Origin of the sequence: Methanosarcina sp. 2.H.T.1A.6, from assembly GCF_000979455.1 — an archaeon.
Taxonomy (GTDB): Archaea; Halobacteriota; Methanosarcinia; order Methanosarcinales; family Methanosarcinaceae; genus Methanosarcina.
Window position 1 is genome coordinate 1 of the sequence record NZ_JJOY01000044.1, and the last position, 57,671, is coordinate 57,671.

At 42.1% G+C, this 57,671-nt stretch carries 51 protein-coding genes, 1 tRNA gene and 3 pseudogenes; 29 read left to right on the top strand and 26 right to left on the bottom strand.

Annotated elements, in window-relative coordinates; all coding sequences use genetic code 11:
- Positions 1–139 precede the first annotated feature (139 nt).
- Positions 140–964, bottom strand: a pseudogene (locus tag EO98_RS12660) (IS1634 family transposase); the annotation flags it as partial.
- A gap of 152 nt (positions 965–1,116) precedes the next feature.
- Here EO98_RS12660 and EO98_RS12665 point away from each other — a divergent pair.
- Positions 1,117–1,462 (top strand): annotated as a pseudogene (locus tag EO98_RS12665) (transposase); the annotation flags it as partial.
- A 133-nt stretch (positions 1,463–1,595) separates the two neighbouring features.
- On the opposite strand, the pseudogene EO98_RS12670 reads toward EO98_RS12665, so the two are convergent.
- A pseudogene (locus EO98_RS12670) lies at positions 1,596–1,925 on the bottom strand (transposase); the annotation flags it as partial.
- Between the two features lie 549 nt (positions 1,926–2,474).
- Here EO98_RS12670 and EO98_RS12675 point away from each other — a divergent pair.
- The 3 genes from EO98_RS12675 to EO98_RS12685 all read left to right on the top strand — a co-directional run bounded on the left by EO98_RS12675 (position 2,475) and on the right by EO98_RS12685 (position 5,120).
- The gene (locus EO98_RS12675) at positions 2,475–3,113 is read left to right on the top strand and encodes a TetR/AcrR family transcriptional regulator (RefSeq protein WP_048139012.1); all 639 of its coding nucleotides are present in this window, start codon (positions 2,475–2,477) and stop codon (positions 3,111–3,113) included.
- A 604-nt stretch (positions 3,114–3,717) separates the two neighbouring features.
- Positions 3,718–3,894, top strand: coding sequence for a 4Fe-4S binding protein (locus EO98_RS12680; RefSeq protein ID WP_048139011.1), 177 nt, complete (start codon positions 3,718–3,720; stop codon positions 3,892–3,894).
- Positions 3,891–5,120 carry a digeranylgeranylglycerophospholipid reductase gene (locus EO98_RS12685; protein WP_048139010.1) on the top strand — a complete coding sequence of 410 codons (1,230 nt, stop codon included), beginning with the start codon at positions 3,891–3,893 and terminating at the stop codon, positions 5,118–5,120. Before EO98_RS12680 ends, EO98_RS12685 begins: the two co-directional genes overlap by 4 nt.
- A gap of 123 nt (positions 5,121–5,243) precedes the next feature.
- Here EO98_RS12685 and EO98_RS12690 read toward each other — a convergent pair whose 3' ends face one another.
- The 4 genes from EO98_RS12690 to trkA (EO98_RS12705) form a co-directional block, all read right to left on the bottom strand.
- Positions 5,244–6,674 carry a TrkH family potassium uptake protein gene (locus tag EO98_RS12690; protein ID WP_048139008.1) on the bottom strand — a complete coding sequence of 477 codons (1,431 nt, stop codon included), beginning with the start codon at positions 6,672–6,674 and terminating at the stop codon, positions 5,244–5,246.
- 442 nt (positions 6,675–7,116) lie between these two features.
- Complete coding sequence (gene trkA, locus EO98_RS12695; RefSeq protein ID WP_048139006.1) at positions 7,117–8,463, bottom strand: Trk system potassium transporter TrkA; 1,347 nt, start codon at positions 8,461–8,463, stop codon at positions 7,117–7,119.
- Positions 8,464–8,912: 449 nt separating this feature from the next.
- Positions 8,913–9,194, bottom strand: a complete 282-nt coding sequence (locus tag EO98_RS19210; RefSeq protein ID WP_235283516.1) for a potassium transporter TrkG — start codon at positions 9,192–9,194, stop codon at positions 8,913–8,915.
- Positions 9,195–9,423: 229 nt separating this feature from the next.
- Positions 9,424–10,770, bottom strand: coding sequence for a Trk system potassium transporter TrkA (trkA, locus tag EO98_RS12705; RefSeq protein ID WP_048139003.1), 1,347 nt, complete (start codon positions 10,768–10,770; stop codon positions 9,424–9,426).
- Between the two features lie 51 nt (positions 10,771–10,821).
- Here trkA (EO98_RS12705) and EO98_RS12710 point away from each other — a divergent pair, with 51 nt between their 5' ends.
- A complete protein-coding gene (locus EO98_RS12710) occupies positions 10,822–11,058 on the top strand; it encodes a hypothetical protein (RefSeq protein WP_048139001.1) in 237 nt (78 codons plus the stop codon).
- 286 nt (positions 11,059–11,344) lie between these two features.
- Here the strand turns inward: EO98_RS12710 and dnaJ are convergent, their stop codons facing one another.
- The 4 genes from dnaJ to EO98_RS12730 form a co-directional block, all read right to left on the bottom strand.
- Positions 11,345–12,514: a molecular chaperone DnaJ gene (gene dnaJ, locus EO98_RS12715; RefSeq protein ID WP_048138999.1), complete on the bottom strand. Its 1,170-nt coding sequence runs from the start codon at positions 12,512–12,514 to the stop codon at positions 11,345–11,347.
- A gap of 111 nt (positions 12,515–12,625) precedes the next feature.
- Positions 12,626–14,476: a molecular chaperone DnaK gene (gene dnaK, locus EO98_RS12720; protein ID WP_048138994.1), complete on the bottom strand. Its 1,851-nt coding sequence runs from the start codon at positions 14,474–14,476 to the stop codon at positions 12,626–12,628.
- A 278-nt stretch (positions 14,477–14,754) separates the two neighbouring features.
- Positions 14,755–15,363, bottom strand: coding sequence for a nucleotide exchange factor GrpE (gene grpE, locus EO98_RS12725; protein ID WP_048138992.1), 609 nt, complete (start codon positions 15,361–15,363; stop codon positions 14,755–14,757).
- A 126-nt stretch (positions 15,364–15,489) separates the two neighbouring features.
- Positions 15,490–15,936, bottom strand: a complete 447-nt coding sequence (locus EO98_RS12730; protein ID WP_048138989.1) for a hypothetical protein — start codon at positions 15,934–15,936, stop codon at positions 15,490–15,492.
- A gap of 525 nt (positions 15,937–16,461) precedes the next feature.
- On the opposite strand from EO98_RS12730, the gene EO98_RS12740 reads away from it, so the two are divergent.
- From EO98_RS12740 to EO98_RS12780, 9 genes are all read left to right on the top strand, one after another.
- A complete protein-coding gene (locus EO98_RS12740) occupies positions 16,462–17,424 on the top strand; it encodes an ATP-grasp domain-containing protein (protein ID WP_048138984.1) in 963 nt (320 codons plus the stop codon).
- A 55-nt stretch (positions 17,425–17,479) separates the two neighbouring features.
- A complete protein-coding gene (locus EO98_RS12745) occupies positions 17,480–18,469 on the top strand; it encodes a hydantoinase/oxoprolinase family protein (RefSeq protein WP_048139054.1) in 990 nt (329 codons plus the stop codon).
- Positions 18,470–18,564: 95 nt separating this feature from the next.
- Positions 18,565–19,233 (top strand): amino acid kinase, encoded by a 669-nt coding sequence (locus EO98_RS12750; protein ID WP_048139052.1) that lies wholly within the window; start codon positions 18,565–18,567, stop codon positions 19,231–19,233.
- A 197-nt stretch (positions 19,234–19,430) separates the two neighbouring features.
- Positions 19,431–19,601 (top strand): zinc finger domain-containing protein, encoded by a 171-nt coding sequence (locus tag EO98_RS12755; protein ID WP_048133068.1) that lies wholly within the window; start codon positions 19,431–19,433, stop codon positions 19,599–19,601.
- 97 nt (positions 19,602–19,698) lie between these two features.
- Complete coding sequence (locus EO98_RS12760) at positions 19,699–19,968, top strand: elongation factor 1-beta (RefSeq protein WP_048138983.1); 270 nt, start codon at positions 19,699–19,701, stop codon at positions 19,966–19,968.
- Between the two features lie 66 nt (positions 19,969–20,034).
- Positions 20,035–20,106, top strand: a tRNA-Ala gene (locus EO98_RS12765).
- Positions 20,107–21,254: 1,148 nt separating this feature from the next.
- The gene (locus tag EO98_RS12770) at positions 21,255–24,836 is read left to right on the top strand and encodes a PAS domain-containing protein (protein WP_048138981.1); all 3,582 of its coding nucleotides are present in this window, start codon (positions 21,255–21,257) and stop codon (positions 24,834–24,836) included.
- Positions 24,833–25,246 (top strand): response regulator, encoded by a 414-nt coding sequence (locus EO98_RS12775; RefSeq protein WP_048133072.1) that lies wholly within the window; start codon positions 24,833–24,835, stop codon positions 25,244–25,246. The genes EO98_RS12770 and EO98_RS12775 overlap by 4 nt, the downstream gene beginning before the upstream one ends.
- Before the next feature lie 343 nt (positions 25,247–25,589).
- On the top strand, positions 25,590–25,988 hold the full coding sequence (locus EO98_RS12780; RefSeq protein ID WP_048138979.1) for a response regulator: 399 nt from the start codon (positions 25,590–25,592) through the stop codon (positions 25,986–25,988).
- A gap of 607 nt (positions 25,989–26,595) precedes the next feature.
- Here EO98_RS12780 and EO98_RS18525 read toward each other — a convergent pair.
- Together EO98_RS18525 and thiI are read right to left on the bottom strand one after the other, a co-directional pair.
- Positions 26,596–26,745: a hypothetical protein gene (locus EO98_RS18525; RefSeq protein ID WP_156161132.1), complete on the bottom strand. Its 150-nt coding sequence runs from the start codon at positions 26,743–26,745 to the stop codon at positions 26,596–26,598.
- Between the two features lie 549 nt (positions 26,746–27,294).
- Positions 27,295–28,509, bottom strand: coding sequence for a tRNA uracil 4-sulfurtransferase ThiI (gene thiI, locus EO98_RS12790; RefSeq protein ID WP_156161135.1), 1,215 nt, complete (start codon positions 28,507–28,509; stop codon positions 27,295–27,297).
- A gap of 503 nt (positions 28,510–29,012) precedes the next feature.
- On the opposite strand from thiI, the gene EO98_RS12795 reads away from it, so the two are divergent.
- Positions 29,013–29,192, top strand: coding sequence for a hypothetical protein (locus EO98_RS12795; protein WP_048138975.1), 180 nt, complete (start codon positions 29,013–29,015; stop codon positions 29,190–29,192).
- 487 nt (positions 29,193–29,679) lie between these two features.
- On the opposite strand, the gene EO98_RS12800 is transcribed toward EO98_RS12795, so the two are convergent.
- Positions 29,680–30,126: a hypothetical protein gene (locus tag EO98_RS12800; RefSeq protein WP_048138971.1), complete on the bottom strand. Its 447-nt coding sequence runs from the start codon at positions 30,124–30,126 to the stop codon at positions 29,680–29,682.
- A gap of 519 nt (positions 30,127–30,645) precedes the next feature.
- Between EO98_RS12800 and EO98_RS17550 the strand changes: the two genes are divergently transcribed.
- Together EO98_RS17550 and EO98_RS12810 are read left to right on the top strand one after the other, a co-directional pair.
- Positions 30,646–32,670, top strand: a complete 2,025-nt coding sequence (locus tag EO98_RS17550) for a histidine kinase dimerization/phosphoacceptor domain -containing protein (protein WP_156161133.1) — start codon at positions 30,646–30,648, stop codon at positions 32,668–32,670.
- An 85-nt stretch (positions 32,671–32,755) separates the two neighbouring features.
- Positions 32,756–33,196, top strand: a complete 441-nt coding sequence (locus EO98_RS12810; RefSeq protein WP_048138969.1) for a universal stress protein — start codon at positions 32,756–32,758, stop codon at positions 33,194–33,196.
- 272 nt (positions 33,197–33,468) lie between these two features.
- Here EO98_RS12810 and EO98_RS12815 read toward each other — a convergent pair whose 3' ends face one another.
- Positions 33,469–33,747 (bottom strand): hypothetical protein, encoded by a 279-nt coding sequence (locus EO98_RS12815; RefSeq protein WP_048138967.1) that lies wholly within the window; start codon positions 33,745–33,747, stop codon positions 33,469–33,471.
- Between the two features lie 2 nt (positions 33,748–33,749).
- Positions 33,750–34,508, bottom strand: a complete 759-nt coding sequence (locus tag EO98_RS12820) for a PspA/IM30 family protein (protein WP_048138962.1) — start codon at positions 34,506–34,508, stop codon at positions 33,750–33,752.
- A 511-nt stretch (positions 34,509–35,019) separates the two neighbouring features.
- Here EO98_RS12820 and EO98_RS12825 point away from each other — a divergent pair.
- A complete protein-coding gene (locus tag EO98_RS12825) occupies positions 35,020–35,760 on the top strand; it encodes a V4R domain-containing protein (protein WP_048138959.1) in 741 nt (246 codons plus the stop codon).
- A gap of 166 nt (positions 35,761–35,926) precedes the next feature.
- On the opposite strand, the gene EO98_RS12830 is transcribed toward EO98_RS12825, so the two are convergent.
- The 7 genes from EO98_RS12830 to EO98_RS12860 all read right to left on the bottom strand — a co-directional run bounded on the left by EO98_RS12830 (position 35,927) and on the right by EO98_RS12860 (position 43,353).
- Positions 35,927–36,622 carry a DUF2110 family protein gene (locus EO98_RS12830; RefSeq protein WP_048143793.1) on the bottom strand — a complete coding sequence of 232 codons (696 nt, stop codon included), beginning with the start codon at positions 36,620–36,622 and terminating at the stop codon, positions 35,927–35,929.
- Between the two features lie 44 nt (positions 36,623–36,666).
- The gene (locus tag EO98_RS12835; protein ID WP_048138955.1) at positions 36,667–37,338 is read right to left on the bottom strand and encodes a MarR family winged helix-turn-helix transcriptional regulator; all 672 of its coding nucleotides are present in this window, start codon (positions 37,336–37,338) and stop codon (positions 36,667–36,669) included.
- A 123-nt stretch (positions 37,339–37,461) separates the two neighbouring features.
- Positions 37,462–38,628: a tRNA (guanine(10)-N(2))-dimethyltransferase gene (locus tag EO98_RS12840; RefSeq protein WP_048138953.1), complete on the bottom strand. Its 1,167-nt coding sequence runs from the start codon at positions 38,626–38,628 to the stop codon at positions 37,462–37,464.
- A gap of 24 nt (positions 38,629–38,652) precedes the next feature.
- The gene (locus EO98_RS12845; RefSeq protein WP_235283515.1) at positions 38,653–39,282 is read right to left on the bottom strand and encodes a cell surface lipoprotein; all 630 of its coding nucleotides are present in this window, start codon (positions 39,280–39,282) and stop codon (positions 38,653–38,655) included.
- Between the two features lie 396 nt (positions 39,283–39,678).
- Positions 39,679–40,227: a hypothetical protein gene (locus tag EO98_RS12850; protein WP_048138949.1), complete on the bottom strand. Its 549-nt coding sequence runs from the start codon at positions 40,225–40,227 to the stop codon at positions 39,679–39,681.
- A gap of 791 nt (positions 40,228–41,018) precedes the next feature.
- A complete protein-coding gene (locus EO98_RS12855; RefSeq protein WP_048138946.1) occupies positions 41,019–42,260 on the bottom strand; it encodes an MgtC/SapB family protein in 1,242 nt (413 codons plus the stop codon).
- 436 nt (positions 42,261–42,696) lie between these two features.
- Positions 42,697–43,353: a metallophosphoesterase family protein gene (locus EO98_RS12860; protein ID WP_048138939.1), complete on the bottom strand. Its 657-nt coding sequence runs from the start codon at positions 43,351–43,353 to the stop codon at positions 42,697–42,699.
- A 303-nt stretch (positions 43,354–43,656) separates the two neighbouring features.
- On the opposite strand from EO98_RS12860, the gene trmY reads away from it, so the two are divergent.
- The 8 genes from trmY (at position 43,657) to nudC (ending at position 51,368) form a co-directional block, all read left to right on the top strand.
- A complete protein-coding gene (trmY, locus tag EO98_RS12865; protein WP_048138936.1) occupies positions 43,657–44,292 on the top strand; it encodes a tRNA (pseudouridine(54)-N(1))-methyltransferase TrmY in 636 nt (211 codons plus the stop codon).
- Positions 44,293–44,578: 286 nt separating this feature from the next.
- A complete protein-coding gene (locus EO98_RS12870) occupies positions 44,579–45,874 on the top strand; it encodes a tRNA pseudouridine(54/55) synthase Pus10 (protein ID WP_048138935.1) in 1,296 nt (431 codons plus the stop codon).
- Between the two features lie 245 nt (positions 45,875–46,119).
- Positions 46,120–46,413 (top strand): 50S ribosomal protein L21e, encoded by a 294-nt coding sequence (locus EO98_RS12875; RefSeq protein ID WP_048138932.1) that lies wholly within the window; start codon positions 46,120–46,122, stop codon positions 46,411–46,413.
- A 462-nt stretch (positions 46,414–46,875) separates the two neighbouring features.
- Entirely contained in the window at positions 46,876–47,229 is a 354-nt protein-coding gene (locus EO98_RS12880) for an RNA polymerase Rpb4 family protein (protein ID WP_048134964.1), read from the top strand.
- A gap of 334 nt (positions 47,230–47,563) precedes the next feature.
- The gene (locus EO98_RS12885) at positions 47,564–48,301 is read left to right on the top strand and encodes a DUF655 domain-containing protein (RefSeq protein ID WP_048134966.1); all 738 of its coding nucleotides are present in this window, start codon (positions 47,564–47,566) and stop codon (positions 48,299–48,301) included.
- 343 nt (positions 48,302–48,644) lie between these two features.
- Positions 48,645–49,454 (top strand): 16S rRNA (adenine(1518)-N(6)/adenine(1519)-N(6))-dimethyltransferase RsmA, encoded by an 810-nt coding sequence (gene rsmA, locus EO98_RS12890; protein WP_200895250.1) that lies wholly within the window; start codon positions 48,645–48,647, stop codon positions 49,452–49,454.
- 3 nt (positions 49,455–49,457) lie between these two features.
- Entirely contained in the window at positions 49,458–50,066 is a 609-nt protein-coding gene (locus EO98_RS12895) for a HemK2/MTQ2 family protein methyltransferase (protein ID WP_048138927.1), read from the top strand.
- A gap of 444 nt (positions 50,067–50,510) precedes the next feature.
- Positions 50,511–51,368: an NAD(+) diphosphatase gene (gene nudC, locus EO98_RS12900; RefSeq protein ID WP_048138925.1), complete on the top strand. Its 858-nt coding sequence runs from the start codon at positions 50,511–50,513 to the stop codon at positions 51,366–51,368.
- Positions 51,369–51,543: 175 nt separating this feature from the next.
- Here nudC and EO98_RS12905 read toward each other — a convergent pair whose 3' ends face one another.
- Both EO98_RS12905 and EO98_RS12910 read right to left on the bottom strand, forming a co-directional pair.
- On the bottom strand, positions 51,544–51,855 hold the full coding sequence (locus EO98_RS12905; protein ID WP_048138924.1) for a hypothetical protein: 312 nt from the start codon (positions 51,853–51,855) through the stop codon (positions 51,544–51,546).
- Between the two features lie 673 nt (positions 51,856–52,528).
- Positions 52,529–53,137 carry a pentapeptide repeat-containing protein gene (locus EO98_RS12910; RefSeq protein ID WP_048138921.1) on the bottom strand — a complete coding sequence of 203 codons (609 nt, stop codon included), beginning with the start codon at positions 53,135–53,137 and terminating at the stop codon, positions 52,529–52,531.
- A gap of 309 nt (positions 53,138–53,446) precedes the next feature.
- On the opposite strand from EO98_RS12910, the gene EO98_RS12915 reads away from it, so the two are divergent.
- Positions 53,447–53,665: a hypothetical protein gene (locus EO98_RS12915; RefSeq protein ID WP_048138919.1), complete on the top strand. Its 219-nt coding sequence runs from the start codon at positions 53,447–53,449 to the stop codon at positions 53,663–53,665.
- Positions 53,646–53,978 (top strand): hypothetical protein, encoded by a 333-nt coding sequence (locus tag EO98_RS12920; RefSeq protein ID WP_048138917.1) that lies wholly within the window; start codon positions 53,646–53,648, stop codon positions 53,976–53,978. The genes EO98_RS12915 and EO98_RS12920 overlap by 20 nt, the downstream gene beginning before the upstream one ends.
- Here the strand turns inward: EO98_RS12920 and EO98_RS12925 are convergent.
- The gene (locus tag EO98_RS12925; protein ID WP_048138915.1) at positions 53,975–55,078 is read right to left on the bottom strand and encodes a hypothetical protein; all 1,104 of its coding nucleotides are present in this window, start codon (positions 55,076–55,078) and stop codon (positions 53,975–53,977) included. The two genes, EO98_RS12920 and EO98_RS12925, sit on opposite strands and share 4 nt — an antisense overlap.
- Positions 55,079–55,197: 119 nt before the next feature.
- Here EO98_RS12925 and EO98_RS12930 point away from each other — a divergent pair, with 119 nt between their 5' ends.
- The gene (locus EO98_RS12930; protein ID WP_048138913.1) at positions 55,198–55,485 is read left to right on the top strand and encodes a hypothetical protein; all 288 of its coding nucleotides are present in this window, start codon (positions 55,198–55,200) and stop codon (positions 55,483–55,485) included.
- Between the two features lie 94 nt (positions 55,486–55,579).
- On the opposite strand, the gene EO98_RS12935 is transcribed toward EO98_RS12930, so the two are convergent.
- Entirely contained in the window at positions 55,580–57,484 is a 1,905-nt protein-coding gene (locus tag EO98_RS12935; RefSeq protein WP_048138911.1) for a pentapeptide repeat-containing protein, read from the bottom strand.
- Between the last annotated feature and the right edge of the window lie 187 nt (positions 57,485–57,671).

Here is a 57,671-nt window from a genome sequence, read left to right on the forward strand (position 1 = left end):
GTAAACAGAGAAAGGTTTAGAGAAGAATGGTTTTAATGAGAATGAGACATGAAAAACACTATTGGTAGATGGAAATAAGTTCTTAACCGATGACCAATGCATATAAATCTAATATCCTGCATTCGGCAGGTTAACGTAATTAGAGATATATATTTTCATATTTTTCTCCCATGAGACTCAATATCTTCCAGTGAATATCCTCCATATTCAATATTTCTGACTCTATTTCTCCTTCATTCTGAGTATTAAGTTCTGTAATTCCCTGAAAAGTGAAAAATATCCATCTCGTTGTAGTTCTTTTTGTTGGTTTCCCCTTTTGATCTGGAACCGTTTCATTTTCTTCTTCTAATTTTGTCCTTAATTTCCATTCTGCAATTGAATAAATCATTAAGTAGAGAACCATTATCATAGTCAGTGCTTCAATTCTTGTTTTATTCTTGAGGTAAACTTACGATATGCTAAAGGTATCACTTTTCAAGAACCTGAATCCTTTTTCCACGTTATCTTGCCCTTTGTAATACTTCAGCATATCTTCAGGAGAAAGACTGATATCATTACTTGCAAGAATGAAAAATCCCATTTTCTCAATTTCTTTCAAAACAAAAGCATCATTAACCTTTATGCTGCCATCAATCCTGTAATAAGTCTTTAATTCCTCATATTTTGAAGGTTTACCTCTTTTACCCGATTCACGTTTCTTAATGGCTTTCAAATCAACTTTTTCAAACACAATCGAAGGGAATTCTTTAATCCATTTCTCTGCAGCTTTTAATGCATCCTCTTCGCAGAAGAAGTCCTCTCCGTTCAGCTTTTTAAAAGCCTTGTCTGCTTTTTCAACCTCTTTGTCAAGCTTTGTCCTGAGAGTTTGCTCTTTCTTCTCTTTCATCTTGTGAGAAAGCAGCAAAACCCACTTTTGTTTGATTCCGCCATATTCCACAAAGGTTTGATAAAATGAGTATCTTTCGGACACAATTCCATAATCCAGTGATTTCTCTTATTGTTTTAGTTTGAGCAGAAGTTAACAACTCAAAAATGAAATTGATAAATCATATTATTAACGGTTACCGGGGAAGTTTTCCATCCCCGCAGCAAGCTAGCGGGGTATTCGACTGAAATAAATGTGAATTCAGCAGAAGTTGTACTAAAAGAATGGATGGAATTAGACATTTAAAAATAGTTGAATTTTCAAAAGACAGAAAGCAATTAGCCGATAAAATGAAGACCGAAGAAGCTAAAAAAATATATGGGCAAAGAAAGATGGTCGTAGAACCTGCAATTGGAAATTATAAAGAGAATTTAGGGTTTAGAGAATTTTTAACTAGAGGATTGAAATCAGTCAGAAATGAATTTAATTTAGTGTGTACTGCAGTTAACTTAAGGAAAATATGGATTTACTCAAATAAAAATAAGATCAGTGGAAGGAAAAATAGTAATAAATGGAACTTTTCACTTTAAGAGTTGAGTAATAAGGAATAGAAATCAAATCTCATAAAAAGTTCCAATCTGCCAAAAGTTCCAATTTACTAGCAGACGATTTTATTTCATTACTATCAGTAATTGTCGGACAGCCTGTTTAGGGTGGGGTGGCCGCACGCAATTTGATTCAATGCAAGTTGTGCAATGACTTCAGAATCTATTTTATCTGTTTTTTTATGTGTAAATGCCTTCATATCTCTGGCATTTCCAACTATGACAGGCAAATGATCTATCAATGCCTCATAAATCGGAACCCAGAAATCACTTGCTGATTCACATGCAACAACATCACATTTTTCTGATGTTACCCAATTTTTAAGGTTTAAAATTCCAACGTCGTCTCTGGAGAAACGTTGTTGCTGTTTTTCACCTGATCTGCTGAGGATAGTAGCAATAACAAAACGTTTGTGAATGTCTAAACCACAAGATTTGTTTAATTCCCCTTCCAATTTACATTACTCCATCATTTCCAGGACAGTAGAATTGCCTCAAAGGCAATTTGGCATCCGTGATCTAAGTCACATCTGAGCCTTCGATGGCAATTCAATGGTTAGTTTTTTGACGGTTTCTCAGAACCAAAGTAAAAACAACCTTCCTGTCCAAGGTAATGATGGAGTTAATATTCAAAAAAGGTAAGGAAAAAGGACTTTCATTATTTGGGCATGTTATTCGAAGAATATCATGTGCGTTTTTTGACTTATATCTTTTTTCTTTGTAAAACCGCTCTCCTATTCGTTTAATTTACCCCTAAGTTAGTCTGCTTGAGCGAAGCGAAACAGACTTCATGCTCCCGAAGCGAAACTCGGGAAGCGAAACTCGGGAAGCGAAACTCGGGTGGTGCATCCAAAAATTTTAAATAGATAGTATTCACAGTATGCTATGAATAAAAAACCATATAATTCAGTGACATGTTTAGTTTTTGATTCTTGAACAGATAAATTCAAATTTGCCTGAATTTAGCAAAATCCAGGAAGGCTGTTCACAAAATAGGTGAGCCTGTGAGATCTTTTACAGATGAAGAAAGAGAAATCATAAAACGAAAAATAATTGACCGAGGGAAAGACTGTTTTGCCAGATACGGAATTAAGAAAACAGGCATTGAGGACCTTACCGAGGGTTTGGGAATTGCAAAGAGTTCTTTTTATTCATTTTTTAACAGCAAAGAAGATCTCTTTCTGCAGATATTTAAAGAAGAGCAGGAAGCTTTAAAGGATAGTATACTTGAAAATTCCTTCCTGAAGTATAGGACGGAACCCGATAAAGCTATCAGGGCTTATCTCAGGCATGTGTTGCAGATAGTAGATAACCACCCGATCTGGAGAAAAATTTTCATTGAAAACGAGCACCTTGAACTGACAATTTCCCGGTTTTCCGAGGAAGAAATACAAAATATTCATAGAGATAACGTGGCAATAATTCTGCCTTTTTTTGAAGAGTGGGCGGAAAATGGGCTTCTTATCGATAAACCTGCCAGAATTCTTGCAGAAACTACTCAAGCGGTCCTTTTCCTTATACACTTCAAAAAAGAAATTATAGATAATGATTTCTCAGAAATTATGGACCTCTTAATAGACCTGCTGGCAAACAACATCGTAAAAAAAGGAGATCGAGCTCCAGGCAGGAGTTTGAGGGATTAAAAGCCTCCGATTAAAAAATAGACAAATAAATAAATAAATAAATAAATAAATAAATAAATAAATAAAACTCTTCGTGCAAGGTCAAAAATAAAATTTAGGGAGATAACTATAAATAATTTTATACTAAAGCGATCGCATCAAATGGTGCTTTCTGAACAGAGTTCATATATGAAAAAGTGTGCCATGGGCAACATAAGAAAAAAACACAAAAAAAGTAACTGAAAGAGAAGTATATACTGAGCGCGTCGGCACGGTAGCCAATAACTTTAAAGTAGATAAATACAATAATGAGGAAACTGATTCAAAAAATAAATTATATTTAAAGGATAAACCTGAATTCGAACGTTACCTGTCTCAAAAAGAAACTCAAGTAATAAAGAATAGACATTAAGAGCCGAAAAAAGATTAATTAACAGAATATAATTTTCGGAAGCATTGTAATCAAAAAAGAGATATTCAGGAATTCAGGAATTATATTAAAGTCATTAGTTTAAATGATGTAGAATTTATATTGGCGAGCCTTTGATTCACGCCATATATTTGCAAGAGACGACATCTACTGGTTAAATATCATGATTTACCTTTAAAAGTTACAGGTGAGCTGGTGAGCATCAACATAAACAGATATAAATGTGGATACTGTGGGGCCTGTGTAGGAGTTTGCCCTAAGGGAGCACTCGAACTTGTAGAAACCTGGATTGAAGTAGATGAAAGTATCTGTATCGTATGCGGGATATGTGATCGTATCTGTCCTGTGGGAGCAATCGAGGTAAAGAAATGAAGGCCACATATGATGTTCTGGTGATCGGAGCCGGTCCTGCAGGTTCCATTGCTGCAAAAACAGCAGCTGAAAAAGGGCTTGATGTACTGTTAATTGAAAAACGTCAGGAAATAGGTGATCCTGTACGCTGTGCCGAGGGTGTGAACAAAGAGTATCTTAAAAAACATGTGGAGATCGACAAGCAGTGGATATGCGCTGACCTTAAAGGCTCCTGCATTCACTCCCCTGACGGTACCAGGATAGAGATGGCTGAGGAAATCTCCGGAGGAGAAGTCGGCTACGTACTTGAGAGAAAGGTCTTTGACCGCGCCCTTGCGGACCTGGCTACAAAAGCCGGGGCTGAAGTCAGGGTAAAGACAAGAGCTACAGGGCTTATCATTGAAGACAACTTCGTAAAAGGAGCCAGACTCATGCATCTCGGGAAAGAGTATGAGGTGCGTGCCAAAATAGTAATAGGAGCTGACGGAGTCGAATCGAAGGTAGGCAGGTGGGCAGGGATCGACACAGCCCTGAAACCTGTAGATATCGAGACCTGTGCCCAGTACCTGATAGCAGGTGCAGACATAGACCAGGAATACTGCGAATTTTATGTAGGAAACGACATTGCACCCGGCGGCTATGTCTGGATCTTCCCTAAAGGGGAAGGCAAAGCCAACGTGGGAGTCGGACTTCTCGGGAGCAAGACAGGAAAATTCAAGCCCAGACCTGTCGATTACCTCAATAATTTTGTGGAGAAAAAGTTCCCCAATGCCAGTATCGTAGAAATGGTCTTCGGAGGAGTCCCGGTATCCGGCAGCATCGAGAAGACTTCAACTAACGGGTTGATGATTATAGGAGACGCCGCACGCCAGTCAGACCCGATCACAGGTGGAGGGATCCTCAACGCCATGGACGCAGGTAAGATGGCTGGAGAAGCTGCTTACACAGCCATATCCGCAGGAGATGTCTCACTGGGAAAGCTTGAAGAGGTCTATGAGAAAAGGTGGAGAGCCACGATAGGGCACGATATCGATATGAGCCTCATCGTAAAGAACTGCTTTATCAACCTTAACGACGAGGACCTTGACTCTCTTGCCCATTCGTTAAAAGACGTAAAATTCGAGAGAATGAGCCTCCTTGACCTGCTGCAGGCTCTCTTCAAAGCCAATAAAAAACTGCTCTGGGACCTTCGCGTGCTTTTCAAGGATGCAGCAAAAGAAGTGATAAAGAATAAAAATAATGCCTGAAAATCAGGCATTTTTTATTCTGCATTTTTTATTCTATTTTAGACTTTTTTCAGTGGATTTTTTCTACAAACATCGTTTTTTTAAAACTTTGCTTTTTCTAGGTTTATTAGATTTTTTTAAAAATCACTTGTTCCAGAACTCCGGCGTAAAGAGCACGATTACGGTGTATACTTCAAGCCTTCCAATCCACATGTTTGCTATCAGGATTAATTTCCCGAGAGGGGGGATCGGATCAAAAGTGCCCATCGGCCCTACCACATTCAGGCCCGGACCGATGTTCCCGAGAGTGGCTATGGAAGCAGTAACTGAAGTTATGATATCCATACCCAGGACCGAGAGGATAAGGGCGCTTGAGATAAAAATCAGGAGATAGATCACTACAAAGGAGAAAATAGAGTTTATAACCTCATCTGGTACGTTTTTATTGTTGAATTTTAAACTTCTTATGGCTCTCGGATGAAGGGACTTGAAAAGTTCCACTCTCCCATGCCTGAGGAGCATGAGGATACGCACAACCTTTATACCACCGCCTGTAGAGCCAGCACAACCGCCAATGAACATAACAAGGAGAAGAACCATCTTTCCCGATTCGGACCAGAGGTTAAAGTCCGTTGTGGCAAACCCGGTAGTTGTCATGATGGAAACTACCTGAAAGATCGAAAGCCTGAAAGAGTCAAAAAGACCTGTACCAAGGTCGCGATATAGAAGAAGAGTCAAAAGCCCGGTTGCTGCAAGGGTGAGGGCTGTATAGAAGCGGAATTCATCGTCTTTAAGAAGGAAGTCCTTGTCAACATAAATTGCCCTGTAATGAAGAGCAAAGTTTGCACCTGCGACGAACATGAAGAAAGTTATTATGAATTCGACCAGAGGGCTTCCAAAAGCTTCAACGCTCATCCCATAAGGCGAGAAACCTCCGCAAGCCATTGTGGTAAACGTATGAGTAACTGCATCGTATAGTGAAAGACCTGCAAGCAGGAGAGCAACAACCTGCACGAATGAAATTACAAAGTAGACCATCCACAGGATCTTTGCAGTTTCCCTTATTCTTGGTTTTAGCTTATCTTCCGTTGGACCCGGGGCTTCAGCCCGGAAAAGCTGGCGACCGGCAACTCCGAGTTTTGGCAGGATAGCAATGAAGAGCACAATAATGCCCATACCGCCCAGCCACTGCATCATACACCGCCAGAAGAGAATGCCTTTAGGATGGCTTTCTATATCAGTAAGGATTGTCGAACCTGTGGTGGTAAAGGCCGACATGGATTCAAAAAGGGAATTAAGGGGAGAAATCCCGTCCAGCATGAAAGGAATTGCCCCGAAAACTGCAGCAGCAAGCCAGCCCAGAGCAACAATTGCAAAGCCTTCTTTGCGCATCCAGTCTTCATCGGTTTTGTAGGAAAGCAGGATTAAGCCGGTAAGGACGGTTATCACTATAGAAACAAGAAAAGGCGTCAGGCTTTCCCCGTAATAGTATGCTACTCCGAGAGGAACAACCATTAGCATCCCGAGAAGCCGAAGTAAACCGCCAAGCACATAAAAAACAATCTTAAAATTCATGCATATCCTCTGTTTTTGCAGCTTATGACTCTTTTAATGTATTCATATTTATTGAACGAAGCGTAAAAACCCCAGGTTTAGCCTGTGGAATATAAGCAATAACTTCTACAATACTCGTTTCGTTATCTTTTTACTTGATATACATCGAAACCAATATAATACTAAGCAATGGTTACGAGAACCGGGTAGCCAATGCAATCTCTGTTCACCTTCAGGCTCACCAGGTCATGGGAAATACACCATTTCTAGCTTGAAACTATATAAAGCCGAAACAAGCGACGGAGCGGGACATAGTAGGGCAGGAACTGCCTGAATTAACGCCTTTGGAGACTTCGGAAGGTAGTCTATGAATTAGGAAACCCGTTAAATCTTTGATTTAGTGGGAAGTTCACTGCTTACGAGAATGAAGGGAGAAAGCTCCTATGCTTTAGCCAGGAGTAGTTCACCTAAACAACTTCTCAACATGCGGGACAGCGGAAGAAAGAGCAAAAACGATGACTCTATCCCCTTCCCGGACGATAAACTCCCCTTTGGGGATAACGACATCATCATTGTGGACCACCATGGTGATGATCGCACCTTTTGGAAACTTGACCTTGTTGAGCGGTTTTCCGACGATTTTTGACTGCCCTGATGCCGTATATTCGATAATTTCGGCTTTTTCTCCCTCAAGAGTTGCAAGAGCTTCTATGCCTTTTCCCATAGTAAGTTTGAGGACTTCGTTTACGGTTGCTGCTCTTGGGCTTACTGCAATGTCGATTCCCACCATCTCGAAAAGAGGCACATAGTCTGAGCGGTCAGCTCTTGCAATCACTTTTTTGGCACCCATTTGCTTTGCAAGAAGGGCACATAGAAGGTTCTTTTCGTCGCTGTCCGTAACTGCAATAACAACATCCATGTCCTCGATACTTTCTTCCCTGAGGAGGCTGACATCAGTGCCGTCCCCATTGAGTATAAGAGCATTTTCCAGCACCTCGGCCACTTCTATGCAGCGGCTTTTCCGGTACTCAATAACCTTGAGATCCGCGTTTTCATCCTTATCGATAATCTTGGCAAGGTAGAAACCCACAATTCCGCAGCCAATCAGGAGAATTCTGTTTCTGTGGGGCACTTCGTTCCCGAAAACGCTCTCGAGATCTTCCATGGCTCTGGGCTTGCCAATGATCACCATGTGATCATTTTTTTTGATTATATCGTCCCCACGAGGGATGATTATTTCGTTTTCCCGGAAAATCGCACTGACAATGCAGCAGTCTTCAAGCTTGAGGTCCTGCATATACTTCCCTACATACCTGTTGTCAGGACGGATAGCAAATTCCATCATCTGAACTTTACCTCCGGCAAACATTTCCGCATCTATTGCAGAAGGGTTTGAAAGCACCTCGGCAACCTCTGAGGCGAGTGCGAGTTCAGGACAGATCATAACGTCCACACCCACCTGAGCTCTGGAAGTAACAGGTACATCTATGTAGTCAGGGTTGCTAACTCTGGCAATAGTCTTTGTTTCTCTCCAGCCGATATGGGATTTTAGGATCAGCTTTGCGGTCATACAGGCGACGATATTAACTTCATCGACCCCGGTAACAGCAACGAGAATATCCGCATCAGGAAGAATACTTGCAAGAACATCTGCGTTTGCGCCGTTCCCTTCCACGACCTGAACATCCAGCTCATCCGCCCGTCTCAGGGCGTCCTCATCGTTCTCGATAACAACCACATCGTGTGTGAGGGAAAGAAACTTTGCGATATGATATCCAACTTCACCTGCGCCGATTACCACTGCTTTCATAAGATTCCCTCGAAGAAAAGACTGTTTCCAAATAGATTATCCTGCTTGCTTAAGTAGTCTTTGGAAAAAAGAAAACGTAAATGGGCGGATTTCTGAGAAATAGTTAGTATAATGAACGTCCTCTCCCTAACCCCCTCGCCTGAAGGCTCAAAGATTTGAGGAAGGGAACTTCCCGCTTTAGAGTAAAAACTTATGATACATGGGAAAAAACAGAAGCCAGAAAAAATATAGAGGCAACTGTTTTTGAGCCTGTGAAAACCTCAGCTCAGGAGTGCCAGAAATCACTTGTAAAGAGTACCAGTATGGTGTATAGTTCAAGCCTGTAGACCCACATATTGTTTATCAGGATAATAAAGGGACATTCCTGCAAGCAGTAGAGCCACAACCACCATAGCAGAGATAAGGACGTAAAGTGCCCACAGGATCTTTGCCGTATTTTTTTCTCGGTTTCAGCTTATCTTCGGTAGGGCCCGGAAAAGCTGGCGCCCGGCAACCCCTGGTTTTGGCAGGATAGCAATGAAGAGCACGATAATTCCCATGCCTCCAGGCCACTGAGTAAAAGACCGCCAGAAAAGAAGACTCATTGAATAACTCTCTATATCGACAAGAATTGTTGAACCCGTTGAAGTAAAACCTGACATTGTTTCAAACACGGCATCAAGAAAAGAGACTCCCTCGAAAAGAAAGGGAATCCCTCCAAAAATAGCTGCTGTAAACCAGCTCAGGGCCACAATGGCAAGAGCTTCTTTCTGCTACCAATCAGCGTTTTCTCTAATGCGCGTCAGAAGCAAGCCCACAAGAAAGGTTACGAGAATAGAGCTAAGAAATGGCTCCAGGGGTTCCCTAATAAAGAGCCACAAAAAAGGGAACAAACGTCGTTAAAGCCAGAAGTACCAGAATTTTTCCCAGTGCGTTAAAAACAGCTTTATAATTCATGGAAAAACTCCGATCTCGTAAAACTTACCGAAATATTTTTTCCACTTCAGAAACAGCAGAAGCCATGGAAAAAATAACTACACGGTCTCCGTTGTTGATAACGAAATCCCCTCTTGGAATGATGGTCTCTTTTCCGCGTACTACCATGTTGATAAGAGCTCCTTTAGGGAACTTTACTTTGCTTAAAGGCTTGCCGACAATTCTGCACTTCTCGGAAGCCGTATATTCTATGATTTCGGCTTTTTCGCCTTCGATAGTTGTGAGCGTCTGTATGCCTTTGCCCATGGTAAGTTTGAGGACCTCATTTACGGTTGCTTCCCTGGGACTTACGGCCATGTCTATGCCGACCATTTCAAAAAGAGGCAGGTAGTCCGAGCGATCAGCCCTTGCAATTACCTTCTTTGCCCCGAGCTGCTTTGCGAGCAGGGCACAGAGAAGGTTCTTCTCATCACTGTCCGTAACCGCAACAACAACATCCATATCCTCAATATTCTCTTCCCTGAGAAGGCTGACGTCAGTCCCGTCTCCGTTGAGCACAAGGGCGTTTTCAAGCATCTCAGCCACTTCTATGCAGCGGCTCTTCCTGTGCTCAATAATCCTCAGATCAATATTTTCTTCTTTGTCGATCAGTTTTGCCAGATAGATGCCCACAATTCCGCAGCCAATAAGGAGAATTCGGGTTCTGTGAGGCACCTGGCTCCCGAAAACATTTTCAAGGTCATCCATGGCTTCTGGCTTGCCCACAACTACCATGTGGTCGTTTGCCTTGATTAAATCGTCTCCATGAGGAATTATTATTTCACTATCCCGGAAAACCGCACTGACGATGCAGCAGTCAGCAAGCTGAAGGTCCTGCATATGCTTTCCCACAAGTTTGCTTTCCGGATTTATTGCAAACTCAGTCATCTTTACTTTTCCCTCGGCAAACATTTCCGCGTCTATGGCAGAGGGGCTTGAGAGCACATCAGCAATTTCCGATGCGAGTGAAAGTTCAGGGCAGATCATAAGGTCAACGCCAACCTGAGACCTTGACGTAACTGGTGAATCTATGTAATCAGGATTGCTAACCCTTGCTATGGTCTTTACATCCTTCCAGCCGGATTTGCTCTTTGTAATCAACTTGGTGGTCATGCAGGCAACGATGTTGACCTCATCAACGCCTGTAACAGCCACGAGAAGGTCAGCATTCTGCAGGACTTTTGAAAGAATGTCAGCGTTTGCGCCGTTTCCTTCAATTACGAGCACGTCAAGTTCATCTACTCTTCTTGACGCGTCCTCATCTTTCTCTATAATTACCACATCATTTTTAGGAGAGAGGGCTTTTGCAATATGATAGCCTACTTCCCCTGCACCAATAATTACAGCCTTCATAGAACACCTTCAAAAAAAACTGTTTTTAATGAATCTACCACTGAAGAAATTATGGAACCCGAAGCAATGAGCATAGGGCGGATTAAAATAAAAGTAATTAAGGCGAAAGTAGTCAAAGTAAAAATAACCGAAGTGAAGGTAGTCGAAGTGACGGTAGTCGAAGTGACGGTAGTCGAAGTGACGGTAATCGAAGTGACGGTAGTCAAAGTAAAAGTGATCAAAGCTAAAATAATCATAAAAAAGATACCAGGCATAATATTGAAGTGTAAAATGCTGCCCGATACATGATCAGTTGTAGAAAAATTAATCAGCGTGTTTATCATCTCTGGAAATTAAAAGTTTTGCAAACCAGAATTTCTCAAACCAATGCTTTTGCGAATGAAATATGATTCCTAGCCATAGAATTAAACGGGTATATATAAATGTTTTTAAGCTGCCGATATAGAAAAGAATCTAAACAAAAACGAATTATATAAAGAAAATTATTGATCGAAACAGAGATTTTAAAAGAAAAAGAAAAAGAGATAATTAAAAATACCTGAAAAAATTGAAAATTGAGCCAGAAGCTTAATTCTCAACCCTCTAAGACATCTTTTACCTTGTCAAAAAATCCCTTATTCTTGCTGGACTTCTCGCCTTTTTGCTTCTCAGCTTTACTCTTTTCCCCTCCTTCGGGCTTCTTTCCATTGCTCAGATATTCGAACTGGCGAAGAAGCTCTTTTTGTTCCTGAGTAAGTTTTGTGGGAGTCTTGATTATTACTCTTACGAGCTGATCTCCTTTACCGTGCCCTTGCAGGTGCTGTATGCCCTTGTCCTTGAGCCTGAAGACCGAATGGGTCTGAGTTCCGGCCGGGATGTTCATTTTGACCTTGCCGTAGAGGGTATCAACCATGACGTCCGCTCCGAGTGCAGCCTGGGTGAATGGTATTGACAGTTCGGAGATTACATCGTAATCGACCCGCTTGAAATACCTGTGTTCCATCACATGGAGGATAACATAAAGGTCTCCGGAAGGCGCCCCTGGTTCTCCTGCATCCCCTTCTCCGCTGAGCCTGAGGGTCATGCCGGAGTCTGCTCCTGCAGGTACGTTAACTGTTATTGTTCTCCTGCTCCGGACTCTGCCTGCACCGCTGCAGACGGAACATGGCGACTCAATAATCTGGCCTCTGCCGTGACAGGTACTGCAGGTGGTTGTGCTCACGAACTGCATCCCTAAAGTTGAACGGGTAGTACGAACCTGCCCTGTGCCGCCGCAGGTAGGGCAGCGCTTTGCGCTTGTGCCCTCTTTTGCACCTGTTCCTGAGCAGGTAGAACACCTTTCTGTCCTTGGAATATCAATGTCTTTACGGACCCCAAAAGCAGCTTCCTCGAAGGTTATATAGAGGTCGTACTGAAGATCTGAACCTCTCCTTGGCCCCATAGGACCTCCTCTTCTGCCGCCTCCGAAAAACATTTCAAAAATGTCTCCGAACCCGCTAAAGTCAGCGCCCCGGAAAATATCCTCTGCACTATATTGGCCATCAATTCCAGCATGCCCAAAGCGGTCATACTGAGCCCGTTTTTCAGTGTCTGAAAGAATGGCGTAAGCCTCGGATATTTCCTTGAATTTTTCCTCAGCCCCTGCTTCCTTGTTCCTGTCAGGATGATATTGCAGTGCAAGCTTTCGATACGTCTTCTTTATATCTTCGACTGGGGCGTCTTTAGATACTCCGAGAATTTCATAATAATCACGTGTTGTAGCCATCAGGATTCCCTGTTGTTTTAAAAAAGGATAAAAGTCCGGAACCTGCAGGCAGGTTTCCGGTCATGCCTGAGAATAATCAGGCGCTTTTTGTTAGTGATAATTCTTCTTTAATTACTTACGCTTTTCGTCGTCAACGACCTCATAGTCGGCATCAACGACTGTCTCATCAGGGCCCCTTGCGTCCGTGCTTCCTGCTTCGCCTGCAGCCTGCTGGGCCTCCTGAGCTTTCTGATACATGGCTGTCGAAATCGGATATACGGCTTCCTGAAGAGCCTCTGTCTTTGCCTTGATATCTTCAATATCCGTGCCTTCAAGGGATTTTTTCAGGTCTTCGATTGCAGCATTGACCTTTGACTTCTGGTCTTCGGTAGCTGCATCTCCGGCTTCCTTGATAGTTTTTTCTGCGGCATTGATAAAGGCTTCGGCATTATTTCTTGTCTCGACTTCTTCCTTGCGCTTCTTGTCCTCTTCGGCATGCAGTTCCGCATCCTTGACCATGCGCTCGATTTCGTCATCAGAAAGTCCGCCGGGCTTCTGGATGGAAATGGACTGCTCCTTGCCTGTGCCCAGGTCCTTTGCACTCACGTGCAGAATCCCGTTTGCATCAATGTCAAAGGTAACCTCAATCTGAGGAATACCTCTTGGAGCAGGAGGTATGCCGTCAAGGGTGAACCTTCCAAGGGTCTTGTTTTCGGAAGCTATCCCGCGCTCTCCCTGCAGGACATGGATCTCGACTGAGGGCTGGTTGTTAGCAGCAGTTGAGAAGATCTGGCTCTTTTTAGTAGGAATGGTGGTGTTCCTCTGGATGAGCGGAGTTGCTATGCCTCCAAGGGTCTCGATACCCAGAGTAAGGGGATTAACGTCGAGCAGAAGGACATCTTTTACCTCCCCGCCCAGGACTCCTGCCTGAATTGCTGCACCGATTGCAACTGCCTCATCAGGGTTGATGTTCTTATAGGGCTTCTTGCCTGTGAAATTCTCTACAAGTTCAACCACTGCAGGCATCCTTGTTGCGCCCCCGACAAGGATCACTTTTTCAAGGTCATTTGGTGTAAGCTTTGCATCGCTGAGTGCGCGGCGCATGGATACAAGAGTCTTTTCCAGGAGATCTTCAGTCATCTTCTGGAACTGGGCTCTGGTCAGGTCAATATCCATGTGCTTTGGTTCCCCATCAGAACCGACTGTCAGGAAGGGAAGGTTGACGTTGGTGCTGGCAACTCCGGAAAGCTCTATCTTGGCTTTTTCAGCAGCATCTTTCAAGCGCTGGAGTACAGCTTTGTCTTTGGAGAGGTCAATTCCTTCTGTTTTCTTAAATTCGGCGAGCAGGTAATCAATGATGCGCTGGTCGAAGTCGTCGCCTCCAAGGTGAGTGTCTCCGCTTGTGGACTTTACCTCAAAGATTCCGCCTCCGAGTTCCAGAATGGATACATCAAAGGTTCCGCCTCCGAGGTCGTAGACAAGGATTTTGTGGTCCAGATCACCCTTGTCAAGCCCGTAAGCAAGGGCTGCAGCTGTCGGCTCGTTGATAATCCTGAGGACTTCAAGCCCTGCAACTGAACCTGCATCTTTTGTAGCCTGCCTCTGTGAATCGTTGAAATAAGCGGGAACTGTGATCACAGCCTGCTGTATTGACTCTCCAATATAAGCCTCTGCATCGGATTTGAGCTTCTGGAGGATCATTGCAGAGATTTCCTGCGGGGCATATGCCTTCCCATTAAGTGTGACTTTGTAGCTGGCTTCTCCCATGTGCCTTTTAATGGAATAAACGGTGTTCTCAGGGTTTGAAATAGCCTGCCGCTTTGCGACCTGACCCACAAGTTTCTCCCCTTTCTTAGAGAATCCGACGATTGAAGGAGTTGTTCTGTTGCCTTCGGCATTCGGGATCACAACAGCTTCTCCGCCTTCCATCACTGCCATACATGAGTTAGTAGTACCAAGGTCAATACCCAGTATTTTTGCCATGTTATATCCTCATAGTAAATTATCAATTAATTATTTATTTTATCAATTAAATTCTTTAGTTAGGTTACTGGTTAAGCGGTTTGTTAGATTAGTCAGTTAAATTCCTGGTAAAGTTACTCGGAAAAAATACTTAACAAACTTACTTGATCTGATCAATAGGTTCTATTATTTGGTTAAATTGTTTAGTCAAAGGGGTCAGTCAAGTTACTTCTCAGTTAAGCTACTTAGTTAAGTTATTTAATAAAGTTGTTCTGTTACTAACAGGATTAATTCAGTCTTTAGTTCTCTGTCTCTTCAGGGCTTTTAGCCACTGAAACCATGGCGGGTCGGACAATCTTTTCGTTCAGTGCATATCCCTGTTTGTAAACGTCAACTATAGTATTGTCCGGAACTTCGGAGGTTTCTATGTGCTGGACAGCCTCATGCTTGTGAGGATCAAACTCGCCTGCCTTTTCGCAGATTATTTTCTCAAGCCCGTATTTTTCCAGGATAGAGAAAAACTGCTTTGAAAGCTGCTCGATTCCACTTACAATCGAGCCCATATCTTCTGCAGTCCGTGCAGATTTCAGGGCACGTTCGAAGTTATCGGTCACTTCGACAAAGTCCAGAAGCACCTGCTCAAGCACAGCTGTTCGGTTTTCTTCCATCTGACGAACGGTTCGTTTTCTGAAGTTATCAAAATCAGCTGCAAGCCGGAAAAGCTGATCCTTGAGAAGTTCGTTCTCCTCTTTACAGACAGCTTCAGGACTCTTTTCAGTTCCGGAACTTACTGTTGTTTCATCGGCTTTTTTAGCCGAAGATCCAGAGTTCCGAGCTCCGGAATTTCCAGCCTGTTTCTGGTTATCTTCATTAGAGTGCATGGTTTCCTTTTTACTGGACTTCTTCATTTATCGATACCCCTAATATTATTGCAACTGTTACACTCGTCTTGATCTGTGATTGTTTGTAATTCTATAAATACTTTGTGGAGCCGCCAGTGGCAGATCTCCCTGAGAAAACAAAAAAAAGAAAAATCAGTAAAAGTGGTTCTGAAGTTTATAAGATAGTGCTTTGAGCATTATGACGCTTGCAATCATGCAAGCCGCAACTGCTGAAATTACCTGTTCCCATCCAAGAACGGAAATTCCTCCTCCTAACGCAAACTGCACGCCTCCTACAAGGGAGACAAACACGAATGAAAGACCAAAACCTACAAGTGCTCCGCCTATAAGGGAACTAAGAGTGTCCAGGCCCTGTTTCTCATAGAAAACCATTCCCCCTATAAACACCACGGCAAAGATCATAAGTACAAATGCAGACGGCAGGGGACTTGATTTAGTAGAAAATATATCAAATAGCCCGAGCCCCATGTCAACCAGGAATATGCCCATGAGAACCGCAATAGAGAGGGTTTTGACAAAAGGATTATCAAACAAAGACTGAGAATATGGGTTTCTGCTGTTGATTTTACCAGCCACCATCAAGTATTACAATGTTTATCATAATGTTTACCTTTTAAGCTATAAACTATATAAATTATATAAACCTTTACTTGCGTAATCGGTTTAATTTCCTCTGCTCCACTTTATAATTCAGATTCCCCTATTAATTTTATTTACCTACATTTTTATAGCCCGAGTTGCGCCGCCCGAATTGCGCCTCGGGAGTACGCGGTCCTTTTCGCTACGCTCAAGAGGACTAATTTTCGGTTTTGTTTGACTTCCGTATATTTCTGTTGCTTTTGTTTGTTTGTTTGTTGGTTGGTTGGTTGGTTGGTTTGCTTGTTGGTTGGTTGGTTTCTTGTTTGTTTGTTGGCTTCTTGTTAGTTTCTTGCTGACTTCCTCGGTCTTTTTTACTTATTGCTTTTATCTCTTTTTTGTGGAAAAGGCATCTTGAAGGTGAGAGTGGCCGAAGCGGTGTGAGATAAGAAGGGATCTTTTTCAGGGGTATTTTTCCTTCCATGCAGGACAAAAAGTAATATAAAATGACCGGGTGTTTCTTCTCCGATGAAAATCCTGGTTGCGGAATTCGCTGTCGGCACGGATATCGATAAGTCCCTGATTCCGGAAGGGGCAGCTATGCTAAAAACACTTGCCGAAAGTTTTGTTCGTGTGGGGCATGAGGTGTACTACCCATCTGCAGGTACAGAAATAGGTACAGGTACATCATTGAAATCCACGGCTGAAAGCTTCAGGCAGGTAGTTGAAAGAGAGGCAAAGAAGTGTGATGCCGGACTGCTTATTGCTCCTGACGGAATGCTTCCAGAACTGAACAGGGTCCTTGAAGAAAACACCGTAAACCTGGGGTGCTCGCCGGAATCGGCAGCCTGCTGTGCAGATAAAGTCCTGTGCACAAAAGCCCTGAAAAAAGCCGGAATTAATGCTCCCGGTATTGCGGAAAAAGCTGAAAAGGGCAAAAAGTATGTCATAAAACCGAGATTCGGATGCGGGGCAGAGGCAACAGATCTTGTTACGGAATTCGAGAAGACAGAAGAATTCATTGCAAGTGAATATATTGAAGGAAAACATTTGAGCGTAAGCCTTATTGCAGGAAAAAAGCCGCTGCCACTTACGGTAAACCGCCAGTTCATCGAGTTTGAAGAGAAAAAGGACAGGGAAGGAAAAAATCCCGAGAAAAATAGAGTTTCGGGCATAAAATACAACGGCAGCCTGACTCCTTATAAGACTTCCAGAAAAGATGAACTCTATGAAACTGCAATCTCGACAGTAAAATGTCTGGATTGTTTTGGGTATATGGGTGTGGATATCGTACTTTCGGATCGTCCTTATGTCGTGGATGTAAATCCAAGGCCTACAGCTTCATTATTCGGGATTAGCAGAGTCATGAAGGAGGAGATAGGCGAACTTCTTCTTAAGAATAGATTCGGAGAACTCCCTGATTCAGTGCAAATCGAAGGGGAATATCACTTTTCAAAAGATATGCTTGGCGAGCTTTTCGGAAGGAATTGAAAACAAAGAAAATGTTAATAATTACATACCTGGAAAAACACGGAAAGGAATCAAAATGCATTCAAAAATTATAGGGCTTGACATTGGAGGAGCGAACACAAAGCTTGCTTCCTCGGACGGGACTCTTGTGGAACTTCACTACCTGCCTCTCTGGAAAAATACCAGGCTTCCGGAAGTCTTAAAAGAGATTGCGCAAAGGCTAAGGCCTGAAAGAGTTGCTGTTGTGATGACAGGAGAGCTCGCGGACTGTTTTGAAGACAAAGAGCAGGGCATCCGCTTCATAAAAGAAACAGTTGATTCGGCTTTCGGCTCCGAAAAGGTCTCGTATATAAACAGCCAGGGAAGGTTCCAGAATGAAGCTGAGAACTTGAGGGAGCTTGCTGCCGCGAACTGGGCAGCCTCAGCCAGGCTGATAGGGGAAGAGGTAGGAGACTGCATTTTTGTTGATGTTGGCAGTACCACAAGCGATATTATTCCGATCATATCAGGGGAACACAGGGCAGGGCTTACAGACTTTGAACGCCTGCTCAGGAGCGAACTTGTATACGCAGGCACCCTCAGAACAAACCTTGCCGCACTTCTTGAGAAGGTAAAGCTTGAGAAAGGCATTTGCAGGACATCCTCGGAACTCTTTGCAACGACCGCAGATGCTTATCTCATACTCGGGAAAATCGATGAAGATACATACACATGTGAGACTGCCGATGGGGCAGGCAGGAGCAAAACAGATGCCATGCGCAGAATTGCAAGGCTGGTCTGTGCAGACCTTTCAGAGGTAGGGGAGAGGGAATTATACGAGATCGCAGAGCAGGTAAAAGATAAACAGATCTCTACCCTGGCTGAAGCTATCTTAGAAGTTGCGGAAAGAAATGGACTTAAGAAGATTGCATCAGCGGGCCTGGGGGAATTTATGATAAAGGAAGCTGCAGAACGACTTGGATTTGAATGCATATCTGTTTCCGGGCGATGGGGAGAAGAGATCTCAAAGGTATTTCCGGCATATGCTGCCGCCCGCTTACTGGATGCCGAAAAACCAGGAAACTGAAGCTTCAGGACATCTATTTCCCTGAAGAAATTAACAGTAACTGAAAGCTATAAATGGAGAAAAACCTTAACGAATGAGAAATCTCAATGAAAGCTATGAGGGTAGTTATCAAAGTAGGAGGAAGCCTGATCAGCGAAGCTCCAGAACTTATTAACAGGCTCGTAAAAGAATTTGGTTCCGGACATTCAGGGACTGCTCCTGACAAGCAGGTTTCCGAAAAGATTAATTATTCCATCCTTATCGTACCCGGAGGAGGGGTATTTGCAGATGCCGTAAGGAGAGCTGACGGGAAGTTTGGACTTGGAGACGACGCAGCTCACTGGATGGCTGTGCTTGGCATGGAGCAATACGCTTGCTACCTGCAGGACAAAAGCGGTGCAATGGATACGGATTCAATAACGGAATTGCCTCCCGGCGTTTCGATTCTTTTTCCCTACAGGCTGCTGAAGGCAGAAGACCCTCTGCCCCATTCCTGGAGCGTAACTTCGGACACAATCGCTGCCTGGGTTGCGAAGCAGACAGGAGCCCTGTTCATTAAGGCTACGGATGTTGACGGGATTTTCAGGGAAGGAAAACTGGTCAGGGAAATTTCCACCTCTGACTTTTCAGAAAACTTTGAAAGTTGTATAGACCCTTTCCTGCCCGGATTCCTTCAGAAAAACAGGATGGGGTGCAGAATTATAAACGGTAAATTTCCGGAAAGGGTAATTCAGGCAGTGTACGGGAAGCCTGTGCCCTGTACGGCGGTAAAGGGGAATATTTAAATTGTATATCGTATATGACTAGGGAGAGAAGCAAGCCGTGTCCAAAAAGCATCATTACATTCAGTTCATCAAACTTGTTGATGTTAATACAGGTGCCGATAAAAGCAGGATACTGAAGCTTTTGAAAAGTGCCTGATTCACCGGTTAATTCATTTTAGTTCACTATAAAAGAATAAGGAATATTAAGGAGAAGAAAAATGTCGTCACAGAAAATTGAATACTGTACCTCATGCGGAATCCGTCTTGTGGAAAAAGGCTATGTGAAGTTTCCCTGCCCCCAGTGCGGAGCAGAGATCGGAAGATGTACAAGCTGCAGGCAGCAGGGTAACGTATATACCTGTCCTAAATGTGGATTCAAAGCTCCGTGATTTTGGGAAGAGTGCCAAAAGATCCAGAAGAGCATTGTGAAAACAGCTTGAAACTGGTCAATAGAATCATCAAAATTAACATATAAGAGGGATTGAAATGGGCGAAGTTGCAGCAAAAATGAAAATCATGCCAGAAAGCATTGACACCGACCTTGTAGAGCTGAAAGAGAAGCTCAAAGCCGCAATTCCGGCAGGAGCCGATCTTCACGGGGACATAGCTGAAGAGCCAATAGCCTTTGGATTAAAGGCTCTGATTCTTACGCTGATCGTTAACGACGAAGAAGGCGGAACCGAAGCCGTAGAAGAAGCCTTTGTAAAAGTTTCTGGTGTCGAAAACGTCCAGATTCTGGAACTCTACCGTATCTGAGAAGGAAAAAAGAACCGGACACCTGTGTTCGGAAAATCTTTTTTCACTATTCTCTTTTTCGTAAAAGGGCTCGTAGATCAGGGGTAGATCGTTACGTTCGCAACGTAAAGGCCGCGGGTTCAAATCCCGCCGAGTCCACTAAGAAAGTAAATCTAAAGCCCGGGGTCCTCCCGAGGATAGAAAAAACCTGTAAGAAAATTAGCCAGAAAAAGTAAATTGGCCAGAAAAAACTTAAGGATGAACAGGGCAGAATTACTCTACCTCAAAAACTCTACCTTAAAAATAGCCTTTTTCAAGTATATTCGTCACTCCGTCTACTTTTTTTCTTCGTTTTCTACAAACTGCCAGGCAAGTTAGCGGTGGCTTCCCGGAACCCGTATATTAAAAAGAGGTTTCCGCTGTAAGAGAAGTATTTTTCATCCTATGTTGGGTATTTCTTCATAGTCGTGGATCTCCCTAAATAGCAGCAGCGGTTTACGTGTTGTTTTTTTATCTGGCTGGCAGGCTGCAGCCATGTGCAGCGATTACTTCTATTGTCTTCAGCAGGCAGAATCTCAGACTATTTGATACTGGCTGCTGAGCTCAAATAGATAAAAATGATAATTAATATGACCATAATACATCATTAATTTTTTTAATCGGTTATTTAAATAGTTATTAGAGATTGAAGAAAAATTGACCCTTTATGATACCGAAAATGGGAGAGATTCAATGCAACACAGTATAAAAAATGCAAAGAATTAAATACAAATAACTCTTTAGAAATATTTGTTGGGAAATCCCACGCTAGAATAACCCCCTCAGTTGGCCAGGGAAAATTGAAGCTCCCCTGGCCGACTATAAAATACAAGATTAATTTTAAAGGGGGAGGTTTTCAGTTAAACGCCTCTATTTATATGGTATTTTACGCCCCTATTTCTCTTCATCCTATTTTCTGTGCTTTTGCTTTCTTGATGCTCATCCTCCGGCAGAAGAAGTAATATACGGAAAATTAATCACTCTCAGAAAAGCTCATTGAAGTTTTTTCCGGGAAAACGATATCTGAAGAACATCCGGTTTAATAATATCCGGATCTAAACTGTACAAAATCCGGGGACACATCATATACTTTTTAAATAATGGATACCTAACAGACCAGCGTATATTTTTTTACAATAAAACCCCGATACGTCGGATTGAAGGGTGCAAATAGCGGAAAAATGGGAAGATCCGCAAAAGGCTATTTTTAACCCTGTTTTTAAGCAAAAATATGATTCTCGCTCTGAGATCTAAGACTAAGGCAAAAAGTGAAAAATGGGGGACTGGAAGTTATTAAAAGTAACAGCTTTCCTGTAAAAAAAGAAGAAGCTGGGGAATTAGAACATAAAAACTCAATAGAGCTGCACGAAAAAATAATAGAGTATTTTCCTTCGGAGAACCCTAACCCTATCCTCAGGATAAAAAAGAATGGAAAGGTTCTTTATGCCAATAGAGCAGCCTGTTTTCTTCTTGAACATTGGGGTATAAAAGAAGGAGAAGAGCTCCCTCAATCACTGAGGCACGGTATAAGAAGGATTCTCGCACAAAAAAAGCCTGAGAACCTTGAAATCAATATAGAGAATGCTACATATGCTCTAAAGCTTTATCCTCATTCAGAAGATGAATACATAGACATCTATGGGTTTGACATAAGTTACAGGGTACTGGCTGAAGAGAAATTCAGGTCCCAGCATGAGAGACTGGAAAAACTTGTTGAGCTAAGGACCCTTGAGTATATAGAAGCAAACGAAAAACTTGCACAGGAAGTAACCGAGAGAAAGAAGATTGAAAAAATCCTTCGGAACAATCTCCAGTTTCTTGAGACACTTCTTGACAGCATTCCAAGCCCTGTATTTAAGAGGGATCTGAATGAGAATTATGTAAACTGTAACGAGAGTTTTGCCAGGCAAATCATGGGGCTTTCAAAGGAGATGGTCATAGGGGGATCATACTCCGAGTTTCAGAAGAGGGTTCCAAAAGAGCTGGCTGAGATCTATTACAAACATGACAGGGAACTTATCGAGAAAGGGGGAAGCCATTACTATGAGACCAGAGTTATCTGCGCTGACGGTGTGAGCAGAGATTTCCTGTTCCATAAAGCTACTTACGAGGACATTTCCGGAGAAGTTGCCGGAATTGTGGGCGTAATGCTGGATATTACCCCGCGCAAAGAAGCTGAAAAATATTTCAGGAAAGGTGAGGAGAGATACAGGATTGCTGCTGAACAGACAGGGCAGCTAGTTTATGATTATGAGGTGGAATCAAAACAAATTGACTGGGCGGGAGCAATCCCACAACTTACAGGCTACAGCCCTGAAGAGTTCAGACAGGTAGATCTGGAAAGCTGGATAGAACACGTCCATCCGGAAGACCGAGAAAAAGCATGGAAAATACATGAAAAGTGTATGAAACATGGGGGGAAATACCTTGGAGAATACAGGTTCAGAAGGAAAGACGGGAGCTACTTCCATGTAGAAGATAGCGGCGTGTACATTCAGATAGACCTTTCCCAGGTTTACCGGATTGTCGGAGTGATAAAGGATATTACAGAAAGAAAACTTGCCCAGGAAATCCTTGAAAGAAGCGAAGAGAGATTCCGCATAACAGCCGAACAGACCGGGCAACTCTTTTATGATTATAACATTAAAAATAATCACAGTTCCTGGGCAGGAGCAATTGAAGAACTTACAGGATATAGCTGTGAAGAGTTTCAGGGCTTCACTCCAAAAGTATGGGCTCAACACGTCCATCCTGAAGACCGGGAAAAAGCAGTAAAAGCCCACGAAGAATGCATAAAAAATGGGGGAAAGTACTCTGAAGAGTACAGATTCAGAAGAAAAGATGGAAGTTACATATGCGTTGAAGACGGCGGCGTTTACCTGCAAGCCGATAACAGAGATATATGCAGGGTTCTTGGGGTAATAAAAGATATCACTGATAGAAAACTTGCCCATGCGGAACTGGTTAAGAGTGAGAGCCGCTACCGTTTGATCGCAGAAAAAACTAAAATGCTTTTATATTACGAAAATTTCACGGACGGCAAAATTGACTGGGCAGGAGCAATTCCGCAGATTACAGGATATAGTTATGAGGAGTTTCAGAAAGTTAGGGTTAATGAGTGGATGAACCTGATCCACCCGGAAGACCTCCAGAGGATAAGGTCTGCCCACGAATATTGCCTGCAGCGTGGGGGAGATTTCCATCAGAACTACAGGCTCAGGAGAAAGGATGGAAGTTACTTCTATGTAGAGGATGAGGGAGTTTGCCTGAAAGATGAAAAAGGCCGTGTGTATCTGGCAGCCGGAGTGATAAAAGACATCACAGAAAAGAGATCTGCCCAGGAAAAACTCCTTGAAAGTGAAGAGAGGTTCAGAATAGCTGCCGAACAGACCGGACAGATAGTGTTTGAACATGACCACGGGGGGAATATTATCAAGTGGGCAGGAGCCATCCGGGATGTCACGGGGTATACGGCAGAAGAATTTAACAAATTTGACAATGTTTCGTGGGCAAACCATATTCATCCTGAAGATAGGGAAAAAGCACTTGGTGAACTCAGGACATTTCAAGAAAAAGAAAATAAGTTCCGTATTGAGTACAGGTTCAGGAAGAAGGATGGGAGTTATATCCATGTAGAAGACAGCGGGGTTTACCAGAGAAACGAAGACGGAAGCATTCGAAAGTCTTTCGGTGTAATGAAAGATATTACAGGCATAAAACTGGCTTCAGAAAAACTGAAAGAAAGCGAAGCGCGCTACAGGTCCTTCATGAAAAACTTCAGAGGAATTGCTTTCCAGATGGGACTTGACTTCACCCCGATTCTCGTAGACGGCAATATAGAAGAAACTACAGGATACAGAAGAGGGGACTTCATCTTTGGAAAAGCTGACTGGTACCAGATTGTTCATCCCAAAGACCGAGAACAGCTTTTTGAAAATAGGGAAAGATTGGTAAACGACCCCTTACTCCTTATAGAACACGAGTACCGGATAAGGCACAGGGATGGAAAACTAAGGTGGGTCCGTGAGATTATCCAGAATGTTTCCGATCCCACGGGCAAAAAGAGAATTTTGCAGGGGACAGCCTATGATATTAGCAAACAAAAAGAAGCTGAAGAATCTCTTGCAAAAGTGGAAGAAATCCGTAAAAAGGAAATACATCACAGGATAAAGAACAACCTGCAGGTAATCTCAAGCCTCCTTGAACTTCAGGCAGAGAAGTTTAACGACATAGAAGTTCTCGAAGCTTTCCGTGAGAGTCAGAACCGTGTTGCTACAATGGCAATAATTCATGAGGAACTGTACAGGTCAAAAAATAACGAAACCCTGGATTTTTCAGCTTACCTACAGAAACTGACAGCGGACCTGTTCCACTCATACACAGTCAGAAAAGGGGATGTCAATATGCAGCTCGACATCGAAGAGACTTTTCTGGGAATGGATACTGCAATTCCTCTCGGGATAATTATCAATGAACTTATATCCAATTCTCTGAAACACGCTTTTCCATCAGGCAGGAAAGGTGAAGTTTGCATCAAACTCTGCAGAACAGAAGAAAATAGTGAGAATAAAAGTATAAGTAAGATCATTAATAATATTGATGATAAGAGTTCAGTGGATAAAAATATCCAGTACACACTGGTAGTTTCGGACAATGGGTTGGGTTTTCCGGAAAATATTGATTTCAGGAACACGAGCTCTCTGGGTCTCCAACTGGTAAATATACTTGTCGAGCAACTGGAGGGCACGATTGAACTTGAAATATGTTCGGGGACTAAGTTCAAAATCTGGTTTAAGGAGACCTGCCAGTCATCTGAAAAAGTATCCAGTATCAAAGGGGAGATACAATGAAAAAGGCAAAAATTCTGGTTGTTGAAGACCAGAACATCGTCGCTCTAAACATCAGAAATAAACTCAAAAATCTGGGTTATACGGTACCCGGCACTGCATCCACAGGAGAGGAAGCAATAAGAAAAGCAGAGCTGACGAGTGCGGATCTTGTTTTGATGGATATCATGTTGAAAGGAGACATGGATGGAATTGAAGCTGCCCGTGAAATAAAAACCCGCCTTAGAATTCCTGTACTATATTTGACAGCTTATACTGACGATGAAACCCTTGAAAGGGCTAAAATGACAGAACCGGCAGGATATATTTCTAAGCCTTTCAAAGAAGAGGACCTGCATAGCAATATTGAGATGGCGCTCCATAAACACAGAGCCGAAAAAAAAGAGATTGAGAGTTCCAGTAATGACGAATAAAACTCTTCAATACACCTTAAATAAAGCCTGTATCCGGTTAAAACGGATACATGTTTCTCAAAAATAGAATAAACTTTCTTAAATGGTATGCGACCGTTCTTAAAAGGTATGCCACGCAGATTTTATCTGAGTTTTGCTGCTCCAACGCTGCATGGGATGAAAATTTTTCGCGGATATTTGTTCCGGAAATACAGGTCGTATGTATTTAGTAGGCGAGAAAAAGAATAAGCCTGAGATAATTCGCGACGGGGATAAATATCAAACTCGATAAAAACGTGGGGTCAACTGGTTAATAAATCAGAACATATCCCGGAAGATGAAAAAATAAAAACGGGGGGAAATAATGTACAAAGCAAAGATTCTGGTCGTTGAAGATCAGAATATAGTGGCTCTGAACATTAGAAATAGGTTAAAAAACATGGGGTATACCGTTCCTACGACTGCTATTTCGGGGGAAGAGGCAATAAGAAAAACAGAGCTTACGAATCCTGATCTTGTTTTGATGGATATTATGTTGAAGGGAGACATGGATGGGATTGAGGCAACCAGGATTATCAAATCACGCTTTTCAATACCTGTTATCTACCTTACCGCCTATACTGACATTGAAACTCTTGAGAGGGCAAAACTAACAGAGCCTTCAGGATATATTTCAAAACCCTTCAAAGAAGAGGACCTTTTCAGCAATATAGAAATAGCTCTCCATAAACACAGGTCGAGAAGGGCAAATGAAGAAAAGTAAGAGAAGGGTAAATGAAGAAAAGTAAGAGAAGGGTAAATGAAGAAAAGTAAGAGAAATCTATTTAACTTTGGGGAAAGATAAAAGGAGGAAGGAAGGGGAAGCAGTCCACTTTATATTTAAGAGCAAAAACCTCACTGGTAGACCCTTATAAGTCGGTTGATATATTCAACATAGTAAAAATAATTGAGAATGGCATTTTTCGGTTTTTTGCTTTGTATCTGTCTTTCCGCAGATGTCTTCAAAAAAATAACATTTTTCCTGCCATCGTTTTTGGAGATTTATTTTAAAATTTGCAGTTATAATCTCAACTGAAGCTTAGGAAAATGGATGCTGGAAGTTTTCAATGAAGGCAAAAAGCCACAAATTTTGGAAAATATCAAAAACATATGTTTAGTTAAACATGAAGTTTTTCAGAAAAAACGATAGCAGAAAAAATTGTGAAAATTGAAAGGACATCTGCGGAAAGCCGGTTGTATTTTAGATAAATCCTGCACCTGACCTAAGAAACATTTATCCTGCTCTGGAAATCGCTTTTCAACCAAACCATTATAATGTACCCCCTCCAGCTTGCCTGGAGCAGCCTGCTAAAAAAATTCTAATAGGGATTCTAGCGTCTGGAGTTCAGGATAGTGACTACATTAAAAAAGAGCCAGATGCCACAGAAGATCCAGAATACAGGACCTGCGGTGTTTACAAGAAATTCGCCTGGTCCGGGATTATCAGGGTACATATCGATATACAGTGAACCGGCGGTCATCAACAGGAAACTTGTAATAGTGAATAAAAGTAAAACTGTTCGTACTCGGGAAGTTTTTGGGTCTGAGCGAGAAAAGCCATTCATAGAATAGATTAGCAGGAGTAGAAATAAATAATTTTTTAAATCACTTCGTTTTAAAGAAAGTTATACATCTTTAGATAAAAAATGGATGTGTGTGGTTTGAATAGTGGCTTGATAAAGAGAAGGGCTTTAACTGCATTATAAAAGTTGTGATTGTGGATTGGGGACTTTAACTGCATTATAAAAGTTGTGATTGTGGATTGGGGGCGTTAACTGCATTATAAAAGTTGTGATTGTGGATTGAACCTGTGGATTGAACTGGAGGTTGGATTATGAACTCCATTAGAAGTATAACGCCCAGAATATTAAATGTAAGAGATCTTATATAAACCATTACAGATTTATATAATTTTATATGTATAAAATGAAAATATATATAAATTATAAGCCGACGGAATTAAAAATGTGAGGGAGAATTAAAGCTATGCTCAATGCTAAAATTCTCTATTCAAAAGCTCGTGGCTCTAATTAGAGCTTGAGGACCTTTGCAGCTTTCAAAGCATCGCCAACCATAGTCTCAATATCAAGCTTTTTTTCCTCGAGAACTATGAGGTCATAGTTTGCCTTGACTTCGGGATGCTCCGGAACCGCAGCACAACTTCCGGCTGACCTTGTAGATATATCATAAGTTCCAATTCTACGGGCAATATCCACGATCTCGCTTTTGTCAAAGGCAATTAAAGGGTGATAAATCGGGATAGCAAGCTGGTAAATTTCGGCATGCATGTTGGCAGCAGTCTGGGAGGCTACCTGTCCGAGGGAAGAGCCAGTAATAATCCCACTTGCGCCTTCTTTTTTCATAACTTCGTAGGCTTCTCTGTACATCATACGTTTGCAGAGGAGGCATGTGTTTTTTCGGTCGCATGTTTCGATAAAAGCCCCTAGATTTGGACCGTGGAGGAGCTCATAAGTTGTGAACTGGTGCCCTGGAGCCCAGGCCTGTAGCTGGCGGATGCAGTCAAAAGCACGTTCCTTTGCCGCATCCTCTGCATAAGGAGAGTTATTGCAGTAAACAGGGATAATCATTACACCGCGCTTCATCATCAGCCATGCAGCGACAGGGGAATCGATACCTCCGGACATCAGCACTACCATACTGCCCTGTGTGCCGAGGGGAAGTCCTCCAACTCCTTTAACCGTCTCCAGGTAAATATAAGCCAGATTCTGCCGCATCTCTACAAAAATTTCCTTATCAGGAGAACTCAGGTCAACCCTGGGATGTTTTCCTTCTTTTTCAAGTGCGTTCCAGACAGCGTCTCCGCAGTTTCTCCCTAAATCCGCTGAAGTGAAAGAATGGTTTCCGCTTCTTCTAGCCCGGATAGCAAAAGACTCTCCTTCCCGAATGAGGCATGTTCCAAGAAGAGCACAGGTCCTGGCTGCGCTCTCAAGGTCTGGTTCTGTGATTAATGCAGAAGAAGTTGAGACAACCCCAAAAACGTCTGCTGCCGCTCCAGCTGCCCGCGGATCTGTCGTCTCAATAAATATCCTGCCCCATTCTCTCCGTATCAGGGAATATGGAATGCTTCTTGAATCCAGCATTGCGGCAATGTTCTTCATGAGAATTTTCTCATACCAGTTCCGAACGCCTGTGCTTTTAAGAGCAAGCTCCCCATATCTAACTATAACAACATTTGCCTGGCTTTCGAAGCCCTGGTGAGAAGGACCGGAGTCCTGGTTATCCATACTATTAATAAAAGTATCTGGCATGTTCTCGCTGTCTCTTTTAGTCTTTATATCAATATCAGATGTATTTTTTGCTTTGATCTCATCAGAATTGCCTGTCATGTGTACTTAACGGTTAGGGCGACATGGCGTTTAAAGTTTTCAGGAAAAAGAATTTTTTTCAGGGAAAATGAACCTATGGCGGCAACTTAGGGGAGACCGACGGAAAACTTTAAATCTAGTATTTTTTTGGGGGTAATAACAATTGCATGAAGAGATATGAAAGAATATTATAAAACATGAAAAATTGCCCCGGTGATCTATCATTGTTAATCAGTACAAAAAATATACATACAGTAATATTATTTTTGGAAAATCTATATAAGTCAAGACTCGTATAGTATTGTATGCTATTGTGTACTACGCACAATATCGAAGACATTGGGTAAGACTGGGTAAAAATTACCCACCTATCGAAACGACAAAAACAATAAAAAGACAACCACGCCAGGGGTGGAGTACCAATGGATACTCTGAAAAAGCTTGCCGGAAAATCGATAGTGACAGCGATTGCCGCTTATAGCCTTCTGCTGATACTATTTCCTGTAGGCTGGATCGTTTTGCTCGGAACCGCTATCGGAAGGCCGAGCGCTGAAGAAGGATCTGTCGAAGCGAGAATCCTTGGGGCAGACCTCGAAGTCTGAAACCCCGAGAAAGAAGGCATGGGTGTCAGAAACCAACAAGGAAGTCCACCAGGGGTTTCTGGTTAACATTCTAGCCGCCCAGCACCGGTGTCGAAACAAACAAGGGAGCTCGCAAGGCTTCTGGCCAACATTCACACCACCCTCTTGCAATCTGAGAACTGGTTTCAAGCGGGTGTCGGAAACAAACAAGGAAACAGCAGTTTCAGGACAGCAATCCGGCTACCTGCCATATCAAGAGGCGGATCTGGAAGGAACCGGAGGAAAAAGAGAGAACGGCCGTTTCTGGCAACATTCAGGCAACCCACTTTTTTTTATTGCAATTTTATTTTGTTCTGTTTTTAGTAGTTTTTACTAGTTTTTACAATTATCATATAAACCAAATGCATTAATATCGAGGTAAATATATATTTAGGGTTATGGGATACTCTGGAGTTTTTAAGAAATTATTTGCAAGTATAAATTGAAGAGGGGGGATAATGTCGTTTCTTTATGCCTTTATCCCGAACTCAAGTGTTCTTCCTGCTCCATCAATGATTGTCTTTTTACCATCCGTGTAGATATATCTTATTGAGATATTTCCGTCCTCGCCGTACTTTGTCCAGATCGTGGTATTTTTGTCCTGTGACCACATGTACTCGTATCTGGTGGTGTTATCTTCGCTGCCGGTTTCGATCATGGCTCTGCAAAGGGTTTTGTTTTCGAACTCTTCGGTGCCGGTAATTTTCATATTAAGGGCTTTTCCGGTGGTGGGATTTTTAACCTGGACCTGAGAACCTACAGGGCACCAGTTGCCTTCGGATTGCTCGGGAAGGCTGACATTTATTTCGGTATCATTGCCCGAAATTGATAGTTTTGTTCCGTCTTCCCCCATACAGCCTGAAGCGAGAAGGGAAACTGTAAGAAGTAATATACAAATTACCTGTTTTTTTGACAAGAATTATCACCTGAGTTTATCAAAACCTTATTTTCGATCAAAACTTTCCTAAGAATTCTAAAAGATAAAAAACTCTAAACGATAAGAATTTTGAATATGATGAAACTTTAAATTCAAATCGAATTTTTGTTTTTTATCAGAGTTTTATCTCCTGCAAGTTTTCATTTCCATTTAATAGTAGATGCAGCCCATAAAAATTATTCCATTATGCCATTTATTCCATTATGCCATTTAAAAGTAGGTAATTTGCAGGGAAAATAGAAATTCTCAGCATCTAACCTGTTTTTTCATCATGAAATTAAACATTTTGTCCATTTTCAGGGAATTGAATTATCACATTATTAATAAATATCTCTTACCTGAGATCATTTTTATGCAGATCTATCAATATATACGCATAATAAGATATAATTTGGTAGCAAACGGGGGGCGTTTGGCATAGTTATTACTGTAATGAAAAGTGGAGGGAATGAGCTTCAATGGATGCATAATCTCCTCTCTACAAACCCTTATCCCATAATGAGAACTGGAAAAGATGGAATTGTACTTTACGCAAACGAAGCATCAGTTCCTTTACTGGAAATATGGAGAATCGAACCTGGACAAAAACTTCCGTTGGAAATTCTCCCTTTCGTCCGGAAAACGATCAGAAAGAAAGAAGCTTTAAACATTGAAGTAAAAGAGAATAACAAAGAATACTTACTCACTTTTAATCCGGCGGAAAACGAATGTGTACATATCCACGGAATGGATCTTGCCTCCATGACAGCAAGAAAGAAAACACTATTTACGCAGGAAAAGCAGCAAGACGCATTTTCTGAAAACCTGGCGGACCGGGCTGCAGAGATGATAGTTTCTGCTCTCAAAGCCGAATTCTGCAGAATTATCACGTTTTCTCACGACGGCGTTGACCTTCCGGAAAATCAGCCTTCGATTCAGGAAATCGGATGTATTGGACAGCCTGAGAAGTTAGATGAGCTTGCCGGCGGGATCAGTGTCTTTATAAGAATCCAGGGAAAACCCGGTATAGTTGTAACGCTTTACAGAACCAGGCCGGATGAGTTTGCCCCTGAAGAAGTACGTTTTTTAAGGTATGTCCTGTCTCTGGTTCGTAAAGTCCAGAAGTGTAAAAGGATTGATGCAGAACTACAGGACAGGATACATTTTTTAGAATCATTACTCGAGGAAGTTCCGAACCCTGCTTATTTTAGAGATGTAAGCCAGACTTTTCAGGACCGCAGTGAGCTTTTCTCCGGGAAAGCTGCCCACTCTCAAGATCAAAAAACTTCAGGGTATTCGATGCATGAACTTGAAGAAGTAATTCCAAAGGAGCTTGCCGCGATCTACAAAAGGAAAAAAGGAGAGGCTTCAGAAGTATCAGAGGAGTTCGGGATGATGCCGGGTATCTGCAGTATGTTCAGGGAAAGTGAGGAGGCATTGAAAATAGCCCTCCAGGTGCAGAAAGTGTTCTGGACAGTCATCAATAACAGTCCTGCAGTCGTTTTTTTATGGCGAAACGAGGAAAAATGGCCTGCGGATTTCGTGTCTGAAAATGTATCACAGTTTGGGTATGAGGTTGAAGACTTCACCTCCGGAAAAATCCTTTACGGCGATATTGTCCATAAGGAGGATCTAAATAATGTCCAGGAACAGCTTGACAGCTGCGTAGAAGACAACTGCGAAGGTTTCAAGATGGAATACCGGATCTGCACAAAAGAAGGGGAATTGCGCTGGGTCGATGAGAGGACATTCATCCAGAGGGATGCAGAAGGTCGCGCCACTCATTTTCAGGGGGTGGTCATTGACATTACCGAAAGGAAGGTTGCAGAAGAAGCCCTTGAAAGAGCCGAGCAGCTCCGGAAAAAAGAGATAAACCACAGGATCAAGAATAACCTGCAAATAGTTTCTTCTCTGCTGGACCTGCAGGCCGAGAAATTCAGTGATAGAAAGGTAATTGAGGCTTTCAGGGAAAGTAAAAGCCGAATTGTTTCAATGTCGCTTATACACGAAGAACTTTATGAATCAGGAAACCTTGACATTCTTGATTTCTCGTCTTATATCCGCAAGTTAATAGCTGATCTCCTCCGTTCATACAGTACAGAGAGTTCAGCTATCAGGGTAAACCTCAATGTAGGAAAAGTTTTTCTCGGTGTTGACACAGCAGTTTCTCTGGGCATTATAATCAACGAACTTTTCACTAACGCCATCAAATATGCTTTTCCCCAGGGCAAAGGAGGGGAAATAAATGTTGAATTTTTCGGGGAAGGAACCGGAGAAGCAGTAAACGAAAAGGAAATCTCAGGTAAAACCCCTATTCCGAAGATTCCTGATAAAGGTAAGGATATGCATAAACAATTTACTCTTATCTTTGCAGACAACGGGAAGGGCTTTCCCGAAGATGTCGATTTCAGAAACACGGAAACCCTTGGTTTGCAGCTTGTAAATGCTCTTGTGAACCAGATAGAGGGGAGAATAGACCTTGAAAGGGAAAAAGGTACGAAATTTACGCTTAAATTTAGGGAAAGAATCAGGGAAACGGCCTGAAACTTCAGGACTATTCCATTCAGGATGGAATTCTAATAGTAATACCTGTATATTTTTAATTAGAATATTAAAGGGGGTAGCTTAAATGAGTGGAAATCTTTTCAAAAAAATCCTGATTGCAACGGATGGTTCAGAAAACGCCAAAAAAGCAGCTTCTTATGGAATAGACATTGCGCGGGCAACAGGGGCTGAAGTATATGCTCTGTATGTTGTTTCTACCGAGCACGCCGGAACTGCACGGACAGTTATGGGCTGGACTGAGGCATTTGAAGAATATCTTGCAAATCAGGGAGGGGTTGCAACTGGCTATGTAGAAAACCTTGGAAAAGAAGCCGGAGTTAAAGTGGAGCCAATGTATCTGAAAGGTGTTCCGGCTGAAAAAATCCTTGAATATGCAGAGGAGAGTAATATTGACCTGATAGTAATGGGCACACAGGGCCTGACAGGAGTCCAGAGATTCCTTATCGGCAGTGTGGCAGAGAATGTCCTCAGGCACTCAAAAGTCCCTGTAATGATTGTCAGGTGATTGTCTGTCAGGTGATTGTCAGGTGATTGTCACGGTGATTGTCAGGTGATTGTCACGGTGATTGTCAGGTGATTGTCACGGTGATTGTCAGTTAATAGTCAAGTAATACAGCCTGAAAAAAGGCCAGTTACTTTTTGCCGTTCGGATTACCAATTTTCCAGAGCAGCATCCAGCATAATCTGGAAACTGCTCATGGTACCCAGTCAACTACTTTTTAGAAGTTTCTGATTGAACAGAGACTCCTGATCCATTTTTAGGGGAATCACAGCTCCTTAATTTTCAAAAATCCCTTCCCCTGTAAATATGGCTTTTGCTTCCTCAAAGCTAAGGTCTTCCGGAGGTACAATGATGTCGGATTCCAAGATTTCTTCCGCGCCAAGTGCTTCCCCTTTCTCCTTAATCTCAGAAATCATCTTCGCAAGTTCTGTTCTGAATTTCTCAGCATTTCCTTCCGCAACAAGGGCTACAATTCTGTTATCGATCTGGTTTAATTCATCGCAGAGGGCTTCAGGCGCCCGGTACTGGCCTTCTCCCATGATCCTGATTATCATTTTCACACCTCCTTTCCTTCTTCCGGACCTTTGCTTTCTCCCCCTGTGTTCGCTTTTTCAGGTCCCTTTCCAGCTTCGGCTTTAAGCTTTGCAAGTTCGGATTCGACACTGCTCTGGGTGCTGATTTTTGCAAGTTCGCGCTCGATGTCGTCCCTGCCACCTGTAAGGTCTTCGAGTGCGCCGGCTTCCATAAGCTCGTCAATTGCCTCGGCGCGGGCTTTCATTTCGTCAGTCTTATTTTCGGCCCTCTCAAGTGCAAGTCCCACATCTGCCATCTCTTCGCTGATCCCGGTGACAGACTCGTTTATCTTTACCTGGGCTTCAGCTGCTGAGTACTGAGCTTTAATGGATTCCTTTTTTGTCCTGAAGATCTCGACCTTTGTAGAAAGTCGCTTTTCCGAGGCAATGAGCTTTTCTTCCTGTTTTTCGAGCTCCGCAATTTCCCTGTCAATCCCATCGACCTGCTGCTGGAGGGCTGCTTTTCTCTCAAGAGCCATCCTTGCAAGGTCTTCACGGTCAGCAGCAACCGCCTCCCGGGCCTGCTTCTCAAGCTTCTCATTACTCTGAATCAGTTTTGCCCGCTGGAGCTGAAGGCGTTTTTTTGAGGTTGTCACTTCTGCAACGCCTCTCTTTACGTTCTGCAGCAGTTCCAGCTGCTTTTCATAGGAATAATCAAGCGTTTCTCTAGGGTCTTCCATTCTGTTAAGCACTTTGTTCATCTTTGACTTGAATACTGTTTCCATCCTTGCGAATAATCCCATGTGGTTTCCCCGTTGCTTTATCAAAAATTGTTCTGTAAACAGGCTGGCATTTTTTGCCTTATTTTTATGGAGTATGGTTTTTTGAAAAATTCTGGCACTTTTTTCGCAGTACCCTTTTCTTCCTATGTCTTTTGGCTGGAGTTATATTTTTAGTTTATCTGTACTTTACTTTATTTCACTTTACTTTAGCACGTTACTTTATAACTTTACTTTAGCGCGTTACTTTATTTCACTTTACTTTAGCACGTTACTTTATTTCACTTTACTTTAGCGCGTTACTTTATTTCACTTTACTTTAGCACGTTACTTTATTTCACTTTACTTTAGCACGTTACTTTATAACTTTACTTTAGCATTTTGCTTTAGCATTTTACTTTGCCTTCCTCTTCCCGTTCTTCATGGTCTTTTTTCGGCGGGTTCTTTTATACAGGCATTTTTATATATACTGATTGATTATTCGTAGTCGCGCGAACGTTTTATATATTCAAAATACAACTTATCTAAAGATATTATGGCAAAACCTGAGACCAAAACTGAATTCTTTTATACCGAACGAGGGCTCATAGCCGTAGACAGCCCTGTTAAACTCCAGATCTTGAATTTACTCAGGGAAGAGCCAAAATCGTTTGACGAAATCGTAAAATATACGGCAAAAGCCAAATCAACCATTTCAGTTCATCTTAATAATCTCAGATCATGCGAGCTTGTTGAAGAAAATTCTGACCCTGAAGACCGACGCAAGAAGATTTATTCCCTGACCTCTCATTACATGGGCTGCTCCCAGGAACCATTTATCGGGCATTACAGCAGCCTGCTGGAAACAGTTGCTGCAAACGGAAACGACAGGTTCCGCTTTATGGAAGCCCTTATTCATGTAATGCGATTTGGTTTTGAAGCATACGGGCTTGATAATGCCCCTGTTGTCAGGATGATTGGAATAGACATTGGCAAGCATCTCTCTACTAATTTTAAATCCAGTACTCCTGAAGACCTGTTTAATGAGATTGCAGGTTTTATGGAATTTCATGGAGACTGTCGGGTCTCGGTGCTCATGGGGAGCTCTCCTGTGCTTCAGGTCGAAGATGACTTCAAAGCCAGGTCCATGCCAGCAATAGGAAAACCCTTCTGTGCCCTCAGAGAAGGCATCATTGAAGGAATCCTTAAAGAAAAACTGGGAAAAGAGTGCGGCGTCCTGGAAACCGAGTGTTATGGAACCGGACACGCGCGCTGTCTGTTTGAGATTACAATATGAATTATTTTATTATACTTACAGTTTTACAGAATAATTTTTATCCGGAAATCTGCCTTTTAAGAAACAAGTCTTTTAACGCAAAATGTCTCACAAAAATTATACTGGAAAACCTAATTTTCGGACTCAGGTTGGGTTTTCCTTTCAGGTGAATGCGTGGTAATGAAAGTTAACTGGAATCTCCTATTACGACTCCAATTTCGGATTTAAGGCGAGGTCCTATTGCTGCCACGATTCCGGGCCCGTCCGTTTTTTCGCGGCACACAACTGCGTGTTCAAGCAGCCCCAGGCGCTCGATTTCGTAAATGTCCCTGCCGTGCCCTGTCCTTTTTATTGCGTTTTTTATCTCCGAACGGGTAGCACCATTAATGACAACTCTGTCGGTGCTTGCTTTTTTCCATCCCCACCAGATGTCAAGCTGTTTTTTGGTGAGGCGAGCTTTTAATTTTTTGTTCCCCTCAAAGACCTCAACTTCAACCGGCAGGTGAGAAACCAAACCGAATCTCGATGCAAGCTGTTTAGGTTTTCCGCTACCCAGTGCTTTGAGCTCCTCAGCTTCAATGCGCAGAGGGACACCGATGTTAACTACAAAAGCATCTTCCGGAAAAGCCTGAAGGAAACCCAGGTACACCTTTCCAATTTCGGCTTTTTTTACAGGACTTCCGTACCTGGATGTCAGGATATTTGCTGACACCACGTCATCTTCGCCCTCAAGGGAAAACTCTGCCCAGTTTTCCGGGGTAATAGAAACCTCAACCTTTACCTCGAGGTCTTTCAATTCATTCTCAACCAGGCTTTTCAGGAGTTCAGCCATTCTGTCCCGGTTTTTTCCATAAATATGCTGGAGGGTTACAACTTTTTTCATTTTCTTCCTGCCGCTTTATTCTTTCTCTACCTGTGCCTGCCGTATTAAGTATTTTCCGGTATTGAGCTCTTCAGGTAAGATTCTAGGAGCCTTTCTGTCTCTTCTAGGGCTGAATCTACTGTTTCGTCAACAGGTGTTTCCGCCTTCTCAATCTGGCTATGCAGTTTTTTGATATCCCGGCTGTAAGGACCAAGTTTTCTGGAAACCATCTCCTTACTTTGCCCATTCTCAACTGCTTCCCTGTGGATGCTCTCTATTTTATTTTTAAGGTTCCTGACCTTTTCAAGGATTTCAATACTTAGAGGATCAAGGTCTTTTGCATTCTCACTTTCGGGTTTTTCTCCCCATTCTTCGATTTCTTTGCCTTCCGTTTCTTCGCCTTGTCTGCTTTTTTCCTCTTGCCCCTCTTCTCCCGATTTCAGGCATTCTTCTCTTGAAGGAGATCCCTCTGCAATTATATTCCGGAACTCTTTAAGGGCAGTTTCTACTTCCTTTCCGTACTCCGTAAGTTCGACAAACTTTATCCGTCCTTCAAATGTGAATCTTATAAGTCCGGAATGTTCCATCTTCGAAAGGATTCTCGTAGTATGGGCAAATGTCGAGTCTATCTCCTTTGAAATAACCGAGGCATAGGTTTTTCCCATCGAACCTATAAATAGCAGTGCAAGCGTGGGTTTTTCCTGCAAAAACAACTTTTCTGCGTCTTCGTCGGACATGATATCACATTGAGTTTTTTAGCGGATTATTTCCGGGTCTGAGCTCAGGCTTTTATTATTCTTTAATAGTTTATATAATGATGGAACAGTTTTCTACATCTGGTTTTCAAAGGAATATTCTCTTCATCTTGAAAGCTCCAGGATTATTTTCTTTATTTCAGCTACGGGAGCATCTGTTCTGAAAGAGGTCCCGCTGAAATGAGTCCTTGAGGCTTCAAACCCGCTGGCTTTAAGGGCCTCTATCAGAATCTCGATACCTGTTGCAGAAGCCCCAAGTCCCTTGCAGATAACGTGCTGGTCATAGAACATGGGAATGTCGAGTTCATCCCTGCAGAATGTAATTATTTTTTTTGCTTTATCTTTCGTGTTCAGAGGGCGCGTTTCAAGCTCAGAAAGCACTTCGTTGCAGAACTCCGGCTCTTTGAAGGGCCCAAGCCACAAAGGTCCTGCAATCTTTGTCAGTGCTCCGCAGGAAGGGCATTCCCGGTCAATATGGACGGCAAGCCCATGGACAGAACCTCTGAACCCGCATTTAGGGCAATGAATACTGAATCCCATAAACTTCAGGGTCCTGTCAGCCTGTTTAGTCCCGGGGAGCACTTCAATGTAACTACGAACATAATGGCGCGTGACATGGGAAAGCAGAGGCAACATCCCTTTTTCGTGTTTTGCAAGTTCTCTGGCACAGGCTCCGAGCAGGACCCTTAAGCCCATTTCGCTGTGATATTCCGTATTCAGGGGTACGGCTGCATACTTTCTGATTCCCGAGTTCAGGTGGGCGCCACAGAGAGGAGCAGTATCTGTTGCAGTAACCGAGAGCATGCTCTGCGCCGAAGTTGCGGATGCATCAAGGTAAGGCGCAGGAGTTCCGAAAGGATCGACATCCACGATATGGAATTTCTGCTCATGAAGCAGAACATTTGCGTTCTTGCGTGTAGCCTGAACTTTTTCCTCAAGCCCGTTAATTGTTATATTTTCCTTTATCAGTTCAAAGGCTTCAGGGCTCCAGTCATTCATGGTCGCATGTATTCCGACTTCCCTTGCGATCCTTAGCCCCCTGATTCCTGATGCTGAAAAGGCATCAACGTAGCGGATTTCCTCTCTCGGTATGTCTTTTCTCGAAAGAAGCCTCTCCACAAATGCTGCAGTTGCTGCAACATTGATATCACGGTTCAATTCCATCTCCGGGTTATAGAACACCGGCGCTGCCGAGGGAGGGAAATTTGCGTCCGGAGGCGGGACCGGAACCGAAATTTTTGTTGTCCCTTCCACTATAGTTCTACATATCATCTAAAGCTGCTATACTTTGGGATATTATTTTACAGTGATGGTCATCTGCATGTTCGGATATTCACGTGCGTTGAAATTGTAGCTTCCGGTTTCATTGAATGTGTATTTCAGGGTGTTTCCGTATCCAAGCCTTTGATCCGCGAAAAGCCCTTCCTTGCTGCTCAGGGTAAAGACAATGGATTCTTCAAAATTTCTCCACACAACTATATCCCCTGTATTGACCTCCAGCTCGGAGGGAATAAATAGATAATTCTTGAGCCTTACAAGGTATGTTTCTGGCTCGGTTCCAGCAGGTTGCACAATCCCGGCTTCTTTGTCATCGGTCACGTTTTCGGTTTGCTCGTCTTGAATTTCATCCCCCATACCCGGAGTTAACGTTTCTAGAGGTGTTCCTCCCTCTCCGGCTGTTTCAGTTTCTTGCGGCGTCCCCGCTTCCTCTAATGTTTCCGTTTCCACCGGCGTTTCCATTTCTTCTGACGTTATTGCCTCTTCCGGTGTCTGCACTTCTTCAAGAATCTGCGTCCCGCCTGAACCGCCTGAACCGCCGGAATCCTCCAGGCCGTCCTCTTCTTGCCCCTGATTTCCTCCCCAATTCAGGTAGACAAACACTAACACTGACAGGACTATAAGGAGCAGAATGAGCTTTTTTATCACTATTACTTCCCCCTGCGTAAGCTTTACTTTTTTACTCCCAATTCAATATAAGCCCTATTAAATAATAACACCTTCTTATAATAAGCTTTATTTTAAAAAATAGTTTGTCTGTACTCGATTTTACGGTTTTTACCCTGAAAAACTAATTTCCGGAAATACGGTTAATTGGCATATTAGCTAATTGGCATATTAGCTGGCTTTTTACCTCTAAGCCTTGTTTATTCAGGATGAGGAAGGGGAAAGTTATCAGAAATGGAAATAAGCGGCAAAGAGTTAAAATCTGAAAAAAAATAAGTTTACTGGAAAGTTTTGCCACCTTTCCAGATGAAGCCTGTATAAGCTTTACGAGATATTTTATCCATTAGTTCCTTCAGAAAACTTATTCTGAAGACTTATTCAGAGCTCGTTCACAGTTATATTGACATCCATTCTGGGCTGCCCGATAATGGTGAAGGTATAAGTCCCGGTTTCATTGAAGGTATACGCAAAGGAACGCCTGTACACAAGGCTCGCGTCTTCAAAGAGGTCTTCTTCACTGGTAAGGGTAAAGACTCTCCTCGGGCTGTCCTGATAGTTTATCCAGGCAACTGTTTCTCCTTCTTTGATATCAAGGCTTGAGGGATATGCCCTGAAATTGTCCAACCTTATAGTATAGGGAGTTTTTCTTATATCCGGTGTGGTAACTGTCGGTCCTTCTTCAGTCTCATTTTCTACCGGAGTTACTTCTTCCTCTGTTTCCGTTACTACCGGGGTTTCAACTTCATCCGGAGTTTCAGTTTCAGTCTCTGTCGGTGTTTCCGTCTCTTCCGGAGTTGCAATTTCATCCGGGGTTACTGTTTCTTCAGGTGTCGCGTTTTCTTCAGGGGAGGGTTGTTCATCCCCGACACATCCTGAGAACAAAACTGCGCTTAAAACTAGAAGCAGAACAATGATTTTCATTTTCATTTTATTCCCCACGTATTTTTTATCATGAAACTGCGGAAATTTATTCACAATCCGGAGTCTCATCAATTAAGGGTTACAGTTCTAAGTACTTGTTAATATAACCTATGTATATTTTTGGTTTGTAAAGTTGTTTGTTAATAGTTTGTTGAACATTTAATAATGATTTGTGTAAGGATTATGGTAATGGTTTATGGTAATGGTTTATGGTAATGGTTTATGGTAATGGTTTATGGTAATGGTTTATGGTAATGGTTTATGTGTTCAATTGAAGATTTACCAGAGGTACTTTTTCATTCAATACTATGTTTAACCTTCGACACATATAAATATATTTTATGTACAGTTAAGTAAATATTATATTATTTTAGATGTCCATTATGCTTTTTAAACTACTTATGTACTGTTTTAAGTAGCTTTTGTACCTTATCAAGTATATTTCATACATTTTATGATAACTCAGTGATCAAACTGAACTTCTATATATAATGTAGTACTCCGATACAATAGAAATATATTCAAGGTGAACTTGTTTTTTCGCACCACATTTTCAAGTTGTCTTTCTGTCATTCAGAACCAACATATGAAATTGTATCGGTTTTGATTGCAAATTCCAGTCAGGTGCCTGAATCCCTTAACCATTCTCAAATGAGGAGATGAAGAAAAGGTAGGGAAAAAAGCAAAGCCCCAAAAGATCAACAAGGAGACAAAACGCACAAGGCAAGGAAAAAAATACGGAAGAAAGACTGAAATTAAGCGTTTAAGTCTCAACTTCTGAATATTTGCGCTTCACTTCATAGGATGTTCCATAAAAGCAAAGCCGCGGTCCCGGTGACTGCAATGATCCCGAATGCGTTTTTAGCAAGGGAGAAAAGGCTCGCAGAACCTGAAATCTTTGAAAGCAGAATTTTATTTACAGTACTTACAAGGCTTGCAAGCACTGCAGTATTTGCTGCGACTTCGTAGGAGAGATTTCCGCTTACGGCAAGGAGGGTTACGGAGACTATCACTCCAGAACTGCTGAAAAGAGCTCCAAGGGCAGTTATGTATATTCCGACGGTCCCTGCAAAGTCATAAGCAAAGTTTCCTACGATGAGAATAAGGGTAAAAGCAATACCGAATTTAAATGCCTGACCAAGTGAAAAAGGCGACTGAATCTTAAGTTCCCCCCCGCCCATCGGGCAGAATTTCTTACTATGCCTTAGAGTTATTGCTATGGAAACAGTGATAAGTACAAGCTGGGAAGGAAGCATAAACAGGGTTGTCTGGCCTGTCGGATCAACTATAAAGGCTAATACAAGGTTTCGAATGAGCATGGAAATATTGCAGAGTAGAATTCCTGTAAGTACGGGATCAGTCATCCCCTCTGTTCTTTTGGAGAGCCCTGCAAGTGCTCCTGTGGTAGCTTCGCTGTTAATAAACCCCCCGAGAAAGCCCGAATAGCATAGGCCGCGTTTTGCCCCGAACTTTCTCAGGAGAACATAGCTTGAAAAACTGATCAGGGAAACAAGAATCACAATAAGAATTGCAGACCTGAGGTTTACAAGCCCGAAGAACTGTTTTTCCGGCATCACCGGATAAAGTATGAAAGCGACAGCCAGAAACTGTATGGCATTGTAAAGCTCTTCTTTTGTCAGGTTTCCTGCAAACTGGTGAAGGGGCTGCTTCTGGATCAGGAGGAAAGATACAACTATTGAAGAGACAATCGCAAACAGGCCATAGTCATAGCCAACAAGGACTCCCATCACGAAAATAAAGAAAAGAGTGATAGGACTTGTAACCCCTATCCGCTTATAGAGAAATATCTTGGAATAGGCAATTATGGAACAGATAGCTGCAAAGAAAAGCGTGGCTACGTAAACGAAACCCGGACCTGCCGATTCGCTTGCAAGAGCAACGAGCATGCCTGTTATAGAGGTTATGCTGTAACTCCTGACGCCCGCAAAAATCTCGTGCTCAAGGCCTCTGTGTTCCCTTTCCACACCTACCATGATCCCTATCAAAAATGCAACGGCAAGTTTTGTCAGGAAATCCACAAAAACCGGATCGAAACCGAACTCGCTAATTACGTCCGTAGCTCAACCTCTCAGATTTTTCTGGCTGTAATTCCATACGCAAGTAAATAATGTAATTAAAGTGAATTCTATATATCGTTAAAGTGAGTTCTATATATCGTTAAAGTGAGTTCTATAATATCCTGTACACTCCATTATATGGGAAGACATTATCTAAAGTGATGTGAAACAAAATATAATTAGATAGTAAGGATGTTCTTGCTAATGAATATACTCCTGAAAGGAGAAAAAGGTTCAGAGTACTAAAAGGTTCAGAGTACTCGGAAATCGCTATTATTTATACCGATGACTCCGAAAACCTGGTCGAACCTGAATAATTGAGATCCAGCCGATTGGGATCCGGTTGATTAAATCTGGTTGATTAAATATGGCTGATTAAATCCGACTAAAACTTGTTTTATACTTCCACGAATTCAACCTCAATGGATTTGTTTTCGGTTTCTTCAATAGTTATGAGGGCACAGGAACCTTTGCAGGCTTCTCCGGGGTTTACAACAATTGTTTTTCCGACCTGTTCAATGCCTTTTGCTTCATGGATGTGCCCGCAGACCATCAGGTCAACCCTGTCCAGAAACTTCTGGATGGCTTTACTGCCCACATGTCCGAAAGGCAGCTCGTCTCTTGCACCGTGAGGTGGAGCATGAGTCAGGAGCACTATTGTCCCACATTCACCTGAGTTTTCGGCTGAGCAGACCATTCCTTCAAGGGCATTTTCGATTTCTTCTTCGGAAAGCTCAAAAGGGGTGTTAAAAGGGGTGGGGTTTGAGCCTCCAAGCCCGATAAACCGGATATTTCCAATCTGCTCAGCTTTTCCGTGCAGGTTTACGGCTTTTGAATTCTCAAGGGCTTTAAGGATGCTCCTCTGGTCGCAGTTCCCGGGAATTGCAAGCACAGGCTTATCAAACATTTCAGCCAGCTCGTCTACCTTCTCATCGGGCCCGAAATTGGTAATGTCTCCGACTACCACAGCAAGGTCGAAGGCCCCAGCTCGTTCTATGATCTTTTTTATCTTCGAATAATCCCCATGGGGGTCGGAAATAGCGAGTATCTTCATCCTTATCCCGTCCTTATCATGATCTTTTAATTCTATGATCTGTTAATTCTATGTTTAATTCTATGATCTGTTAATTCTATGTTTAATTCTATGTTTAATTCTATGATCTGTTAATTCTATGTTTAATTCTATGATCTGTTAATTTTACGTTTAATCCTATGATCTGTTAATTCTATGATCTGTTAATTATGATTTTTAATTTTAGTTTGAATTATTATATACAATCTCTGTTACACTTTACGTTATGTGTTATTCTGTGGACATGCACACATCTTTTATATCCCTTACGTAATATACTGCCCCATGCGTGACATCATTATCATAGGGCATAAAGCAATGACAAGCGGCGATTTTTCTTTAAATGACCTCCCCGGATCTGCAGGAAGAATGGATATACTCTGCCGCTGCGTAAGCTCTGCCCTTTTTCTCTCTTTTGGAATGCGCAGGGATGTAAACGTGCACCTGCTTCTTCTGGGGGAGCCTGAGCCCGGAAAAATTATCAGGTTTGAAGGGCTCCACCTGAGATACCTGAACCCGGACGAAAGAAGCAGTGGTTCGCTTATCAGTAAAGCCCTTCTGAAAAATACAACTGAACTGGATACCCGGTCCACGCCTGGCGTCTGGATCCGTAAAGGAGACTTAAAGTCCCTGCTGGCTTCTTTTGAAGGGAGGACCTTGCTCTATCTTAGAGAAGACGGAAAGGATATCAGAGAAATTGCCGGGGAAATCCGAAACCCTGTTTTTATTCTGGGAGACCACACAGGTGTTACCGAAGAAGAGGAAAAACAGCTTCTTGAAGCAGGAGCACAGATTATCTCGGTTGGTCCCATTTCCCTTCACTCCAACCACTGCATAACCCTTATCCACAACGAACTGGACAGAGTTGAGGCGGAAAGAGGGGAAATTCCAGGAGGAGAAAACTCCGGAACTGAGGAGTGAGCTGCGATTTTTGAATCAGGTTTTTATCCAAAAAGTTATATCCCATTTCCCTGTATCAGGATAGAAACTTATCCGGATGTGCCTTTTCAGGCACATGCCTTAAATTTGCGCATCATCTCTACTACACTCAATATAATCTGTCAATACCATCTTTCAATATAATCTGTCAATAATATCTTTCAATATTATCCTTCAATATAATCTGTCAATACTTTCAATATTATCTTTCATTCTCCACTCCCCATATATATTTCCCGAACAAAGAGCTTAGAGAACGTGAAACCAAATGGATGTACTTGAAATTTCAAAAAAGATTCTGCACGAAGGCCCTATCTGTGACCACTGCATGGGCCGTCAGTTTGCAAAATTGTCCACAGGCCTCAGCAACAAAGAGCGCGGGCAGGCAATGAAACTCGCCCTCGTCCTTGAAGGGGACCGCATTTACAAAAGTGAAAATGACGATTCTCTCTTAAAGGAACTTGTTTCCTGCAGTGCCCGTGCAAGGAAAACTCTCAGAATAGAGGGAGAAGATGAGCAGTGCTGGGTCTGCCTTGACCAGTTCAAAAAACTGGATGGGTGGGCAGAAAAAGCTGCAAAGGCTCTCGAAGGTCTTGAGTACTCCACCTTCCTCGTGGGGACAAAGGTCAGCGGGCTTCTCAGTGAAAACGAAGAGATCCTATGGGCTGAGGCAGGGACTGCCTATGCCGAGCAGTTGAAATCCGAGCTTAACCGGGAAGTGGGCAAGCGGATTGCAGAAACGGTTGGAAAAGAAGTGGATTTTGAAAACCCGGATATTGTAATCACCCTTGACCTTGCAACAAACAAATTCGAGCTTCAGGTCCGTTCAGTATATGTTTACGGGCGCTACCTCAAAAAAGTCCGCGGAATCCCACAGACTCGCTGGCCCTGCAGGGCATGTAAGGGCAGAGGCTGCGAAAGGTGCGGATTTACAGGCAAACAATATCCAGAATCCGTAGACGAGCTTATCAAAGGTCCTGTCATCGAAGCATTTGAGGCTGTTGATACGGCTTTTCATGGTTCTGGCAGGGAAGATATAGATGCCCTGATGCTTGGAAGCGGCAGGCCCTTTGTGGTAGAAGCAAAGTCTCCTGTAAGGCGCGTGGCTGACCTTGAAGCACTTACTGCCAGAATTAATGAGAATGCTGCAGGAAAAGTTGAGGTAAGGGAGCTTCGTTTTGTCGAAAAAAGTATGATTGAGACCCTGAAGAGCTCAAAGGCGGATAAAACTTATAAGCTTAAAGTTACATTTAAAGAGCCTGTTTCAGAGGAAAAGCTTAAATCATGCCTTGAGTCATTGAGTGGCACAGAGATTGCACAGCAGACTCCAAAGCGTGTGGTTCACAGGCGGGCAGATCTTGTCCGGAAAAGATACGTGCACAGCATTACGCTTGACGAGCTGACAGATGATGGTCATGCCTACATAACCGTAAACTGTGAAGGTGGGCTATACGTCAAAGAGCTGATTTCCGGAGACGATGGCAGGACAAACCCGAGCCTGACAGGTCTTATAGGAGTCCCGGCGCTTGTGGAAGATCTTGATGTGGTTAACGTCGAAATTTAAGCTCCAGGCATCTGAATCTGCTTTAAATAAACTAAATCAATCTAAACAATTTGAATCGATCTAATCTAAACCAATCTGGATTTCAATCTGAATCAGTTTCATTAGCCGATCAGGCCACAGGGAAAGAGTGGCTTAATGAACGGTTCATTTAAATAATATCCATATTATTTAGAGGAAAAATCAATTATTAAACAGAAACTTTATTAAAGAAAAATTAATCGAGCATTCTAACGGAGGAACATGCGATGTCAAATTCCCACGGTGAAAGACGCTGCACAAGATACAAATTAAAGAAGACGGTTCGCGAAAGAGGAATATCCCCTGTAAGCAGGGCAATCCAGGAATTCGAAGAAGGACAGATGGTCCACATTGACATAGACCCTAGCGTCCAGAAAGGTATGCCAAATCCAAAGTTTCAGGGATCCACTGGAAAGGTTGTCGGGCAGCGCGGTCGCTCATATGTGCTGACAGTCCGCAACGGAAACGCAATGAAGAGCGTCATTTCTCTTCCCCAGCACCTGAAACCTCAGAAGTACTGATTCCGAGCAAGGTAGTTAGGTTTTTTCAACCTAATTTTCCCTTTTATTTCGGAATTTAAGGTATCCAGACCTCCAACCGGAGGTTTGAAATCCTGCCAGAAATTCCGGTAAATACAGCCTGAGTAACGGCCCGCTAAAGGATTGAATGTAACAGAACTAATGTTCCCTTAAAAACCTGTAAAAGGGCACGTTTAAAGGGGATATGGAATAACTGCTTTTTAAAAATTAGTTTTTTATCCTGGTAAAGGAACATCTATAATTATATATCATTTGTAAAACATATAGCTGAAATAGTTCAGGATAACATCATTCAAAACAGTTCCGGCTTATCGGGCGCATGCTGGGTATTGAAAGGCAGAAAATACTGGCAGCAGGAATCAGAGCTCACATAAAGCAGTAAAACATATTGCTCTGTAAGGAAGTACAACTACCTGAAATTTTAATTCAAAAGAGTGTATTCCAATGATAGTTAAGGAAGTCATCAACGAAGAGTTATTGACATTGGCCGAGGTCAAGGATATACTTTCCGGGATCGCTGACGAGCGCAGAGAACAGGGGTTAGAGGTTGCATACAGTTTCAGAAAAGCCCTGCATCATGCGGAACAGTTCTCAAAAATCAGCGGAGAGAAGTCAAGGGAACTTGTTAATAAGTTACTTGAGCTTGAAAAAATGAAGCCCGTTATCGCAATCAGGATCGCGGACATCCTGCCTCAATCCAGAGATGAACTCAGGTCAATCTATGCGAAAGAAAAGTACACCCTGAGCAATGAAGAGCTGGATCAAATTCTGGAATATGTATTCGCGGCTATGGAATAATTAAGAAGTAAAAAGAATAATCTATATAGCAGTTTATCTTGTAATTCATGAGGGAAGTATCCTAAATCTGGTTAGAGTACTTTAAAGTATCATGGAGTACCTTGACCTGAAGAATTTAGCAGCAGAGGATTCTCTGGACCTCTAAGTCCCCGAACCTGAGAATGCCGAGATAAAGGTTAGTTTCAGGAAGCTGGTTTCGGGGAATAGTTCAACAGGTCTGGTAGCTGGGGAAGATCCTGAACCAGATAGAAGAGCTAAAAGAAGCTGGGCATATCCAGGTGAGCATACCCTGACATTTAATGGGGTTTCATATTTATCGATAGGATGGGTGCTGATGAAAGTAGAGAAGTCGCAATCAGGTAGACCGTACACTGGCAGATCATCTGCCGAAAGACCTTCTTCTGACGGCAGGCGGCCGGCAGGTAAACCACAATCTGAAAGGCAGTCAGAAAGAGCTCCGCGCTCATCCGGAAAAGCCACGGAGAGTCCACAGGACAGAGAGGAATATGTATGGGTCCTCGATTATCTTCCCTATGGAAAATCCGTTGACGGTACGTCAATGTACCAGAAAAAACCTCTTGTGCAGGCTGTAGGGGATAAAAAGTTCACTCTTATGGAACTGGTCCCCAAAGCCGGAGTAGTTCCTGAAATCCAGTCAAGAGTTTATATAGGGCCTGGAGACAGGAATGAAATAGACCACGTAAAGCAGAGGATAGGGCATTCTGACCTTACTACCGGAGCAAACCTCGAATTGCCCTTCATCCTTGAAGCAAGCATCAGGCACAAAGAAGAAAGGTTCGTAAAATTCTTCAACGATGCTCATTCCATCACAACCCGCCTGCATATGCTTGAACTCCTTCCCGGAATAGGGAAAAAACTCATGTGGTCTATCATTGATGAACGCAAGAAAGGGGAGTTTAAGAGCTTTCAGGACATCCGCGAGAGAATCCCGAGCCTTCATGACCCTGCTAAAGTCATTTCCCACAGGATCGAAGAAGAACTCAAGGATGATTTCATCAAGTACAGGCTGTTCACCATCCCTCCTCGCCATCAGGGCCCGAATGATAGGTGAACCTTTCATTCTATTTTTTTTCAATACGGTTTCTGCCTATCTGGCTTCTGCACGTCCGGTTTTTGAGGATTTATCTACAGGGTTTATCTATTGATGGTTTACTAACTTTAACTAAATCGATTTATTTACTTAAACTCGTCTGCTTTAATTTACTTCAAACAAAATACTTACAAAATACATCCGAAATATTTATATAATTTTTAAAAATTTTCAATGAAATATTTACAAATTTTCAATGAAATATTTACAAATTTTCAATGAAATATTTACAAATTTTCAATGAAATATTTACAAACGATACAAAAAGCTTACAAATACTTACTTTATTAAGGAGGTTTCAGCCCTGGTTCGTTCTATTCTTAAAAAGTACAATATAAAAGGAGGCACCTTTGATCAGCACTTTCTCATTGATACTGGCTACCTGGACCGGATAGTTGCTGCTGCTGAGCTAAGTCCGCAGGATACGGTTCTTGAGATCGGTGCAGGAATCGGAAACCTAACCGAACGGCTTGCAAGGAGAGCAAGAAAAGTAATCGCGGTCGAGCTTGACCCTGCCCTTGTTTCAGTCCTGCACAACCGCTTCGATAATGTTGAAAATGTGGAGATTATCGCAGGCGACGCCCTGAAAATCGAGTTTCCTGAGTTTGACAAGGTTGTTTCAAACCTTCCCTATTCCATCTCCTCGGAAATCACCTTCAAACTCCTGCGCTACAAATTCGAGCTCGGAATTCTGATGTACCAGTACGAGTTTGCAGTCCGCATGGTCTCTTCTCCAGGCTGCAAGGACTACTCCCGCCTTACGGTCGATACATATTACTTTGCCGATGCTTCCATCCTCATGAAGGTTCCAAAAGGCGTCTTCCAGCCAGCACCTGAAGTTGAATCTGCAGTGATCAAACTGATCCCCCGTCCTGCTCCATTCGAGGTTCGCGACGAAGCCTTCTTTCTCGAATTTGTTACTGCAGTCTTCAGCCAGCGCCGAAAAAAGTTGAGAAATTCGATCCTGAACACAAATCATGTGCTCAAGATCCCGGAAGTCAAAGAGGTTGTAAACCAGCTCCCTGAAGATTTCATGAACAAAAGAGCGGAAAACCTGACTCCTGAAGAGCTTGCCCTCGTTGCAAATATGATTTTTGACCTCAAATCCAGATAATCCATGGTTGAGATAGAATACAAAAACACCCGGGTCAAACTCGGAGCCACAGACCTTGTCTACGAGCCTGCAGAAGACTCCTTTTTGCTTGCTGACGCAACCCTTGAAGAGGCAGAGCCAGGCATGCACATTCTTGAAATCGGGGCAGGCTCGGGTTTTGTATCTGCCGTGCTCAGGGCAAATATTAAGGGCATCCGCGTGCTTGCAACAGAAATCAACCCCCATGCTGCCCGCTGTGCAAAAGCAAACGGTGTTGAGGTAATCCGCACAGACCTTTTCAAAGGCCTGAAGCCGGAAAACCGGAAAACCTCTTTTGACCTCATCCTCTTCAACCCGCCCTACCTTCCCACTTCCGAAGAAGAAAAAGTTCCCGGCTGGTTAAATTATGCTTTTGACGGCGGAGCCAGCGGGCGGGAAACCCTTGACCGGTTTTTAGATGAGGTCAGGAACTACCTGAGCCCCGGAGGAAAAATTCTGGTTCTGATCTCTTCGATTACGGGGCTTGAAGCTGTGAAGGAGAAAATGGAGAAACTGGGGTTCGAGGTAGATATTGTGGGAAGAAAAAAGATTTCATTTGAAGAATTGATGGTGGTAAGGGGAAAAATCCTGTAAGCCTCTTTCTTACCCCGTAAACTATTATTTATCCTCATACTATTTTTATCCTCATATTATCGGAGTGCCCACAGACTGGCGGGCGACCCATCGAAAGAAAGAATAAGAAAAGGGGGATCCGTTTTTACTTGTTGTTTTGTCTTCTTTTTATCTCGTTTTCTTTGTAAGACCACTCTCCTGCATCGAGCGTGGCAAAAAAAATAGTGTTACTGTCCATAAGATAGTCCTCTTGAGCGCAGCGAAAAGGACCGCGTACTGTTGCGATTACATCGCAACTCCCAGGAAATCTTCGATTTCCTGTGATCCCAAAGCGCAATTCGGGCGGCGCAACTCCTGTCTCTTATACATCGGGAAACAGATATCCAAGAGTAAAAATAAAATACTATTGAAATAAAAATAGCCATGCAATCATATATAGAACAAAACCCAAAGAGTATGAGTACCATGACCCCCACAGACAGGGAAAATCCCAGTTACCCGAAATTTATCGTAGGCATAGAACCGCCAGCCGGAAGGACCGAAAAGGCTCTCTGGTTTATATTCCGGGGCCGTGATGTTCTTCTCAAAATTAAGAAAAATCCCGGAGCTATTCCGAAGCTGCTGGACCCTGGGGAGCTGGGGCTGCCTTCAGTCCGGGAACAGTACCTTGGTATGCTTGAGGGGAAGCACTGTTTTTCTGTGGAGCTTCCTGAGGATACTCCGGCTCCCGAGGGGATGGAATTTGTTGACCTCAAGCAGGCACATTCGGAGATCAGTGAAGGGTGCTTTGAGCTTGTAAATAAAGCCGTGCAGATAATGGAGTGGGACAGGACAAACCAGTTCTGCAGCAGGTGCGGAACAAAGACCTACCGGAAGCCGGGAGAAAGGGGAAAGGAATGCCCTGCCTGCGGAGAGCTTTTCTATCCCCGAATCTCGCCTGCTGTCATTGTGCTTATCAGGAAAGGGCATGAGGTTTTACTTGCAAGGTCCCCTGGTTTTCCCAAAGACCTGTACAGCCTGATAGCCGGCTTTGTCGAGCCGGGAGAATCGGCTGAGGCAGCGGTTGCCAGAGAAGTCTGGGAAGAAGTCGGCATTAGAGTAAAAAACATTACTTACTTCGGGACGCAGGCGTGGCCTTTTCCGAACTCCCTCATGATCGGCTTTACTGCAGAATATGATTCAGGGGACATTCGGCCCGACGGGTTTGAAATCGAGGACGCAAAGTGGTTTTCAGCAGATTATCTGCCTGTCCTGCCCGGAAAGATCAGCATTTCAAGAAAACTGATTGACCACTACCTCAAAGAAGAATGTCTGGAAATTTAAGAGCCTATTAAGAGCTTTTGTATTGTTTGATAAGAAAGTCTCTAATAAGGAAAGTTTCCTAATAAGGAAAGTTTCTGATTCGTTGTGAGTCTGGTTTGAGAAGTTTTTTACTTGAATCCGATTCATTCGACTGAAACTTTTCGACTGCAACCTTTTTTAGGACTCAGTGGTCCGTCTAACGTGTCATCTCCTCGTTTTCCCCTAATACAGCTCCCAGGGCCATCCCCAGGGCAGGTCCAAGAGCAACTCCCAGGGCTATATTATCCGTCATAATGCCTATTATCAAACCCAATGACATGCCAAGGGCAAGTCCAGACCCCATTGCATTCTCTTTTCCATTCTCCTTTCCGTCCTCTTTCCCGTAGTTTTTTGTGTATTTTCCGGTCTTATTTACTTTTTTTCCCAGCCGGTAGGAGATAATGAAAAGAGCTACAAATGTGATGGCTAAAATTACAATTATTGAGAAAGCAGCTGGATTACTCATCATTCTAAATTTATCACTTTAATATAAAAAGAGTTTGAAGCGGGGGTAACTGTCTGGCTGGAAATTATCCCAAATCTCATTTTTTGTATTTTTGCAGTCTTTACATTTTTGCAGTTCCGGCGTATCGCATGAGCTCAATCGAAATCACGGAACTTTCTTTCCAAAAACAATATGAAATTAGATCTCATACTCTCTGATTCAGAAGTTTCAGGAAAAAAACCGATAGTACACAGAAGCTTCTGTAAATTATGAATCATTCTGTCTCTTTATTATGTTATAAAGAAAAGCCCCATGCAATTAACTGTTTTTTAACATCCCTTAATTCATCATCTGAGAAAGCAAGGCTCTGATAATGACGCATAGAAGTTAAGGAATCGTGACCCTGCCGCAAACATACAGTAGACTCAACAACTCCGGAAGCAATTACCCAGGACTCCAACGTTTTTCTACTTGACTTTACAGAAAGACCATAAGGGTTTATGCCTGCAGATATAGCCCATCTCTGAAGGTTTTTATTCCAGGTACTTTCTAAGGGAGGTCTACGGGCCTACCAGAAGTCTTCAAGCAAATAACTGAACATGGAAGGCAGAGGATGAATAGTTATTTCAAGCTGTCTCCTTTTGTGCTTCTTCTGTGCTTCTTCCGGCAGGTGGATTATGTTTCTTTTCTCATTATATCAGTACACAATTTTGATTCCCAGAACCCGCGCAGCAAGTTCTATTGCCTGCCCGGCATTGACTGTAGCCCCTCTGAGTTCATTGCGTGTATCGGATATTGTGATCCCATCAATGGTACAATCCGATAAGTCGATGTCTTTGAGTAAGGCTTTAAAGAAATCCGCTCCTGCGAAATTAACCGCCTTCAGCGTGGGCTTCTTTAACCGAATCTCGGATAAGAAAGCTTCCGTAAAATTACAGTCAAGAATGGTGCAGTTTTCCAATACGGAACTTGAAAAATCTGCATATCGAAAGGAACCGTCCGCTAAAGAGGTTTCTTTCATGTGGCTCTTGCTGAAGTTGCTGCCATCGCCCTTGCAAGTCAATATTTTGGAGCCTTTCCAGTAGCTTTCCATAAAACTGCAGTTTGCAAAATTGCAGTTATCAACCACCGAATTGTAAAAGCTGGTTTTTGAAAAATCACATTTGCTGAACTGGCATTGTATAAACTGTACCGATTCAAATTCAATCCTTGCGATATCGACGTCCGAAAGCACCTCGCCTTCAAAGCGCATCCTTTCTATAAAATTGTCATCAGATTGTGCGGCTATAATTCTGCTTTCCAACATACTTCTATCTCCAGATATTGATGTTTCCAAATGATTAGACTATATAGGATTTACACACTGGTAGGCTACACCTATAGTTTTTCCGGTTCTGTTGCAAAGATCAACAAACATGGAATAAAAATTTATTATTTTATATTTACGAACTCGAACTTGAAAATTTTCTGAGTATGGATATCTTTTAATAATCCTATAATAATCCTATTATATACCTAAAAATGACTTAATTATGAAAAAATATACTTTGTATTACCAAAATATTTCCTATAATGGGGCACTTTAGTTAATAATGAGATATTCGATGGAGTGCAAATGGTAAAAATACAATCAGCAAAAAAAGGACAGTATCGCATAGGGATTCCTAAGGAGATAATCGAGCTCACGGGATGGGATGAAAATACAGAATTACATTTCATCCCATTCTTGGTAAATCCGCTTGATCCTATTACACCAGATACCCCCATATTAATTAAGAAAATTTCAAAAGTAGGCATAAGTGGAGATGAACAGCATGAAAATAATAGCACGTAACCGCAACGATCAAAATTATTCTCTTAAGGTACAAATAATCAAAAGAAAAGTAAATCCTGAGCTTTTGACAGGATTATACTACTCTCAAGTAAAAAATAGCATTAAAAGAAAAATCAAAGATGATACTGAACTATTATTAATTAAAATAATCCCTAAGAAATCAATTTCAGAAAAATGGATACTTGAATCCTTTCTTCATCTCCAAAGAGAACTCACATCTGTTATAACTGTTCCCGAAAACATAGTTAACATGAAAAAAGAAGAATTTGAAGAGTTTGAGCAGGTTTTTGATTGTAATATTTTATTGGATTAAACTCTAAATCGAACCGCGATCTCTTTTGCATACTTCTTTGAGTTAAAATAGCCATCAGATGCATTTTGTTTGATTTTGTCTTGATAGTTATGTGATTCACTCTTATAAGCAAATAATTCATGTGAGCGAATATTCGCATTTGCCGTGTCAAAATCTTGTACTACTGTACTAACAGTATTATTCCGACAGACAGGACAATTACAGAATTTAGACAATTCCAAATCGGTGTTCATATTCTTACATTTCAATGTACTATAATCAATTGGATTGAAGTATTTTGAATCCTGTGACTGCTCAGATTTCTCTTCTTCAGTCTTGCTTTCGATCTGGAACATGTAATTTCTAGAACTCTTTGGATGTGCTGTTTTTGCGCTTATAGTATCGATACCATAATAATTCAGTAATACACCTAGTGTACCTTTCCACTTTACAGCCCTATATGATCGTGGAACTGAAAAAGCATGTACCCAAATATCTTCCTGTTTCAGATAATTTTTGATTGCGAATAACAAAGGAGAGTTTTCTCTTTTTAAATTTACTCCTATACAACTAATTGTATTGTTCTTGTCTTTTAATATCTTAACATCAGATCCCTCATTTGCTATGCCCATTAACTCTTTTTCGATTCCCTTGAAGCGGCGCCATTCACTAGCTCTATCTAAAACCTTTTTATATTCATCAGTAGAAAATAAATTAGGTATTTCAATAACATCTGCACCGACATCGTCTTGCAGTTGAAACAAGACATCAAGTTTCTGTCCCGAAAGTGTTGGAACACTTTTGTCAAACTCAAAATGAAGTAATTTTCTTTTAACTCCGGAATCTGTCATCAGTTTAAGTCGAGACTTCAAATAATTTTTAGTGTCGTTATACTTTTTAGAACTTCCAGAAATCGATGTTAGCGTTTGTAGATTTAACCAGTGTATATATGTTCCCACATCTACGTTTGGGAAATTAGTACTACTAACAAACGGTGAATTCTTGAGAACATTGATATCTTTTTGATTCGGTAAGTAATCAGGAGTTTTTATTTTCATACCTTCTATATCTAAAACTCCTTCTCGACCCCCAATATCTGCATTCTTAATTTCGATAACCATATTTAACCCTCGTTGATTAATTGCTGATACTTTACGATCGTCTCTAATTAGAAAACAGTCAAATATTATTTCGTATGATTCCCTATAAAAATGTTCTCATGGACTAGTTTAAAATACAAATGCTAATACCGAGAGTCTTCCCTTCCTTCCTGGAAGCTGCTGAATCTTTCCAGATCCGTACCCGTACAGCTTGCAGGCATGAAGGAGTTAATGGCAGGGATGAATCAGACTCTCAGTATTTCAAGAGGATCCGGAGAGAACAAAAAGCCCACAATGTGACAGCTTCAGAACTTCGTGAAGCTGCAGCCGAATACATAAAATTTGTACCTGTAACAAGCAATCCTTTATTACTTTTTTATTCCAAATGCTCTGAAAAAACTGAGGTGATTTTATCTATAATACGATAAACAAACAACTACAGGTACAAGTACATCTTATTAAACAGCCGATATACAAGCTTGATTAACAAACACAAAGATTGAATGAATTATTTACGTACATTTACCTGGTATTATTTTGTCGCTTCAGCATCCCGGATATGCCAGCAATTCCTATCGGGACAAAAATCCACCCGGCAAGCTCAAGCAAAGTGGCAACTGTTGTAACCTTTATACCTGTCCTTATACCCAAGACCCTTATAATGTTTGAGGAGGGGATCCAATTTGTCCCAGATGAGATTTCTATAGGAAGAAAAGTGTTTAAACTTACCCAAAAAGCTTCCATATAGGAAAGATGAAGTGGCATTTGCATTTCCAGAATCTGTTCAACCGGTTTAACTGCTCCCTCAAGATTGAAGACAATGGTTCCAAACAAAAGTATGAGAGCAATTAATAGACCGAGACGATAGAGCTTAACTCCATATCCGGTAACCAACCAGAGGAAACGATCTAATAACCAAGCACCAGGAGTAGTACATAGTGTTTTTTGAGCCGATTCTAGACGCCTCTGTTCATAGTATACATCATCTGCAAGTTTATCCATTCCAGCCCGACGGAAGGTTACTTCAAGTTGAGTAAAGGGTTGTCGATCATAAGGATCTAGATGTTTTGTTAATTGTTCCCAAAAGGACACAGGGAAAATTCGATTGTAAATACATCCTCGCAAGTCAATCTTTGCATTGAATTGGGTCTCTGGCTCCCCAAAATAGATTGTCTCAAAAGATGTGTTTTCAAAAATGACATCATTGGCAAAGATTGTTTTCTCAAAATGGCTTTCTCTTTGAATCAGAGTGCTATTGAAGGTGACTTTTTCTTTAAAATCGGCTCCAATAAACATTGCATTACCTCCGATTCGAGTATTTCCAAATTTAGCCTCACCCTTAAATTTTGCCCCAGCAAAATTGGCATCACTTCCGATTCGAGTGCTTCCAAAGTTTGCCTCGCCCTCAAAGGTAGCTGGGAAAAAGGCAGCTGATCCCCCAATTTGAATAGCATTGAAGATAGCCTTTCCCTTAAAATAGGCTTCAGTAAATTCGGCATTAATTCCAATTCGAGCTCTTACAAAGTTGACTTCATCCTCAAAGGTTGTAGATTTAAAGAAAGCAGAGCCTACAATATTGGAACTGTTAAAAATAACCAACCCCTTGAAGTATGATTTTAAAAAATCGGCATTCCTTCCAATTTGAGTGCTTCCAAAGTTAATCTCATCCTCAAAGATAGCTGATTTAAAGGAAGCGGACTTTTTTATATGGGAATTGTTGAAGATGAGTTTTTCCTTAAAATTTACTTCATCAAACTCGGCATTCCTTCCAATTTGAGTGCTTCCAAAGTTGGCCTCACCCTCAAAGATAGCTGATTTAAAGAAAGCAGAGCCTTCAATATTGGAACTGTTAAAAATAACCCCTTTCTTAAAATTGGCTCCAATAAACTCAGCATTATTTCCAATTCGAGCACTTCTAAAATTGACCTCACCCTCAAATTTACTCTTATCAAGTTCTATTCTATTTTTGAAATCCCCCATAACAAATATAGTTTGTTTTTTGTAGGTTGCAGATCTACTGTAAAAAATTCCTGTTACATTAATGTCAGAAAAGTTTGCAACCCCTGAAAACGTTACATTATTCAGAACTATATCTTTGTTCACTAAGACTGAAATGAAGGTAGCATCAGTTTCAAATATCGAGTTCTCAAAGCTCAAGACTTTTTTGAAAGTAGAATATGAACAATCCAAAGGACCTCTGATTTTTGTCTGCTGAATAGAAACCTTGCTTTCGACATTAACAGACTTAAGGATGAAAGGTCCTTCAATCACTGCATTAATGATCTCGACCTCTTTTCCATTCTTGATGGCTTCTACAATCTCTTCTGCATCAATTGGATTTTCTTCCTTTTTTTTATAGTCCCAATCATCTGGGTAAATATACCTTAAAAGAGAAGGAGTTACTTCCTTATTTGCTGTTTCATTCATGGTGTTGTTCTTCATTTTATTGGGTAGAAGTTTTATAAAAATGTAATAAACTTGTATTCATTTATACCTTTATTAATTTATTTATAATCATCTTAATAGGTGAATTATACTGTAAAATTTAAAAGAGTGGTATTTTTAGACATTACCTATATCCCATAAATTTAGTGCAATGAGTGAAATTCGAACC

What these genes read in the sequence shown, in the direction of transcription:
- EO98_RS12795 (WP_048138975.1), top strand. Translation starts at nt 29,013, where the DNA reads ATGGATACTCTGAAAAAGCTTGCCGGAAAATCGATAGTGACAGCGATT.
- EO98_RS12690 (WP_048139008.1), bottom strand. Translation starts at nt 6,674, where the DNA reads ATGAATTTTAAGATTGTTTTTTATGTGCTTGGCGGTTTACTTCGGCTT.
- nudC (WP_048138925.1), top strand. Translation starts at nt 50,511, where the DNA reads ATGACCCCCACAGACAGGGAAAATCCCAGTTACCCGAAATTTATCGTA.
- EO98_RS12740 (WP_048138984.1), top strand. Translation starts at nt 16,462, where the DNA reads ATGAAAATCCTGGTTGCGGAATTCGCTGTCGGCACGGATATCGATAAG.
- EO98_RS12775 (WP_048133072.1), top strand. Translation starts at nt 24,833, where the DNA reads ATGAAAAAGGCAAAAATTCTGGTTGTTGAAGACCAGAACATCGTCGCT.
- EO98_RS12710 (WP_048139001.1), top strand. Translation starts at nt 10,822, where the DNA reads ATGGAACCCGAAGCAATGAGCATAGGGCGGATTAAAATAAAAGTAATT.
- EO98_RS12875 (WP_048138932.1), top strand. Translation starts at nt 46,120, where the DNA reads ATGTCAAATTCCCACGGTGAAAGACGCTGCACAAGATACAAATTAAAG.
- EO98_RS12870 (WP_048138935.1), top strand. Translation starts at nt 44,579, where the DNA reads ATGGATGTACTTGAAATTTCAAAAAAGATTCTGCACGAAGGCCCTATC.
- EO98_RS12860 (WP_048138939.1), bottom strand. Translation starts at nt 43,353, where the DNA reads ATGAAGATACTCGCTATTTCCGACCCCCATGGGGATTATTCGAAGATA.
- EO98_RS12925 (WP_048138915.1), bottom strand. Translation starts at nt 55,078, where the DNA reads ATGGTTATCGAAATTAAGAATGCAGATATTGGGGGTCGAGAAGGAGTT.
- EO98_RS12905 (WP_048138924.1), bottom strand. Translation starts at nt 51,855, where the DNA reads ATGATGAGTAATCCAGCTGCTTTCTCAATAATTGTAATTTTAGCCATC.
- EO98_RS12745 (WP_048139054.1), top strand. Translation starts at nt 17,480, where the DNA reads ATGCATTCAAAAATTATAGGGCTTGACATTGGAGGAGCGAACACAAAG.
- EO98_RS12815 (WP_048138967.1), bottom strand. Translation starts at nt 33,747, where the DNA reads ATGATAATCAGGATCATGGGAGAAGGCCAGTACCGGGCGCCTGAAGCC.
- EO98_RS12930 (WP_048138913.1), top strand. Translation starts at nt 55,198, where the DNA reads ATGCTAATACCGAGAGTCTTCCCTTCCTTCCTGGAAGCTGCTGAATCT.
- EO98_RS12920 (WP_048138917.1), top strand. Translation starts at nt 53,646, where the DNA reads ATGAAAATAATAGCACGTAACCGCAACGATCAAAATTATTCTCTTAAG.
- EO98_RS17550 (WP_156161133.1), top strand. Translation starts at nt 30,646, where the DNA reads ATGAGAACTGGAAAAGATGGAATTGTACTTTACGCAAACGAAGCATCA.
- trmY (WP_048138936.1), top strand. Translation starts at nt 43,657, where the DNA reads ATGCGTGACATCATTATCATAGGGCATAAAGCAATGACAAGCGGCGAT.
- EO98_RS12750 (WP_048139052.1), top strand. Translation starts at nt 18,565, where the DNA reads ATGAGGGTAGTTATCAAAGTAGGAGGAAGCCTGATCAGCGAAGCTCCA.
- grpE (WP_048138992.1), bottom strand. Translation starts at nt 15,363, where the DNA reads ATGAAGAAGTCCAGTAAAAAGGAAACCATGCACTCTAATGAAGATAAC.
- trkA (WP_048139003.1), bottom strand. Translation starts at nt 10,770, where the DNA reads ATGAAGGCTGTAATTATTGGTGCAGGGGAAGTAGGCTATCATATTGCA.
- EO98_RS12755 (WP_048133068.1), top strand. Translation starts at nt 19,431, where the DNA reads ATGTCGTCACAGAAAATTGAATACTGTACCTCATGCGGAATCCGTCTT.
- EO98_RS12840 (WP_048138953.1), bottom strand. Translation starts at nt 38,628, where the DNA reads ATGATATGTAGAACTATAGTGGAAGGGACAACAAAAATTTCGGTTCCG.
- thiI (WP_156161135.1), bottom strand. Translation starts at nt 28,509, where the DNA reads ATGGATAACCAGGACTCCGGTCCTTCTCACCAGGGCTTCGAAAGCCAG.
- EO98_RS12885 (WP_048134966.1), top strand. Translation starts at nt 47,564, where the DNA reads ATGAAAGTAGAGAAGTCGCAATCAGGTAGACCGTACACTGGCAGATCA.
- EO98_RS12835 (WP_048138955.1), bottom strand. Translation starts at nt 37,338, where the DNA reads ATGTCCGACGAAGACGCAGAAAAGTTGTTTTTGCAGGAAAAACCCACG.
- dnaK (WP_048138994.1), bottom strand. Translation starts at nt 14,476, where the DNA reads ATGGCAAAAATACTGGGTATTGACCTTGGTACTACTAACTCATGTATG.
- dnaJ (WP_048138999.1), bottom strand. Translation starts at nt 12,514, where the DNA reads ATGGCTACAACACGTGATTATTATGAAATTCTCGGAGTATCTAAAGAC.
- EO98_RS12730 (WP_048138989.1), bottom strand. Translation starts at nt 15,936, where the DNA reads ATGGTGGCTGGTAAAATCAACAGCAGAAACCCATATTCTCAGTCTTTG.
- EO98_RS12685 (WP_048139010.1), top strand. Translation starts at nt 3,891, where the DNA reads ATGAAGGCCACATATGATGTTCTGGTGATCGGAGCCGGTCCTGCAGGT.
- EO98_RS12850 (WP_048138949.1), bottom strand. Translation starts at nt 40,227, where the DNA reads ATGAAAATGAAAATCATTGTTCTGCTTCTAGTTTTAAGCGCAGTTTTG.
- EO98_RS12825 (WP_048138959.1), top strand. Translation starts at nt 35,020, where the DNA reads ATGGCAAAACCTGAGACCAAAACTGAATTCTTTTATACCGAACGAGGG.
- EO98_RS12810 (WP_048138969.1), top strand. Translation starts at nt 32,756, where the DNA reads ATGAGTGGAAATCTTTTCAAAAAAATCCTGATTGCAACGGATGGTTCA.
- EO98_RS12935 (WP_048138911.1), bottom strand. Translation starts at nt 57,484, where the DNA reads ATGAATGAAACAGCAAATAAGGAAGTAACTCCTTCTCTTTTAAGGTAT.
- EO98_RS12830 (WP_048143793.1), bottom strand. Translation starts at nt 36,622, where the DNA reads ATGAAAAAAGTTGTAACCCTCCAGCATATTTATGGAAAAAACCGGGAC.
- EO98_RS12915 (WP_048138919.1), top strand. Translation starts at nt 53,447, where the DNA reads ATGGTAAAAATACAATCAGCAAAAAAAGGACAGTATCGCATAGGGATT.
- EO98_RS12895 (WP_048138927.1), top strand. Translation starts at nt 49,458, where the DNA reads ATGGTTGAGATAGAATACAAAAACACCCGGGTCAAACTCGGAGCCACA.
- EO98_RS12820 (WP_048138962.1), bottom strand. Translation starts at nt 34,508, where the DNA reads ATGGGATTATTCGCAAGGATGGAAACAGTATTCAAGTCAAAGATGAAC.
- trkA (WP_048139006.1), bottom strand. Translation starts at nt 8,463, where the DNA reads ATGAAAGCAGTGGTAATCGGCGCAGGTGAAGTTGGATATCATATCGCA.
- EO98_RS12780 (WP_048138979.1), top strand. Translation starts at nt 25,590, where the DNA reads ATGTACAAAGCAAAGATTCTGGTCGTTGAAGATCAGAATATAGTGGCT.
- EO98_RS18525 (WP_156161132.1), bottom strand. Translation starts at nt 26,745, where the DNA reads ATGACCGCCGGTTCACTGTATATCGATATGTACCCTGATAATCCCGGA.
- EO98_RS12910 (WP_048138921.1), bottom strand. Translation starts at nt 53,137, where the DNA reads ATGTTGGAAAGCAGAATTATAGCCGCACAATCTGATGACAATTTTATA.
- EO98_RS12760 (WP_048138983.1), top strand. Translation starts at nt 19,699, where the DNA reads ATGGGCGAAGTTGCAGCAAAAATGAAAATCATGCCAGAAAGCATTGAC.
- EO98_RS12880 (WP_048134964.1), top strand. Translation starts at nt 46,876, where the DNA reads ATGATAGTTAAGGAAGTCATCAACGAAGAGTTATTGACATTGGCCGAG.